We start from the raw sequence: 57671 nt of genomic DNA on the forward strand, positions 1-57671 counted from the left end.
TGAATCAAGACATTTTTTATATAAAAATAATTTTATAATTTTAAATTTGAAATAATCATTGAAGTCAATCAAACTTTTTTTTTTGATAATTTTGATAAACTTGCTCGAAATATTAGTACTAATTTAAATCAGTTTTATTAAAATCTACTAATTAAAAATCCTTTTATTAATCACAATGAAATTGAAGTGGATTAGTTGATTTGTTCCATTCTTCCTGAAGCCAATTACGGACAAAAATACCCATTTTGTTTCCTCCCAAAACGCGGTCTCTTTCATCTGTTAATCGAGGAGAACAATAATAATCGTAAGCCCACACTACCCAATTAATATTAGGACGCTTACTTAAATAAATCTCTGATAGGCTGACCCAACTCTCGATCACGGCGCAGTAGATGCACGTACGCGGTCTACAGCCCAAAACGAGAGTCGCATCTAGTCCTTACTATACTATTTAATGAGTATTATTTGTCGAACCACCATTGCATAGTTATAGTTTTCAAACACCACAATTAAAAGAATTATGAGAAACACGCTGAATATTATCAGTAGGATAAGCAGTTAAGGTAACTGTTCCATCAGGATTTTTCACGATTCCCCGCGCTGGATAAATTGCACCTTGTGATGTAAGTATTGGTGGATATTGTTCTTGTAAAGCTCTTTCTTCCTCAACAACTGCTGGTATAGATTGACCATCAATGAAAATATTCTCTGCTGAAAAAGGTTCAGTAGGTTCGGGAGGTATACCACCTTTACCGTTGACAGTAAAAGTGTTAGCTTTACCAGAATTAATGTTTCTGGCGAGTTCAGAAGTATTACATACTCCAGCAACTACTTGATTGGAATCGACAACGTTCTCTGGAGTCTCGGCAGTTTCTTGGAATAGATCTACATCAGGAGTAATAATTTCAACTACCCCATCAAATTGTGCGCCTCGTGCCGAACTGGCATTAATATCGTTAGTCATAGGATTTAAAGGACGTTCTTCAATTCCAAATACTGATTGAACTTTAATTGTGATATTACCACCAATTCCTTGTTGAGCATTGGCGATAATATCATTATTTTGATTGGGAAAAGCAACAATAAAATCAGAGTCAATCGTAACGTTACCACCATTTGCTTCTCCTGTCGCTTGTGCTGAAATTAAACTATTGTCTCGTAACAGTAAATTCCCAGCCTCAAGATCAATATTTCCACCTTCTCTCGATATATTATTAGCTGTAATTTTTCCTTGAGTATTGAGTTCGAGTGAATTTGCACTAATTAAAATATTTCCAGCTTGTCCTTGTCCTTGATTATCTACTGATAATTCTGACTCATTGGTAACAATTAGAGAATCTGTGTTCACTTCAAGAAAACCCCCGTTACCTTGAGCATTTTCTGTTACTTGACCTAAAATTTTGCCTTCATTTTCTAGCAAAACGTAGTCATCAGCAGTAATATTGATATTTCCTGCATTGCCTTCACCTTTAGTTAGAGAATTAATGCCTGCACCATTTTTAACAATGACAGAATTAGCATTAATATTAATAGCACCACCGTTACCTTGAGCATTTTCTGCCACTTCGGTCAAAATTAAACTACCTTGGTCTAAAGACAAAGTTCCTTCAACATTGATACTGATATTCCCTGCATTTCCTTTTCCTTTGGTATCTGCCAAAATGAAAGTACCACCACTAGCTTCAAATGAACCAGCATTAATATTGATATTTCCACCATTCCCCTCAGCACCTTCCTGTACTTGAGAAAGAATTAAACCAGTCTGATCTGAAAATAGTTTGTTTTGAACATCAATAGTAATATCTCCTGCATCTCCTTCTCCACCTTGGTTATCTACTAATACCGCACCCTTATCAATTAAAGTGAGAGAATCAGCTTTGATTGATACTTGTCCACCACTGCCACTCGCACCTTCTCTAACTTGACTAAAAGAACCACTGATTACTGGACCATCACCAAAAGCTGGTACAGGTGTAAATCCTTGTCCGATATAAGATACTGCTCCTGTGGCATTAATATCTATATCACCTGCATCTCCTTGAGCAATTGTATTACCAAGTATTCTGGCACCATTAGTTAAAGATAAAGTTTCAGTATTAATATTTACTTTTCCGCCATTACCAATTGCATCTGTAGCGTGTTCGACTATTTCTATTCTTCTTAAACCAACAGTGCTATAAATTCCTCCCCATTCACGATCAAAAGAGATGTTTTTAGCATTAAGATTAACTGTACCTGCATCCCCTTTACCAAAAGTACTAACAACAATAGCTGAACCATCTACAAAATTTAAATTATTAGTATTAATATTATTGGCTCTATTTGGGTATCGGTTGCGCTAAACTCTACCCCTTCAGGAAACAAAATACTATCTGCTGTACTACCATAAAAAGAACCACCAATATCTAAAGAAGCACCTTCACCAAAAATAATTCCCGCAGGATTGATTAAAAATAAATTGGCACTACCCGACGCACGAATTAAACCATTAATATTAGAAATATTGCCACCTGTAACGCGATTAAGAATATTGACTACATCAGATGCATTATTAAAAAAAGCTTCACTACCAGTTGGTACAGAAAAATCTTTGAAACTATGAAATACATTTTTTCCTGCTGTTGTACCACCTTCAATCGTAAAAGTATTGCCATCAGGAGTAGTAACAGTAGTACCAAGACTATTATCTGGGATGATTTGAGCTTGAACAGGAACAGTTGATAAACTTAAAGTAAAGGCAAATGTTAATAATTGTTCTAGTTTGAAATAATATTTCATTTTTCTTTATTTTTGATGAAATAGTTTTTTTATAAAGATTTGATCTCAAGGAAATAACTTATTTATAAAATTAAGTTTACAAGATAGATGCAATTTTAAAAAATTAAAAAACTTATAAAATTAGACTCGCTCATAGGAACAATAGATAAATTTCCTTTAAGAAACCGCTATTTAATTCAACAGCAATTATGGCAAAGAGGAGGAAGAGAAACTTTTTTAGCTCAAGCTCAAATAACTCAAGAATTAGTCGTAATTAAATTCTTGAAATTTGGTCTAGATTTTGAATGGGAACATTTGAAACTTTTTGAAAGAAAATCTTTTTATTGTTCACAATTAAATTGAACTGGATTATTTGATTTGTTATATTCTTCCTGAAGCCAACTTCTGGTCTGTTAAGTCACTTGAATATGTCATTTTGTTTGATATCCTTTTTTATCAAGATACCAAATGGGTTCTATAACACTACGGAAAAATACTAGTACATTCTGTTGTTCTCTGTTGCCTGTTCTCAATCAAGCCGATATCTTATGTCTTAACTAAAAGCGCACTGCTATATCTGCACCGTTCTCTACGGTAGCACTTCTATTTCATTGGTTCATAAAAAAAAATGTAGAGAAATCTTCTCTAGACTCCCTACATCAAATCTGTAATCGTTTAAAGTTTATTTGGTTTCAGAAAACTCAGCATCAATTACATCATCACCACCTTCACCAGAACTTGAACTAGAAGCACCAGCATCACCAGGTGTACCTTCACTTGCGGTTGCACCGCCAGCTTGTTGATAGATATTGCTACCGATACTGTATAGAGTTTGTTGCAACTCTGGCATTAAAGTTTTGATTTTTTCATCATTTTCAGAATTTACTGCTTCTCTAAGATCTTTAATCAAACCTTCTGCCTTAGTTTTATCTGCTGCGGGTACTTTGTCACCGAGTTCAGTGAGTTGTTTTTCAGCTTGGTAAACTAAAGAATCAGCTTGGTTTTTACGGTCAATTTTTTCGCGACGTTCTTGATCCGCAGCAGCGTTAGATTCAGCTTCGCGAACCATTCTGTCTACTTCGTCATCGGGTAAAGTAGAAGCACCTGTGATACTAATAGATTGCTCTTTACCAGTTCCCTTGTCTTTAGCAGTAACGTTCAAAATACCGTTAGCGTCGATATCAAAGGTTACTTCAATTTGAGGTACACCACGAGGTGCAGGAGGAATACCATCTAAACGGAAAGTACCTAAACTCTTGTTGTCTTTAGCAAATTCCCGTTCCCCTTGCAGAACATGAATTTCTACATTAGTTTGACCATCTACCGCAGTAGAGAAAGTTTCCGATTTTTTAGTAGGAATAGTAGTGTTACGAGGAATAATTTTCGTCATGACACCGCCAAGAGTTTCTACACCTAAAGATAACGGTGTAACGTCTAACAGCAGAATGTCTTTAACTTCACCAGCTAGTACCCCTGCTTGAATAGCTGCACCGACTGCTACCACTTCATCAGGGTTAACAGTTTGGTTGGGGTCTTTAGCTAAGATGCGTTTGACCACATCGACGATCGCAGGAATTCTAGTAGAACCACCTACCATAACTACTTCATCGATCGCTTCTTTATTTAGTTTGGCATCTTTGAGAGCTTGTTCGACAGGAACGCGACAACGATCAATCAAGTCGGAACAAATTTCTTCAAATTTAACCCTAGTGAGGGACATATCGAGGTGTTTTGGTCCTTCTTGAGTAGCTGTGATGAAGGGAAGGTTGATATCGGTTTGAGTTGCACTAGAAAGTTCGATCTTAGCTTTTTCCGCTGCCTCGGTGAGTCTTTGTAGTGCTTGAGAGTCTTTTCTTAAATCGATTCCTTCGTTTCTTTGAAATTCTTCTGCTAAATAATCAACAATTTTTTTATCAAAGTCGTCACCACCTAAGTGAGTATCGCCAGAAGTTGCCAAAACTTCAAATACACCATCACCTACTTCTAGGATAGAAACGTCAAACGTACCACCACCCAAGTCAAAGACTAAAATGGTTTCATTACTCTTCTTATCCAAACCATAAGCTAGAGAAGCTGCGGTTGGTTCGTTAATAATCCGTAGTACTTCTACCCCAGCAATTTTACCTGCGTCTTTGGTTGCTTGTCTTTGGGAGTCATTGAAATAAGCAGGAACGGTAATTACTGCTTGAGTAACTGTTTCTCCTAAGTACTTACTAGCATCTTCAATTAACTTGCGTAAAACTTGAGCCGAAATTTCTTCTGGTGCAAACTGTTTACCTTGAGAAGGACAATCTAGTTTAACGTTACCATTACTGTCGCGTAAAACTTTATAAGCTACTTCTTTTGTTTCGTTGGTAACTTCATCGGATCTACGTCCAATGAACCTTTTAACCGAATAAAAAGTATTAGTTGGGTTCATCACAGCTTGACGTTTCGCAATCTGCCCTACCAAGCGATCGCCATTTTTGGCATAAGCTACAACTGAAGGGGTGGTTCTAAAACCTTCTGCGTTAGCGATAACGGTTGGTTTTCCGCCTTCCATTACCGCCACACAAGAGTTAGTAGTTCCTAAATCTATACCAACAACCTTTGCCATATTAAGGGATTCTCCAAATGTAACTACAAAACTAGGAATATCTTTAGAAAATAAAATTACACTTTGATTGAGTTAAATCTGCTGTATTAGCCTTGTCTATAAGAAGATCACGTTACAGATGATTTAATCAAGTGTTAGAAATGTCTTCTTTGTTTATCCTCAATATCTATAGTGCAAGGTAAACGGATTTCCTAGGTAGTGTAGTTTTCCGAACCTCTAATGACGGTTTTGGTAATCGAGGGTTAAATTTCTAGCACCAAAGCATAACAAGTCACGTATATTTTACTTCATTAAACAATTAGGAAAAAGCAGATTAAACTTTGGTTACCCGTATTTCCTAGTCAACATCTTCAACTTGGTTTTTCTAAGTTAATCAACATTATGAATCGCTTTCGTGGTACTCCTTTTCCTCAAAGTCAGTTTTTAGAGTATTCGTTCTCTGTTGCTTGCTAATTCAATCTTTTCCCTCATAGTCATCAAAGAGGGATGAGAGGTAATTTTAGCTGCCATGTGAGTGGTAAAAGCAATCACAGTCTTGTTCAACAGTCGTTCTGGATTACGACAACACTCCCACGGTCAGAAAATTATTAGCTCAATGCGATCGCTCTACTTCGATTAATTATCTTTATAGTTGGTATATAAAACTTTTTGTCAAGATATTCTTTACAAAATTCAATAATATTGTTACATTAGTTTACATAAAGAAAAAAATATAAGGAAATAACGATATGTACACCACTCAATTAGACAACGGAACTCTTAACAACTACGCTGTTGAACCCAAGATGACCTATCAAGAACATCCAACAGTGTGGGAACAAAAGAACTATCTTCAACAGGGAGCATTAGCAGCACTTTTAGTGACAGCCTTAATCTTCACTTCAGTAGCAGTTAGCTAACAGTTTTTTTTAAACATTAATATCTCTCATCGACATTAGATTTCTCCTGAATCGACCTTGGTAGCAGTACCGAGGTTTTTTACTGTTTGAATGAATTCTGCCTACTTAACCTTACAAACAAGCTTACTGGTTCAGAAGTACAGCCAGAAGAATTAAACAGGGATGACCTATTCAATAGCTACGAAAACAAGTTTCAAACTCAATTAGATATATATTTAGAGAGTTGATGAAGTAGCTTGATTTGCAGTGTCAATTGGTCGTAGATTGGTCGTAGTAAAAGATCAAGTTGCGATCCTTTTAGGATTAGTGAAAGGGAGAGAGCGTCAAGAAGGCAAGTGAATACAAGCGATTCAGTAATAAGCGGGTAACGCGATTCGAACGCGCGACATTCACCTTGGCAAGGATAAAAACAACGATTTATCAACGCTTCTAGCGTTCGCTCTCTACAATTTCGTTAACCACTCTGGGGACAAATTGGGGACAAAATAGGAGTTCCCCAAATGCTAGAAAAACATAATTATCTACATAATCTCCTTAAGGGACTAATAGCTGATACCAGTCCTGTCAGTTTAATTTGTTTACTCAGAGATACAGCCAGAAAAGAAGCACAATGGGCTGAAACTGAAGAAGAACGAATTAAATGGTCAAGAAAAGAACGCCTACTCAATGCGATGCTTTCTTGTTTTGAGGAGGTTGACTAATGTACACCAAGGGACAGGAATACGCCAAAGTAGGACGAGTAACGGTAGACGTCAAGGGTAAGTCTTATCGCATCAGACTTACTTATCCTGAAGGAACTAGACATGAGTTCAGCATTGCCAGAGTATCCCCTGAAGGCTGGACTACCGCTATTAAAGCAGCGCAATTGATTAGCAGGGATTGTGATTTGGGCGACTTTGATGACACCTATGCTCGTTATTCCCCTAAACACGCTAAGAAGCTAGAAATAGCTAGTCAGGTTAAAGAATATGACCTATTAGAGCTATGGGAGATATACAAAGAAAACAGTAAAAACAGCGTAGCTAAGACTACACAAAAGTCAGCTTGGAAGCATTTTGATTCAATGGTTAGAAGCGTTGCCCCTGAACACCTTAAGCTTTCAAAGGCTAATGATTTTATCCAGGCGCTATTAAAAAGATATAGTCCAGGGACGCTAACTGTGTTCACCAAGACCCTATATCCCTGCATTAATCAAGCAGTAAGTAAAGGCTTAATACCCAGGAATCCTTATAAAGATATCTCCCTTCCTAGAACACAGAAGCCTACCATAGAAGCTTTTGAGCCAAAAGAGATTAAAGCTATCATTGCTGCTTTTTATAGTGATGAGTTTGTAGCTAAAGGTTCATCTTATAAGCATTCTCATTATGCTACCTATGTCGAACTCCTAGCGTTAACAGGATGTAGACCAGAAGAAGCGATCGCTTTAACCTGGGATGATATCAAAGAGCGTGAAGGGAAAATGTTTATAAGGTTTAACAGGGCTTATTCTAAGGGCATTCTACTGCTTCACACTAAAACACATGAAATAAGGCTATTTCCTTGTAACGAGCAATTGCAAAGGGTAATCAGGGATATACCCAGAAGCCATGAAAACAAGCTTGACCTCTTGTTCCCTAGTCAAGAATGGAAGTATATCGATCAAGGAAATTTTAGGCAGCGTTACTGGAAAAAAGTAGTTGACGGCTTAGTGGCTCAAGGGAAAGTCGAAAAGTACCTTAAACCATATTGCTTAAGGTATTCCTTTATTACTCGTATGATACGAGAAGGAGTGGATATAGCGACTGTTGCTGCACTAGTAGGTAACAGCACAGAAATGATAGTTAAGCACTATCTAGCTTCACGAAAAGACTTTGACTTACCAGAATTGTAAGTCAGACAAATAAACTATACAAGGGTAGCGTAACAGCTATCCTTTTTTGTTTCACAATTCAACCCTTTTATGAAATAAGCAAGGACTGTTTTGTGTCTTATTTTAAGTTGATCTCATTAGCTTCAAAGTATGGTAGCGATCGCGCGAATCCAGGGACGATGAAAACTAACTACTATTACCTATACCAAAAAACTCACGACAGCGCAATAGGACAAAAGAACTATAAGGAAGTGATGTAACCAACCTCTCTAGGGCAATAAGGATTATATCTCTAGTCTATTCGTCGTCAATAGTTCTTTCAGAAGCTCTGCGACCCAAGCTATTGACATCTCGCTACGACTAGATAATCTCTTATTTTTGCGCCCTAGGGGGATTGGTTTTCCTTTTTCAAGAGAAGGAAAGTCCAACAACCATCACTCTTAGGAGGGTTCTATGGTAACACAACAAATCAAAGCAGGTCAAAAAATCACTCTAACCTACGAAGACAGAGAGTTTGAGGTAATAGTAATCGACCCACACGGGTTAGGGCGTAACCAACCTCTAATCGGATTCGGCTTCAGAATGGCAGAGCGTCATATTGGGATAAAACACAACACCTTGTCAGACTGGCTAATGAAAGAATCAGTGTTTGAGAGTGGTCGAAATAACGAGTCCTACAGCTTGAAACTACCTTCTGGTAAGCGTTTGAGGGTGGTGGAAATCCTGGGAACAGATAATAACGAGTACATGGTCATCGAAGCATCAGATTGGGTAGATTTAGCTGGCGATGTAAGCGTAGGTCAATATCTTGCAATATCTTACCCTATGCCCTCACCCAGACTCTAGATAAAACTCATGAGAGCAAGACATATTTGACTCTATTCCTTGCCCCAACCGAATTTACAACACCCTCCCAGTGAAACGAGAGGTGTCCAACAAAAGCTTCTTCAATCTGAGCCTGATATTTGTGTATACTACCCTAACAGGCATTTTTTTTCTTAACGTCTGCGTACAAAGTCATTGACCTTCGGAAAATAATCGCGTCATAAAGCGTTGATCTAAATCTTTAGGGGTTCTCTTAGGAACACTATAGTGATTTCCACTTAGTCGCTTAGTCGGAAACTCTAGACCTTGCGTAGGATGAGCATACATCTCCGTTCTCAAGGAAGGTTTATAGACCTTGGGGTACGAAGTTCTGTTGGTTGTTTTTAGCTTGGTAGCTTGACTACAACGATTACATAGAGACATAATCTTTTCCACAAGGTCTAGCCTTTCCTAGAAAGAAAAGCTGCGAGTTTAACCACAACCTCTAGAGGCTAGAGAAAAGAGTATGAGTGTTTTCCTTTCTTGTTTGTAAGTTGTAGATATTTGGAAAGTCTAGACCCTTCGGGACAGAGTACAAGTTATTCACACGACGACTTAACGACGACATACAAACCTTAGAGGTTTAGCCGTAGCCCGAAGTTTAACAAAGAGTTTTCAGTTGATGCCAAATGATATAGGAAACTTAAAGTATCCGTCAGTTAAATAATGCTTGTTGTGCAGCTATGGTGGCAAGTTTTAATGCTCCGTGATAATTTAAGTAAAACTCATTATTATATCATTTTTATTTACTATCTTCAAGAAGATTATGCTATAAAAAAGCGAGAGTCGTTCACTCCTCGGTGGATCACCCTCGCAAAAAATCAATCATTTTGTTTAAATATGAATCAAAATTTTAATCTGAGCAATGGCTCAACCTGCTCTCCTAATTATGGTTATAATCACCATAATAGTCAAGTTAACTCCAAAAAAGATATTGGTTCTCTTACTCCTTATCAGACAGAATTAGACCACAAATTTCTCCTCACTACTCCTCAAGAAGTTTCAGGCTTTTTAGCAGGAAAACATCGAGTTGAATATGCTTATCATAATGAGCAAAAAGTCTGGCGATTCTGGAATGGTAAATACTGGGAAAAAATAGATGATTTAGCCTTTAAGCAGCTTATCTTAGCTGAAATAGATGCTTTAGGAGTTGAATATAAAAATAATCGTTTTATAGAGGAAACAATAGAACTGCTAAAAACCAAACTTTTAAAAGCAGAATGGCAAACATCTAATCCTAAACAATATATTAATTTTAATAATGGTGTTTTAGACCTAAAAAGAGGAAAACTATCTTTACATCAACCTGGATATGGCTTTACTAGTTGTTTAGAACATCACTATAGTGACTGGAAGATTGACTCAAAAAACTTAATTGAATGCACCCAAAAATACGCTCCAAACTTTTATCGGTTTGTGCTAACAGTTCAACAAAATAAGGTTGAACAAGTCGAATTATTTTTAGCTGTAATTAATTCCATCCTTACCTATAAACTTAGTGAATTTCAAAAGTTTATTTATTTAATAGGACAACCTGGTTCTGGGAAAGGAACATTGATGAGATTATTGGAAAAAATTGTAGGCAAAACCAATCATGAATCTACTACTTTGAAAGGATTAACTAACAAATATGAACTTGCCAAAATTATTGATAAACAATTAGTTCTTTGTCCAGATGAAGATAAGCAATTTGGGGATTATGGCAACTTAAAAGCAATGACTGGTGGAGATAGTATTTCCTATGAACAAAAGTATAAAGACCCTGCTAGTGCTAAATTTGATGGTTCTTTAGTTATTGGTAGTAATAGTGATGTTTTTAGTGGTGATACTCAAGGAATTATTAGAAGAATCTGTTTAATAGCTTTCCTTAGTTCAATTCCTACTCATCAAAGAAATAACCAAATTGAAACTTTGCTTGAAAAAGAAATAGACATGATTATTAATTTAGCTCTTTCCATGAGTGATGGAAGGGTAGCTGAGTTAATTAACAATGCTGGTAAAGGTAGTAACTCTGAAGCAGAGAATTATCTCTGGCAGCAGAAATGTCAGAGGGATTCTGTTGCTGCTTGGATTGATGAATGTATCAGTTATGATCCGAATGCTGAAGCTTATGTTGGCAACAACAATAGTGCTACAGATCGGCTGTATCCTAACTATCTTCGTTATTGTCAAACAAATAACTTGCATCCTGTGTCTGTAACTAAATTTTCTACTGAGATAGACAAACTTTGTAGCGAACTAGATTGGAATATTGAACGAAAAAGAGATAGTCAAGGACAGAAAATACGAGGTCTTAAAATTAAAACTCAGTTAGAGCAAAATGCATACTTAGGTCTACAGGATGTAGACTGGAGTGTAGGGTTGAAACCCTTACCAAATCAGGATAGTGTAGACTATGTAGACTTATCAAATAAAAAAGGTTTAGTAGAAAAACAAAATTGCTCCTCATTAGAAAAAAGTTTACCTCAAAACTATACACAGTCTACACAACCTATACAGGGAGAGACTTGTAAGTCTACACCTGATTCTACACCCAGTCTACATCACGTGTTCACTTCTTCTGTTAGGGATGAAATAAATACTTCTGAGTTACAAGAGAATACTGATGTAGTTACATCGATAGAATCAACTCGTCAAGTTGACTCCGATAGTTTCAAAGTGGGAGATAAGGTAAGGATTATACACTCATCTTTACCAGAGTGGAGAAAGAGATGGATTGAACCTGATGAAATAGCAAAGATAGGCGGTCTAGATTTTATGGAGAGCGTTGAACGAGTAATGTACTCAGTAGTACTACCTTCGGGTTCACAACACCTTCTTGAAGCTCATCAATTAGAGAAGGTGGATGGTTGAGTTCGTAAGCTAAACAAGGAGTACCAATAAAAATGAAGAGCTACTCTAAACCTTGCAATATTTTACCATATACTTACCCTTGAGTAGCTTTCTTTCCTTTGTCCTGAAAATAAAAACATCCCCCACCGCCAAAAAAAGAGAGATTATGTGACCGAAGTGAGTGTCAAGAGCTTGATACGTAGTATTTACGAAGTAACTCTGGACGGGAACAAGGGAGCTAATATAATCTCGTATTCGGTGGGAGTGATGTATCTGTACTGCTTTGGTTGGTTATATGGATAATATAGGTAACTATTTAATTGCACTTGAACAAGCTAAAGATGCTATTGAGTCAGAAATCGCTTTGCTCGAAGATGTAGAACTAGAACAGGATAGTAGCTTTAGTCCTAACGACTTAATTTACCTTACTTGCCAGCACCTACTAGTTGTTTACGATCGCTTGCTACAGGAGTGATGTGAGCAAGAATAATTAGCTTTACTTATATCCGTATTTTTGTACTATACCTGCCTAAAATCGCAAAATTTGATTAGTTCAATCTCAAAACTGCATACTACAACGCTATACAAAATACTACAGTTTTTGTAAGCCACTATTTCAAACCTTTCACGATTTGCAGTTTAAATCGATTTTTAGGCAGGTGAAACTTAATTTATGGCTGATTCGTTCACTTTTTGAGTGGCTAATTTGCCAAACTTATCGATCATTAGTTGCAGTCGAAATGACGACTGATTTTACCCTTAAAATACTCTGCTTGTTCTATTTGACAGAATGACCTGCTTATGTTCTCAGTTATGGTGATAGTTACTATATAAAGCTAGCTTCAAGAAGTTGTATCTAATTTGTAAAGCTTGCTGTATTGAACCTAGAATGCGATTCTAGGGGGGTTAAATCCTTCAGGTAGTATGATACCTCCATCGGATTTGACAAGATTACCTATTTGTGTTCTGAGTATTGGTAGAAATAACTATATTAAGAATGGTTATTTAGGGATTGATTTGGACTACGTATTTGGGGAATAGTTGGGGAATAGATATAAATCCCAATTTGTTTTTTAGGATTAGTGAAAGGGAGAGAGCGTCAAGAAGGCAAGTGAATACAAGCGATTCAGTAATAAGCGGGTAACGCGATTCGAACGCGCGACATTCACCTTGGCAAGGTGACGCTCTACCGCTGAGCTATACCCGCATTGAATTTATCACCTTAATCAGTATTACCTAAATTATGTTCACTGTCAACTATTTTCGTCTAACAATTTTTTTTCTAGGGCAAAGCGGACTAATTCTGCTCTGTTGTTGGTTTGAGTTTTTCTTAATAAACTACTGACGTATTTTTCAATAGTTCGAGGACTTAGAAATAAAGACTCTCCTATCTCTATATTAGAAAGACCTGTTGTAATTAAATTTAATACTTCTTTTTCTCTATTGCTCAAATGAAATCCATTTGTAGTATTTGACCAAACGGATTTTGTCGGATTAGAATCAGCTAAAACTTGCTTCACTTGTGAATATCTGATTTCTGATTCAATAGCGTGCGCTCGTTCCAACAAATTCCGAATCATAGCCCCTAATTCCTCCATTTCAAAAGGTTTGGGTAAATAAATATCACATCCAGTTTGATAGCCAAGAATTCTTTGCTCAGTACTATTGTACTCAGTTAAGAAAATTACAGGTATTAATCTCAATTCTGGACGTTGACGAACTTGTCTGACTAATTCATAGCCATCTTTACCAGGCATTTTGATATCAGAAATTAAAAGATGAGGATGATACTTGTCTAGCAAGTTGAGTGCTTGTTCTCCATCTTCGGCAGTAATTACCCAATATCCAGACAATTCTAGATAATCATTGATCGCTAACCGAATTCCTGCATCATCCTCAGCAATCAGGATTAATAAAGGCATAAGCTAGGGTAAAGCTATATTTCCCTGTTTTGTTATTATACTTGAGTATATTCAGATTTTTTTTATATTTGAAGGGAAAAAGCTTTTGTTTCTCACATTCTAAGATTAGAGAGTTTAATAGTATTTAGCTAGATTTCAGTTTAACAATTTTGAGGCACGAATTGAGTCGAAAGTAGTTTTCTTTGTGAGGAAGTAAACCGAAAAGCCGAGGGGCTGCAACTGTAACTGAGGAGTCCGAAAACAACCCCGTCTGCTTATTATAAGCAGAATACTGTTTACCCGAAGCCTACTTCAACTTAGTCAGAATTGATTGAATTTAAATAAAATCTTGATAAACAATTAAGTCTGGGCTAATATTAGTAGATTTAATTCCTAATTGGGCTTTGACCACTTCTAAGTCGTAAGGAAATGGTCTTTTGACTGGCTGATAATCTTGGGCAAGAGGTTCTCCGTGGCGTAAAACTGCGTTTACCAAAAAGCAATCTTCAGAGCTTAAATTAATTGCTCCGTGTAAGATTCTCGGTGGAATAGTGATTACTTGTGGTTGATTTTCACTCAAAGGAATATATTGATACTGACGATTATATAAAACTACTAAAACAAAACTACCACGTACTACTAAAAGTTGATCTGTTTGATGGCGATGAACAAAAAGGTCGTCTACAGTGTAGGCAGGAACTTTTACAAGCATAGTCTCGTGACTAGATTGAGGAGTGTAAAACTCTGCCATGCCTCCTTGAATTGATTGTAGCGGTTTGATAGAAATGCCCTTGACTAGACTCATAGTGTGGTTTTGTCCAATTAGAGTTTTATAGATAGCTTTAGTATAAATACTTTTTTTTAAATATTTGTTTTAAAAGCGACATTTTATGGTAATGCTTTATTCAATGTAGCAAGATTCCCTAGTAAAAATATAGTATTTCAGTACCAAAATTGATATTGTTGTTTGTATTTTTTTGCTTTAGTTTTTTAGTACAATAGAACTAATAAAAGAAGTTTTTAGAAAATATTTCTTCTGTAAGTCAAAAATCGTTGCTACAATAACAAACCTCTTCTTCTCAAACAATTATGTCTTTTGTCGGTTTACACATTCACAGCGACTACAGCTTACTTGATGGTGCATCTCAAATTCCACAAATGATAGATCGAGCGATAGAATTAGGAATGCCTGCGATCGCTTTAACCGATCATGGAGTGATGTATGGTGCGATCGAATTAATTAAGGTTTGTCGGAATAAGGGCATTAAGCCAATTATTGGCAATGAAATGTATATTATTAATGCCATTAATATTGAAGATAAAAGTCAACGCTACAAGAAATATCATCAGGTTGTTTTAGCGAAGAATACTCAAGGCTATCGAAATTTAACTAAATTAACTACTCTTTCTCATCTGAAGGGATTTCAAGGTAAAGGAATTTTTGCTCGTCCTTGTATTAATAAAGAGTTATTGCAACAGTATCATGAAGGATTAATTGTTACTAGTGCTTGTTTAGGAGGAGAAGTTCCGCAAGCGATTTTAGCTAATGATTTAGAAAGGGCAAGAAAGGTAGCGAAATGGTATAAAGAAGTTTTTGATGATGATTATTATTTAGAGATACAAGATCATGGTTCTCAAGAAGACCGAATTGTTAATACAGAAATAGTTAAAATTGCTCGTGAATTAGAAATAAAAATTGTTGCTACCAATGATTCTCATTTTATTTCTTGTTACGATGTCGAAGCACACGATGCACTTTTATGTATCTTAACTGGCAAAAGAATTACTGATGAAAAAAGATTGCGTTATAGCGGAACAGAATATTTAAAATCTGCCGACGAAATGAAGTTGTTATTCCGCGATCATTTAGCTGATGAAATTATTGAAGAAGCAATTAATAATACTTTAGAAGCTGCCGAAAAAGTTAAACCCTATGATATTTTAGGTGAACCTCGGATTCCTGATTACCCTGTACCTCCAGGTCATACACCTGATAGTTATTTAGAAGAAATTACTTGGCAAGGATTACTTGAAAGACTTAAATGTCGCCATCTTTCTGAAGTTGAACCAACCTACAAAAAAAGATTAGAAGAAGAATTAAAAGTAATGCAGGAAAAAGGATTTTCTACTTACTTTTTAGTGGTTTGGGATTATATTAAACACGCCAGAGAAAAAGGTATTCCTGTAGGGCCAGGAAGGGGAAGTGCAGCAGGTTCTTTAGTTGCTTATTGCCTAAAAATAACGAATATAGATCCCGTTCATCATGGTTTATTATTTGAACGTTTTCTTAATCCCGAACGAAAATCAATGCCTGATATTGATACCGATTTTTGTATTGATCGCAGGGATGAAATGATTCAATATGTTACCAGTAAATATGGGGAAGCGAATGTTGCCCAAATTATTACGTTTAACCGTTTGACATCCAAAGCTGTCTTAAAAGATGTGGGTAGAGTACTTGGAGTAAGCTTTGCTGATGCGGATCGTCTGGCGAAATTAATTCCTGTTGCCAGGGGAAAACCCGCTAAGTTAAAAGTAATGATTTCTGATAATAGTCCCGAACCCAAGTTTAAACAAGCTTATGATAGTGAAACTGTGATCGTTTATAGCGATCGCGGGGAAGAAGTTGGTACAATTACGGTTAAGCATTGGGTGGATATGGCAATTCGCATCGAAGGTACTAATAAAACTTTCGGTGTTCATGCAGCAGGAGTAGTTATTTCTTCTCAACGTTTGGATGAGATTGTACCTTTACAACGCAACAATGATGGTGCAGTAATTACTCAATATTTTATGGAAGATTTAGAATCCCTTGGTTTATTAAAAATGGATTTTTTGGGTTTAAAGAATCTGACTACTATTAAAAATACTGCTAATTTGATTAAGCAAAATCGAGGCGTTGAATTAGATTTAGAGCAATTACCTTTAGAAGAAATTAAAGCTTTAAAAATTCTGGAGAAAGGCACGAGTAAAAAATTACCAGATGATGTTAAAAAGACTCATAAGTTATTAGAAAAAGGAGATTTAGAAGGAATTTTTCAATTGGAATCTGAAGGAATGCGCCAGATTGTTCGAGATTTAAAACCATCAGGTATTGAAGATATTTCTTCTATTTTAGCTCTTTATCGTCCTGGTCCTTTAGATGCAGGATTAATTCCAGTTTTTATCAATCGTAAACATGGGCGAGAACCAATTAAATACGATCATAAGTTATTAGAACCGATTTTAAAAGAAACCTATGCCGTCTTAGTTTATCAAGAGCAAATTATGAAGATGGCACAGGATTTAGCTGGTTATACTCTTGGTGAAGCAGATCTGTTACGCCGTGCGATGGGTAAAAAGAAAGTCTCAGAAATGCAAAAACATAAAGAGAAATTTATCGATGGTTCAACTAAGAATGGAGTAAGCAAAGAAACTGCTGAAGATTTATTCAAACAAATGCTCGATTTTGCCGAATATTGTCTTAGTTATGATACAGAAATTTTAACAGTAGAATATGGAGCAATGCCAATTGGAAAAATTGTCAAAGAACAAATTGAATGTAATGTTTATACAGTGAATCAAAACGGTTTTATTTATCCTCAAGCGATCGCACAATGGCATGAGCGTGGCAAACAAGAAATTTTTGAATATACTCTAGATAATGGTTTAGTAATTCGGGCGACTAAAGACCATAAATTTATGACAATTGACGGTCAAATGTTACCCATTGATGAAATCTTTGAGCGAGGATTAGAACTGCAACGAATTAATGATTATAGCAATCCTATTTGAGTCATGAAAATTGTTAAAGAGGAAAGGCAGAAGTTATTTTCACAAATGATTTAGAACCGTTATATCCTTAAATTTAATCTCAAATTGCTAAATTTCTGCTAAGAATAAATATAGCGTTCCTCCATAAACTGTTGATAAAAAGGATAATCTGGAGTAATCAAAGCGGATTTTTGCTCTAATCTTAAAGGAGGAACTCTTCGCGAATAATCTCGATACACAATTTCTAAAGTACTTAAATTCACTTCCATAGTGCTGTGTAAAGCAGGAAAAGGTGCGGTATCAAAGTCAGGATAAAATAGATAAGTTATTTTAGGTTGATCGCAATAAAGTTTGATCACGTTAGCATCTTCAAAACGACTAAAATTACGACTAGCACAACCTTCATAGAGACGTAATAAAGGTTCTAGTTTTCCTAAAGTACTTGCATGAATTACTAAAGCATTTTTAAGTTTTTTACCGTAGGAAGAATTGTGACATAAATAAGCAATTTTATTAAGATTACCAACACTAAATAAAAGTTGATCTGCAAAAAGACAAGCAACTTTATAACTACCGAACAAAGCTTTAAAATCTTCTCTCAAATCGGGAGCTAGTTTTTGAGGGCTAGGACGATTATTAAATTTAGCTAAAGCAAGATAGATTAATAAATCTTGACGGCGTTGTTCTGTAATAGCATCCCATTCATCTACGTTAGTAGCTTGTAAAACTAATTTAAAAGCACGACGATAAGTTCCAAATTCTGCTTTAATTGCTTCTTCTTGAGCTAATTCTCTTTTGGCTGGTAAACGACCTTTACGAGCAAAAAATTCCATTAAAGGAGTTAATAATTCCTGATAATCTTCAAAATTTCTAACTTTAATTGCTACTCTGGGAGTATTCACCCGAGAATAAAATCGAGAAGCTAAAAAAGCCTCTGCTTGACTTGAATCTTTGAAAACAAAATAAATCCCTAAACTAGCAGGAATTGCATCAACCTTTAAAACTTGATCGATATAAATTTTTAATTCTTCCTGTTGAAAATACTTTTGAAAAGTATTACGATTGGTAATAATACCATCGTTGTAAGCAACTAAACCACGTTGACGATCATCAATTAAAACTTGTGCCGAAACAATTAAAACACGATTAGTTAATTGCCAAGCATTTAATAAAGCTTCTCTTCTTTCAGCTAAATCTTCAACCACATTAATGATATAGCCCAGATTAACAATATCTGCCGAAGTTAAAGAATTTTCGGGATAATAATAAGGATCCCAACCATAACTACTATAACCGCGATCGCGTATCTTTTCGACATCACTACCATAACCGCAACCGTAATCAAAAAAAGTAGTTTCTTCGGTAAATAAACCAGCTTCTAAAGCTAAACGCACTGGACGAGATAAATCTTTACGAGGTAAAGCAGCTTTATGTCTTTCAATTGCAAGAGTTCTTTTTTGTCTAGATAAAGGATTAATTGGACAAACTAAATGATGTCCTGCAAAATCTATCCCTTGTTGTAAAAGAAGTTGCTGCCATTCTTGAAATGTACCGATGTAGCGAGAATTATCTAATAAACCTAAAGCAACCTCTTCTCTGGTTAATTCCTTAAATTCTTGGTATAAAAAATAGTCTTGAGGAACAAAGGTTTCTTTGCGATGCAAAATGGGGGGATTATCAGAATTGTGATAGTTACGTTGAGAAACTTCTTGATTGATGAGATCGACAATAATACTTTTCTGTAAAGCAGGATGAGGATCACTATCAAAATCAGGATAAAATAAATAAGATATTTTGGGTCTATCCGTGCCAAATTTAACTAAAGTAGCACCTTCAATTTGATCTTGAGCTAATTTCTTCGCCTCATATTCGTAATCTTGTAAGATTGGGTCTAAAATTTTTAAAGCACAAGTATGAACATAAAGAGCAGTAGGTAAAAGTTTACCAATCTGACTATTCTGACAGCAATCAACTATAGTGGAAAATTGTTCAAGACTTTTAAGCATGGAGAAATCTCCCGAGCATTCCCATTAAGTTAAGTTTATAGTCAGAACTGAAGCAAAATGACACTTTATCATATTGGTTTTAGCAAACAAGATTTAGGCAACAATCTTCCACAACTAGCATTATTATCTGGTGAACCAGAGCGATCGCGTTATCTTGCCGAAACTTTTCTTCAAAATAGTCGTTTGCTTTCTGATTATCGGGGATTGAATAGTTATCTCGGTTATCTTTCTAATGGCAAACCTGTTTTAGTTGCTACTAGTGGAATGGGTGCGCCTTCTCTCAGTATTGTTGTTAATGAATTAGTGCAGGTTGGTATTAAGCAAATTATTCGCATCGGTACTTGTGGATCGATTCAACCTCATGTCCAAGTAGGAAGTATCGTAATTAGTCAGGGTGCATTATGTCGACAAGGTGCTGCGAATGATATTGCACCGCTAGAATATCCTGCTGTTGCCGATCCTTTTTTAACTGTCGCTTTAGTAGAAACTGCCCAAAAATTAAACATACCTTACCATCTCGGTATTACTGCTTCGGTAGATACCTTTTATGAAGGACAAGAACGTCAAGAATCTTCAGCTAATCCCAATTTACAAGCTTGGTTGCTTGGGATTACCCAACAGTATCGGAATTTAAATATTCTTAATTATGAAATGGAAGCAGGAACTTTATTTAAAATGGGTTCAGTTTATGGTTTTGCTGCTGCTTGTGTTTGTGGAGTAGTGGCGCAACGTACCCAGGCAGAAGATATTATTTTAAAAGATAAAGATTTAGCAGTAAATCGAGCTATTCAAGTTGCAGTGGCGGTTGATTGTTAAATTTGATGAGATTGGAAGGTTAAAAAAAAGTATTGCTTCATAGTGAGTATGGAAAATACTCTATTATCGTATCTATATTTCTGCTTAAAAACATAATGCGATCGCGAGGTACGAGTGAACCTCTCTCGGCGCAGCCGAGGCGCGGAGCGATCGCCTAAAAAATATTAGACATTAAACAAATTATAGCTACGCAAATTACAAAGCTTGAATAAACTCATCTACAGATACATTAGCTTGATTAAGAATACTTTTAAGAGTTCCTACTGCTAAAGTTTTATTGTGAAGTGGTATGACACAGCCAATTTGAGTCTTATCGCCATTGCTCAAATGTTTTTTCATGATTACATGGCTACCTTTTTGGCGAACCTTGGCAAATCCTAGTTTTTCTAGAGCTTTAATTGCTTCTGTAGAGGTTACTCTGGGTAATTTAGGCATTCGTCACTTCAAAAGTAGTAATCAGACGAGGTGAAGTAGTTGATAAAGGGAATTCTTCTAAATAAAGTTCTGTGGCTTCTTTTAAATTAGCTAAAGCTTCTTCCACAGTTTCACCTTGACTTGCTGTTCCTACTTCTGGACATTCAGCTACATAAACATCTTCTTCCCAGTACAAAATAGCGGTTAATGTTTTGCTTTTGCTGGCTACAAATTCAGTGGTCATAAGTTCAATAGAATATTGACTAATTCTTAGTCTAGTTTATTTTTAGTAAGTAAATGCGATCACGACGCAAGGAGCGAACCCCTCGCGTTTCTCTTCGTTTTTAGATTTTAGGGCGGAATTACCAGATTTAGATGACAATTTTATTATTTCCACATACTGCAATCTGGTGGAGTTTTAGGATCGGAAGATTTGTTTTGTTTTAGTTGTTCTATTGATCCCAACAACTAAAGCATCCCGCACCATATCTAAACGAACCGAAATTTGTAATAATTTTATCTATAAAACTACAATTCACTACAAAAAACATTTAGATCATGAGACAATTAGAGCTTCCCAGAGAAAAAATTAAAGCTTTTTGCGATCGCTGGCAAGTTATTGAATTGGCTTTATTTGGTTCGGTGTTACGAGATGATTTTCACGCTGATAGCGATATCGATGTCATGGTTCAATTCGATCCTAATGCTCATCCAACTTTTTTGAGCTTAGAACAAATGGAAGCCGAGTTAAAATCTATCTTTCACAGAAAAGTCGATCTGATCACCCGTCAAGGTATTGAAAACAGTCGTAATTATTTGCGTCGTCAAGAAATTTTATCTTCTGCCCAAGTAATTTATGCAAAGAGATCTTCAATTTCTGCTTGATATGTTGCAATTCGGCAGAACTTATCATGCAGAATTAACCAGAGGACAAATAGGCAAAGAGGGCAAAGGTTTAAATAACGCACAAATCGTCCAAAATTTTCAAGCGATCAAGGGGACGATTAGGGCATATACTAACTACACTCTTAAGGCTTTTAAAAATATATCTAGTGCGAATATTAACAAGGTTACTTGAGAATTTGGGATTAAAGTTGGAGGAAAAGCTGGAATTCCTTATGTTACTGAAGATTCTGCCGAAAGTCATCTCAAGATTACTGTTGATTGTTCTTTTTCCGAACAATCGCGATCGACTTAAGGAAAAATTAATTGTTCGATTTCTGTTTGATTTTCTTAATTAAAACTGCAATTTAGACAAACGACCAAATAAATCGTGTAGCAATAAATAAAAGCAAGGAATAATAAATAAAGTTAATAGTGTTGCCAATGCCAAGCCAGAAAAAACGACAATTCCTAATGGTTGCAGAAATTCTCCTCCCTGTCCTAAACCTAATGCCAGGGGAAACATACCCACAACGGTAGTAATAGTAGTCATTAAAATTGGACGCAGACGTTGAGGTGCTGCTTGTAATATAGCAGTTCGACGGGAAACTCCTTCTCTAGAGCGAATCTGATTAGCGAGTTCTACCATAATAATGGCGTTATTCACAACAATCCCTACTAATAACACTGCACCTACAATTACTGTCGCACCGATCGCAGTTTGAGTAATAAATAATCCCCAAATGCCACCAGCTAAGGCTAGAGGTAAGGTAAACATAATCACCAATGGATCGACAAGGGAGTTATACTGTACTGCCATGACGACAAATACTAGAAAGGCAGCCAAACCACCCAACAGAGGTAGAGCAGATTGAATAGCTTGATTGCTTTGAGCAGCAGCACTGGGAAGACGACTTACTCCTGCTGGTAAATCTACACCTTGCATAATGCGGTCAACTTCGGCTAAAGCTTCTCCCAAAGAAGCATCTTCATTTAAGCTACCAGCAATAATAAATACTTGTCTTTGATTAATTCTTTGAATTTCTCCTGGTGCTTGTCCTGTTTCGATCCGAGCCACATCTCCTAAGCGAATTAATTGATTATTTTCGGTAAAGAGAGGAAGTTGTTCTATTTGGGAAGGACGTTGCAGAGAATCTCGGTCAAACTGCACACGGACATCTACCAAACGATTACCCCGTTGAAGTTGCGTTGGTACAGAACCTTCAATGGCAGTCCTAAGCACATCACCAACGTCCTGGATGTTGAGGTTCAAATCAGCAGCACGTTCTCTGTCTAGACGAATTTGTAGTTCTGGTTGACGACTATCGGCATCGGGTCGAAAGCTGGATAGGATTGCTTGTTGCTCCAAGGCTTGTAGTACTTGCCTTCCAGCTTGTTCTAGTTCGTTAGTATTATTACCTTGCAAAACCACATCAATGTCTGAACGTACTGGAGAATTACTTAAAATTAAACCTCGTACCTGACCAGGATTCATTCGTAAACGAATATCAACCAGATTTAACTTGTCCAATTCTTGAGTTACTCGCGCAATGTATTCTTCTACATCCGTGTTTGGTTTAAGTGTAATTGTACTAGAAGCACGGAGGGGATTGGCATTAGTATTAGAGCCAAATAAAAAGCCACCTGTGGTAGTAAAAACGTATTCGGTTTCGGGTTGAGCCAGCAAAATTTCATCTACTGCTTTCATAACTTTTTGATTGGTTGCTAGGGGTGTACCAGGCGGAAACTGAGCAATTAATTGAGCTTGTCCTGTATTAATTCGAGGCAAAATCTCTTGAGGAATCTGCCTCACAACCATGATGCTACTACCACCAAGCAACAAAAATACTAGTCCAATCACCAGCAAACGGTTTCTTAAGAAACGATCAAGTATGGAAGTGTATCCTCTTGTGGCTGCTTCAAATCTGCGGTTAAACATTTGTAAAAACCAAAATTGACCAATGCCACTGGTCGAACGAATTGCCAACAAGCGCGAGGCAAGCATTGGGACAACTGTCGCAGCAACTAAAATAGAGGAGGCAACGGCAAAACTGATAGTCAGAATCAACTCATTAAACAGGAGAGCGATAAAACCACCAATCAGCAAGAATGGTAGAACAGCAACTAAATTGGTCGCGGTAGAAGCTACCAAGGCAGATTCTACTGATTGACCGCTAATGGTGGCTTGTTGAAGTAATTGACTCAAGCTAAGACGAGTGCGAGCATCCTTACCTGGAGTCATACCCGCATCTTCTGCGATCGCTTCAAGCATAACAATGGAGTTATCTACAACAATTCCTACACCCAATGCCAGTCCTCCCAAACTAAAGACATTAATTGATAAGCCAAATAATCTCATCAAAATAATGGCTGCTAGAGTAGCTAAGGGAATAGCAATTACAATGATTAAAGTTTGACGAAGAGAACCAAGAAAAAGTAAAACAGCGATCGCAGCTAATCCTGTTCCGATTAAACCTGCACTAGTTACATTAGAAATAGCATTACGAATAAAAATAGATTCATCTGTAGTCGCGATTAATTCCATATCTTCTGGAATTACTCCAGCTTGACGTAACTCTTCAAGTCGTTGTTTTACACCTTCTACTACTTCAATCGTATTGGCATCAGGTTGTTTTTGAATACTAACTTTAACCGCAGGCTGTTGATTGAGCGAGACAAACACTCGTTGTTCTTCTGTGCCATCAATAACCTGGGCAAAATTACGCAGATCGATCCTTCTAGAACCATTGGACTCGCCGATTGTAAAAGAAAGTTCCTCAATCTCTTCAGCAGTTTGAAACCTGCCAACCGCCCTAGTCAAGGGTTCTGATAACTCACCAAAAATTCTTCCTCCTGAAACATCTTGATTTGAATCTTCCAGTTTGGTTAACACATCATTTAGACCAACTCCAAGAGCTTGTAAACGGTTCAAATCTAAGACAATTCGTACTTCTTCTGTCACACCGCCTGATACATCTACCGAAGCAACACCTTCGATCACACCTAATTCCCGAGCAAGTTCTTCATCAGCAAACACCCTTAAATCTGAAGATTCTAAAGTCGGGGAAGCAATGGCTAATTCATAAACAGGTAATTGGGAAGGATCGACCTTAAATAAACGTGGTTCTTCAATCGTCTCTGGTAAATTAGCTCTCGCTCGGTTAAAGGCTGCCGTAGCATCATTAAGAGCGCGGTCAATATTGCCACCTGGTTGAAAATATAAATCTAAACTAACCTGTCCTTCACGAGTCTGTGAATATACTTGTATTACTCCTTCTGTAGCAGATAGAGCTTCTTCTAGCGGTCTAGTCACCTCATCGACAGCAACTTCTGGCGAAATTCCAGGCGCATTTACGCGCACGCCAATACGAGGATAGGTAATTGAAGGTAGTAAATCTACTTGCAGGTTAAAGATAAAAAATATGCCAATGACGATGACTGCTAGAGTTAGCATCAAGGTGCCAATATGTCGGCGTATTGCAATGCCACTAATACTAAAGCTAGATGAATTTGATGAAGACATAAATAAATTTTGTAAGTTATAAATGAATAGTTTTCTATGCTTATAATTTATGTTTTGTACTGCCGAACAAATTTATGAGATGCTAATTAATAATGGTATTACTGGAAGTTTCGGCAATATTAAATTTAATTTTTTAAATGTTTCAGTAAATATCCAAGAAAAAAGTGCAATTGGCGATCTTTTTCAAGAATGGTTTGCTCAATGGTTAAAAATCAATAATATTTCCTATAGAACATCTGCTAATACTCAAGAATTTCCTGACTTTTTTTTAGACCCTTTTTCAAATAATCAAAATTTATTAGAAGTAAAAACTTTTGATTACGCTCGTTCTGCAAATTTTGATGTTGCTAATTTTGAAGCTTATTGCCGTTCTCTTAGAACTAAAGCATATCGTTTGGATGCTGATTATCTAATTTTTGCATATCTTTTAGTAGATGGTCAGTTTAAAATAGAAAGACTTTAGTTGAAAAAGATTTGGCAAATTACTGGTAATTCAGATAAATATTCTGTTAAATGCCAAATTAAACAAGAAGCTATTTATAATATTCGACCTATTTCTTGGTATTCTCAAAAAGGTAAATTTAAAGCATTTAATAATAGATTAGAGTTTGTAGAAGCTTTATATCAAACTTTAAGGCAATATCCTAAAACAAATATGGCAAGTGCTGATTGGTTAAATGCCGTATGCCAAAATTATTTATCTCATACAGGACAAAGATTGTAGTTTTGATTTGGTGTTGAAATTAACTTTTGTATAACAATTCTTTTGGCTATTTCTTCTATTACTGGTACAACAACAGTATTACCTAATAGATCGAAAGCTTTGGCTACAGGCAATTTAATTTGATAATTTTCTGGAAATCCAAATAATCTCAAGCCTTCTCTAATTGTAAGTTTTCTAATTCCTAAGCCGTCAATAACGGCTAACTTACTCATATCGGTAGCTACTAGAGTTGGTGCTATTCCATTAGGATCGAGTATTTTACTAATATCAAAACTTAATTTACCCACAATAATATTGTATCCTTTAGGTAAATCTTCACGATATTGTCTTTTTTTTATAACTTTTCCATTACTATTAATTGTTTCAATCAAATCTTTAGGATGTTCAAATTTTAAATATCCTTTTTTTACTAAATCATTTAACATTAGCTTTAAGTCGTTAGTTTCAAAGAGATTATTGGGATTATAAAAAGTCAATATTTCTTCTAAGGTTAAAGGCATCCCGTCCATCCATTCAATACCTTTTTTTTCTGCCCATATTTTTTTTCTTCTTTCTTTTAGTAATTGATTTAATAAATCTTTCTGAGCTTGGCTTACCTCACCTTTTAACTCAATATCCCAACTATGGATATTATCATTACCTCCCCGTTTATCTTTAATAGCTTTTCCATAAAGTTTTTCAATTGAGTAGTGAGATAATAGCCGTTGAATTAAATCCGTTGTTAAGACAGGCTTTCCTATTTCAAAAATGTTTTTTAGCAAAACTTGTTTTTGATTAGAGAACTCTAAAGATATAGGATGTTTTTTATTTCCTGCTATATATATTCGTTTTCGGTCTTGAGGAATACCGAAATTTTTAGCATTTAAAACTTTCCAAGTTACATGATAATCTAGTTGCTCTAATTTATTTAAAATTGTCCCTAAAGTTCTACCACGATCATGTTTAACCAAACCTTCTACATTTTCTAACAAAAAACCAAAAGGTTGTTTAGCTTGTAGTATTTTTTCAATTTCAAAAAATAAAGTTCCTCTGGTATCTAAAAAACCTTGTCTTGTTCCTGCGCTGCTAAATGGTTGACAAGGAAATCCCGCTAAAAGAATATCAAAATCGGGAATTTCTACGTTAGAAATTTTAGTTAGATCGCCATAAATTTTATTTACTGAAAAATTTTCTTGATATGTTGTAATCGCGTGTTCTTTGATTTCTGAAGTAAATACACATTTGGTAGAAATATCCATTTTCTGACAAGCATTTTCTAAACCTTGTCTCATTCCTCCAATACCAGCAAATAAGTCAATAAAACGAATGCAATCAGTCATTTGTATCAAAATTCTTCAAGAACATTACAATAATGCTAAAAGTAGCATTAATTAAGATAGCAAGCTATCATTCTAAATATATTTGGAATTAAGTTTCCGAGATAAAACTAAGACGGACTTTTTCCCCATCTTGTAATTCCCCACTACTGCGAACTACAAATTGTTCTCCAGGTTCTAAACCAGATAAAATTTCCAGACGATTATCAGCGCGATCGCCAATTTTGACTGTTCGAGCTTCCACTGTTGCTTGTTCTCCCTTGCCATTAACTACAAAAATGGTGGCTGTTTGTTGATCTGTATTCGATTTATCGTTTCCAGAAGAAATTTGAATGGCTGTTTCAGGAATAACCACCTGTTGAGTTGTTTGTGTTTCAAAATTTACCCTTGCCAAAAGTCCGCTCCCAATTCTTTTATCTTGATTAGGAATGGTTACTTCAATCGGAATTAGACGTGCTGTAGGATCTGCCACGGGAGAAATTTGGCTCACTTTTCCTGTAAACGTTTGATTAGGAAAAGCATCTAGCCTTATCTGTGCGGGTTGTCCGAGTCGAATACCATCCAATTCTAATTCGGAAATTTGTACCCGAACTTTTACCTGACTGAGATCGCCCAAGCGCAGAATTTCACTGCCTGGTTGTGCTAAATCTCCTGGTTCTAAAACGCGCTCTAAAACAGAACCATTTACGGAAGCTGTTAGGGTGGTATAGGATTGTCGCTGTCGAGCTTGAGTAACTAAGGCTTGTTGAGCAGTAACTCGACGTTGAGCAGCATTGACTGCTGCAATTTGATTTTGTACCTGTTGTTGAGCAGAACGCAGTGTTTGAGTTGCCGTACCAACCGCAGTTTGAGCCAGTTCAAAATTCTGTTCAGAAATAGCTCCTTCTTGATACAATTGTTGCGATCGCGCTGCATCTGATTGAGCTTGTTGTAGTTCCAATCGCGCTCGCTCTACTGCTGCGGTGGCATTATTAACTTCGGCTTCTAAACTTGCTACTTCTGCCTGACGTGCTGCGACTTCTGCTTCTGCTTCGGTCACCGCTGCGGTTAATAAATTATCATCAATCTGTGCCACAACTTGTCCTTGTTGAACTGCATTCCCCACATCAACCGCTACATCAAGTAATTGTCCTTCTACTTGCGATCGCAAAGCAATCTCTCGATAAGGAAGGGTTGTCCCAGTGTATTCAGTTGTGGTTTCTAGCTTTGCTTTCTGAGCGATCGCAACATCGACTGCTACGGGTTGTTGCGATCGTTCTACTTCAGGAGGTGTAGTTTGAGCTTCTCCTTGTCCAATCGCACTGCAACCTACAGGAAACAACAGCACTCCCATCATCCCTAGTCGAAAGAGTAAATTAATCAAAGGAGAACGATTGATTGTGGCAGAAACAGGCAACATGATTTTTAGGAATAATACGAACGAATACTATTAAATACCCAGTTAAACTGGCGATTGTTTTAAACTGAAAATAATTATGTAAATATGTGTAAACTTAATTTAATTTTAAGTAAAGCAAATCAAAATTACCGTTTACCTCTATCTAAATTACAAAACTGTAATTTAAAGACGGAATTGGTCACCATAAGATGGAGGCATGAATGAAGTTATGCACGTCCTGTTCGTAGAAGACGAGTTAAAAATTGCCAACTTTGTCCAAGCAGGTTTAAAAGAACAAGGATTTGTAGTTGACTATTGCGACGATGGCGATCTTGGTTATCTCAAAGCCATTAACAACGAGTATGATGCGATCGTGCTAGATATTATGCTCCCTGGTAAAGATGGACTATTTATTCTCAAACATTTACGGCGAGAAGGAAGAAATATTCCTGTGATTTTGTTAACGGCTCGTAATGAATTAGATGACCGACTAGAAGGGTTAAATTTGGGGGCTGATGATTATATTGCCAAACCTTTTTTTGTTGAAGAATTAGTAGCTCGTCTTCATGCAGTAGTACGTCGTAGCGTTGGGGAAAGACAAAATCTACTTTCCGTTGGCTTACTAACTTTAGATCGCATTACCAGAGAGGTTACTTGCGAGGAACAGATGGTTGAACTAACCACCCGCGAGTTTAATTTATTAGAATACTTAATGCGATCGCCTGGAAGGGTTTTTACTCGCACCCAAATTTTAGAACACGTCTGGGGTTATGATTTTAATCCCAATACTAATGTAGTGGATGTTTGCATTCAAAGAATTAGGAAAAAGATCGATCGCTTTAATGATTCTAGTTGGATTGAAAGTGTGCGAGGAGTTGGTTATCGTTTTCGTAACCCAGAATCTTAATGAAAGTAACTGATAACTGTGAAAATCCGTTCCTTCCGATTAAGAATTGCGTTGTTAGCTGCTGCTTTAGCGGGTAGTAGTTTAATTGGCTTTGGATTAATTGCTTGGAGACTGATTTACATCGCTAAGGTTAGTCGTTTAGAAGCAAAACTAGAATATTTAGTCAAACGTACCGTTCGTCCTAGACCCCAGGATTTTTGGCAATCTTTTGAAAATTCTTTACCTGGAGAACTAGAAGCTCATCTTGATACACCAATTGTAGTCTTGGTGATTGGTGCAGATGGCAAAATCATTTATCAATCTCAGAAATTTGCGACTCCTTTTAATTTACGTAGACTTTTACCACCAATTCTTCCTTTTGCTTCCGCATTCCCCTCCAATCAAAAACCAATTTCGATAGATTTCCTTAAGCAGAAAACTCTATCTAGTTCAGATATTGGTATAGTTCCTGACCCTCGAATGCTTTACAAACGTACGACTACAGGTAATTGGCAGATTGGAGTAGTAAGTTCGATCTATGCGAGAGGCGCGATCGCAGTTAGTTTAGACGCAATTAATGAAGATATGAAGGTAATTCGTCATATTTTCTTGGTTGTCATTTCAGGAACACTGTTGCTGGTGGCTGGTGGTGCTTGGTTATTATCTAATAGTGCGCTTTCCTCAATTAATAAATTAACCTTTGCTATTCAACAAATAAAGGTGACTGGGCTTGAATATCGAGTTCCGATAGGGACAGTTGATGTGGAATTTGTCGAACTAATTGAGGTATTTAACCAAATGTTAGAACGGTTAGAACGCAGTTTTCAACAAGCCTCACGTTTCAGTGGTGATGCAGCCCATGAATTAAAAACACCTCTGGCAATTCTACAAGGTGAATTAGAAAGAATGATGCAGCAAGTTGAATTAGGGTCAGATTTACAACAAAATTTGAGTCATTTACTCGATGAAGTTAATCGTCTCAATGGCATCATCAAAAAACTCTTATTGCTATCTCTAGCTGATGCTGGACAAATGAGATTGCATAAAGTTGAGGTAAATCTAGCAGAAATACTAGCTATAATGGTCGAAGATTTAGAATTACTAGCACCTCATTTAGATGTTCAAGCAGACTTTCCTGAAGAATTATGGGTATCGGGCGATCGCGATTTACTGTCTCAAGTATTACAAAACCTAATCGCAAATGCCATTAAATACAATCTTCCCAATGGTTGGATAAATCTTCAAGGTTATCAACACCAAAAAACAATCCAGATAACTATTACCAACTCTTCTCAAGATATTCCCCCTCCAGAACGCGATCGCATTTTTGATCGTTTTTATCGTGGTGATCCTGCCCGAACCCGCCGAATCGAAGGAATAGGTTTAGGACTTAGTTTATCGCAGGAAATCGCCAAGGCACATCAAGGAGAACTAACCCTCGATCAAACGACCGTTAATCAAACTGCCTTTACTCTAAAATTACCAAGTTATTAGTAGAGACGTAACATGTTACGTCTGTACACCAGTTATTTTTTTAATACAGTAGCCTCAATCAAAATTGCATACTCTCACCTCAACAAACATAGTTAGTAATCGAAGAGATTAATACAATGTTTTTTTCGAGGTAAGTAAAATGAAAAGAATCAATCAAACCATCACTGCAACCGTAGCTCTTGCTTTAACTGTAGGTGTTTCTACTCTAGCCACTCCTCAACCAGCAAATGCACAAGTTTTAGAATTAGCAACTGGTGCGCTTAATGCCATCTTTAACCGTCCACCAAAACCAATTCCCAACCAAAGCTATGCTTTTGGTACCAACAATCTCAACGGTAATAATTTTAGTTTGTGTATTTTGCCCTGTACTCCAGGCATGGGTAGTTCACCAGTACGTCTTCCCATTCCAGGGATGACAAGTTTCTCTGCACCTCCTGTTGCTTCTGGAGTATCACCAAGTTTACCTCCAACAGGCGTTGTTCCTCCACAAGGTTCAGTTTCCCAATCTCAAACTATGGTAACCAATCAAGTTGGAACTATTCCTCCTGGGGCTGTACCTGGAACTATTCCCCCAGGAGTAATGCCTGGAACTATTCCCCCTGGTGCTATTCCTCCCCAAATAGTTCAACCTACTCCTCCTCGTCCAACCGTAGTTATTCCTCCTATCAAGCTGCCAATTAATCTTCCTATATAAAACAAGACTTTGTAGAGCTACTAATACTAATTTGCGTATCTTAATGTCATTCTGAGTGGAAAGAAGCGAAGTGAAGAATCTCGTGAGATACTTTGCTTCGCTCAGTATGACAAAATTAGACTTTTTACTGCAACTTATTATAAATGGAAAGGGGGGAATGCTCACCCTACAAATGCTTTTATAGAATTGATAGCAATGATGATTTAAATTTTCTCTTACTTACCTCAATACGCTATTTGATTTTTTGCAAGTAGCGTATTTTTTTTTCTAAGCACCACAGTTAAGCGAATTATTAGGAATACGCTGAGTATTGTCGGTAGGATAGCGAGTCAAGATTACTGTGCCATCAGGTTTTTTTACTATTCCTCGTGCGGGATAAATTGCACCAAGAGATGTCATAATTGGTGGATATTGCTCTTGTAAAGCTTTCTCCTCTGCTTCTGTTCTCTCTTGCGCTTGAGCATTGGGTACTACAGATTGACCATTGATAACTAAGTTTTCAGCAGGAATTGGTTCAACAGGTGTAGGAGGAATACCACCTTTTCCTTTAACTACAAAAGAGTTAGTTCTACCTGCAAGGATATCTTGTGCTGTTTGAGTAGCATCGCATACTCCAGCCACTACTTGGTCTGATTCGACTATATTTTATTGATTTCGACTAATAACGCGCACATTAGTTGACTAAATCTAGTTGTCTCCACATATTCTCAAATTGAGAATAAAAAATCAAGCTATTTAATTAAATTAAAAGAGGGGGAACAACGCTCTACATTTAATATTGTTCTAAGTTTAAGCTTGGCTATCAATTTGCTTGAGAATCGCAGTAGCACGATATTTACCTTCAAGAAATTAAACGGGAGGGTTTAATTTGAGCGGAAATCATGCTTTTTCTAAATTAACGGCTGAATTTGCTTCCGAACGCCGAGAAGAAATAGCTAATAGAGCATCAAAATTAAAAACAGAAATGGCTCTGAAGGAATTACGTCAAGCATTTCAACTTTCTCAATCTGAATTAGCTTCAAAGCTCAACGTCAAACAACCAGCAATTTCTCGTCTCGAACAACGTACTGATATGTATGTTTCTCACTTACGTCAAATTATTGAGGCAATGGGAGGTCAATTAGATATAGTAGCCCGTTTTCGTGATGGTGAAGTCAAAATTACCAACTTTGATTTTACTAATTCTGCTTCGTAAGGGCGAACGGCCGTTCGCCCCTACATTAAATATTATTTTCTCAAATTTATTCGCTATCAATTTGCTTGAGAATCGCAGCAGCTTTTTCACATAAAAGCTCGTGACAATGACCATTAGTTGCTATGAGACAACCCCATTTTTTCACATCGCCTTGGTTGTAAAAAACAGGTTCGCCAGTTTCATAAGTAAACTTGCCACCAGCTTCGGTAAGAATCAATTCTGGTGCAGCAAAATCCCAATCTTTAGCAGCAGATTTACCAGACAGGGAGATATAAACATCAGATTCTTGTTCAAGGATGGTGGAGATTTTACCGCCGACACTACCCATGTATTTTTTACCTTTTAGGGGTAGAGCATCAATTAATTTTTGAAAACGTTCGTCACGATGAGAACGACTTACAATTAAGTATAACTCTTCGGGGGTAGAGCGATCGCTTACCTTAATCGGAGTAATTTGACCATCACGAGTTTCGACAAAAGTGCCATTGCCTTTAGAAGCGTAATATAATTTTCCTGCTTCAGGTATTGCCACGATCGCAATTACTGGACGACCTTGATAAGCTAGGGCAATATGTAAGCAATATTCTCCAGTTTTATCAATGAAGTCTCTAGTGCCATCGAGAGGATCGATAATCCAAACCCAATCATTAGCTACAGGTTCGGCTTTTTTAACATCAAAAGTTTCTTCAGAAAGATAGCCAAACTCTTCTGTTCCTAGTTCGGCTTGTAATTTGTTTAAAATGTAGTGATTGGCTTCTAAATCAGCAGTAGTTACTGGGCCGTCTTTTTTGTCTTCGTTAACATCAAGTTGGTCTTCTTTATCACCGCCATGATAATAGGAACTGAGAATATCAGCAGCACCCCAGCCTACGGAACGAGCTAGTTTGAGGATTTCTGCTAGCTTTTCAGATTGGTTGATGTTCAAAACGTTCCCCTTGTAAGATTCAATATTGTTGACAGGAATTATGACCCCATTGTAAACTCAACTGCAAGTTATTACAGTACAGTTCAAAGTTAAAGATGTATCCGCAATACATCTGTACAAAATTCAAAATTTATCATTCATTTTTAGTTGTGAGTTGACACAATCTAGGATAATAACCATTGCAGATGTGCTGGTAATAACTTAGCTAAATCATATTTTTCTAAAATGGTTTCTCTGGCTTTGATTCTAAGTTGTGCCATTTGATCTGGATGATTGAGTACTTCTTCAACTCGATTAGCAATAGCTTCAGGAGAGAAAAAATCTACTAATAAACCATTAACCTCATCTTCAATGACTTCGGTAACAGGTGCAGTATTAGAACCCACTACTAAACATCCTGTGGCTAAAGCTTCTAACATCGACCAAGATAGAACAAAAGGACGAGTTAAATAGATATGGACAGAAGATGCTTGTAAAACCTGAAGATATTCGTTATAAGGGATTAAATCGGTAAAATGTACCCGATTGAGATCTAGGGGAAATTTTGCTAGCATCTCTTCTTTATAGGTTTTACCATCAGGAAGACTTTTGCCGTAAGCTACTCGATTATTACCAACAATTACAAAATGACATTGGGGTCTTCTTTGTTGCAAGATCGAAATTGTTTCAATTAATTGGGGAAAACCTCGATAAGGTTCCATCCCTCTAGCTACATAGGTTACAACTTCTTCTGCTGTTGATAAATCTAAATTAATTCTAGGTAATCTTAATTTTGCACCTGGTTGGGGTTGAAAATAATTGGTATCAACACCATCATGTAAAACTTTAATTTTTTGATAAAATTCTGAAGGAAACTGTTTTCTTTGCCAATTAGTGGGAGACAAACCGCGATCGCAACTGACTAAATCGATTAAAATTGGTGCGTTTTTAACTCTTATTCTGGCTTCATCGTCGGCGTTAAGCGGTTCACTAGGATCGAAATCTGCATCCGAACTATGAGCATTATAAAACCATTCAAAATAACAAATAAAAGTACTTTTAGGAAAAATATCTTTAACAAATAAAGTAGGGCCCCAACCAGAATGACCATAAACTAGATCGGGAACGAAACCTTGTTCTTTTAAACTTTGTGCTAATCTATAAACGGCTTGACCTTCTAAAACTGCATTTTCTAAAGGTCGAACATAATGATGAGTTTCCGCTCTGGCTGTACGAGATTTTTCATAAATTGCTTTATAAACTCCAGCAATTTGTCCTTCACGGCGATTTGTTCCAAACACAACTTGATTATTTTTATCTTGCGCTAAAGCAGCAGCTAAATGCCGAAATTGAGCAGGAAAATTAGGATGTAAAAATAAAATTTTCATAAAAATTTACAAATAAATATTATTGCTAGCTCGGGTTAAATTGTGCCAAGTTTTAATCAAATTAGAGTTATCTTTGCAATTAAGTAATTATTGTATTTTTTTCTATATTTATTTTTAATAAATGTAATTATAATCATTGTTATTTTAAACACTTTGAACTAGAAAAAATAGTAAGTAAGATAACGCAAGGGACTAATAAATACTAAGATGATAAATCAGACAGTTTGATTTAATTAAAAATTACCTATGAGTTCCTTACGCGATCGCTTTAATCAATTTGCTGGTAAAACTCGTTTTGTAGTCTGTCGCATTTTTGTTCATCTAGCTGGTGAAGAAGTAGCACCTTTACTCGGAGTTCTCAATCGCGTTGCTAGAGACGCTGTAGATGCAGAAGGAGATTTAGAAGTTTTAGGCGAAGGATTGGTAGATATTTGTCAAAATCTTCTGCAAATGAGTACTTATTGGCAATCTGCTGCTAATGAAGGTAATGTTTTTTGGGATGAAGGAGAAGCGGGAGATTATGTTAATGAACTGTTTACCGATTCTGCACAAAGATATCTTTCTCAACCAGATTTGAATCAACCTCTAGGCGAAGATGAACTGTTAGCTTTACCTGTCACTCAGAATTTAGTTGTCATGATTGGAATCGCTTGTGAAGGAGAAGTACCCGATTTAGAAACGGATCTAGCTTATTTAGATGCTTTAGAAAACGGTCTGAAAACCATTATCAATCTTCACTACCAACATAAACTCCGCGCAATTCAAGTACATTTTTCTCCAGCACAATTGGGAGATCAACTAACAGACGATCAACTGCTGACTAATTTTCCCGAATTAATTCCCCTCTAAGTTCAAGTCAGAAAATATGTCAAAATTTACAACAGCAATAACTAAAATTTAAATCTATAACTATGCCAGGAAAACTTAAAAAAGGTGCATTAGTACGTGCGGTCAAAGAAAAATTAGAAAATAGTGTCGAAGCTACTGCAAGCGATCGCCGTTTTCCTTCTTATCTGTTTACCACTAAAGGCGAAATTCTGGAAATGGATGATGAATACGCCTTAGTAAAATTCTACGTTCCCACTCCCAATATTTGGCTACGCCTCGATCAATTAGAACTTGCTGACTAAAACTGAATCACTGTAAGAATTTTTCGGTTTTTAATAATTGTACGGACAGGGCGTTTAAGCACCTACTGATCAATGTAGAGACGTAACATGTTACGTCTCTGCTGATAATTGTACGGCGTTGCTTCGCCCCCTTCAGGAACATAAACTGTCCCTACCGATAACTGATACGAAACTCTTCCTTTGTGGCAACACCTCTGGTAGATTAAACCTAACCCCAATTTTAATTTTCTTTTAATTTTTAGGGGAAACGGCACGCTGATTTAACAACTACGGATAAGAGGCAATAGGAGGAAAATAACTGTGTCTAAAAAAAGTGTTGCAAGTCTAACCGAAGCAGACGTAGCAGGCAAAAGAGTTTTAGTCCGCGCAGACTTTAATGTGCCGTTAGATGATAGTGGAAACATTACTGATGACACTCGGATCAGGGCAGCTTTACCAACTGTTAAAGATTTAATTAGCAAAGGTGGTAAAGTGATTCTGTGCAGTCACATGGGTCGTCCTAAAGGTAAAGTTAACGACAGTATGCGTTTAACTCCTGTAGCTAAACGTTTATCAGAATTATTAGGACAAGAAGTTATTAAATGCGATGACTGTATCGGTGATGACGTTACCGCTACTATTAATGGTATGTCCAATGGTCAAGTAGCTTTACTCGAAAACCTCCGTTTTTATGCCGAGGAAGAGAAAAATGACCCAGAATTTGCTAAAAAATTAGCAGCTAATGCTGATTTATATGTCAATGATGCTTTTGGTACTGCACACCGCGCTCATGCTTCTACTGAAGGCGTAACTCACTACCTCAAACCTAGTGTAGCTGGTTACCTAATCGAGAAAGAGTTAGATTACCTCCAAAACGCGGTTGACAATCCTCAACGTCCTTTAGCTGCAATCATCGGCGGTTCTAAAGTTTCTAGTAAAATTGGCGTGATTGAAACTTTACTCGAAAAATGCGATAAGCTGCTGATTGGTGGTGGCATGATCTTCACTTTCTACAAAGCTCGTGGTTTAAAAGTTGGGAAGTCTTTAGTAGAAGAAGATAAATTAGAGTTAGCTAAATCTCTAGAAGCTAAAGCTAAAGAATTAGGAGTTGAGTTATTATTACCTACCGATGTCGTTGTCGCGGATAACTTTGCTCCCGATGCTAATTCTCAAACTGTTAGTATTGAAAATATCCCCGATGGTTGGATGGGATTAGATATTGGTCCTGATTCTGTCAAAGTATTCCAAGATGCTTTAGCAGATTGTAAAGCAGTAATTTGGAATGGTCCAATGGGTGTATTTGAATTTGATAAATTCGCCGTTGGTACAGAAGCGATCGCTCATACTTTAGCAGGTAAGAAAGATGCAGTTACCATTATTGGTGGTGGCGACTCAGTAGCAGCAGTGGAAAAAGTAGGTGTTGCCGATCAAATGAGTCACATTTCTACTGGTGGTGGCGCAAGTTTGGAGTTACTCGAAGGTAAAACTTTACCTGGTATTGTTGCTCTTGATGATGCTTAAAACTGCTGAAATTTAAAAAAACTGAATCATTAGTTTAAAGAAGGGGCTAAATTAATTTTTGCCCTTTTTTTGTGTTTCAAAAACCATAACTGGTAGGGGCGAACCGCCGTTCGCCCTTACAGAGTAAATGTTTCAAAGATAATCGGATCGAAACAGCATTTTAATCATGAACAATGTTACCAGAATGCTATTTTATGAATTGAGTAGTAAAGTGACTACATAGAAACATAAGTTTATAGCTAGGAAAAAATAATTAATTTATGAAATTGCGAGTTGTAGCAACATTCTTAATGGTTGGTTTAATCTACTTGACTAGTTTGATAGTCACACCAACTGCTTTAGCTTTAACCCCAATTAAGTTGTACGATCTTACCTATGAAGAATGTCCTGTAGGATCTAATCAAGGTTTAGTTTCTAGTGGAGATATGCGCCCTGCTAATTGCTTTTTGGTAAAGGGAAAAGCAAAAAACACTTCTGGTAAAACTGTAGTTGACGCAGATGTGTTTGGCAGAATTTACGATGCGAATGGTAATCCTGTGATGGAAAATCGAGGTAGAGTTGGGACAATTCTCGAAGTTCCTCCAGGGGTAAGTGATTTTCAAATTACGATTAGCGTTGCTGCTAACCAACCTACACCCCTGAAATTGGAACAATTTAAAGCCTCTGGTTTTGCTGGCAAAGTTCGTCCTTTTTATTACGATGACTTTGAAGGCTAGATTGCGCTAAGTAACATCGGGAGGGATTGTTGAACAAACTGTAATAGTAAAATAGCCAGAATCGGAGAAATATCTATCCCTCCTAGAGGAGGAATAAAAGAACGAAAAACATTAAGATAAGGATCGGTGATCGGACTTAAAAAAGCCATAGCTTGAAAAGCCCAATCAGCCGTTTGAAACCAAGAAAGCAAGATTCTGACAAACAGCAGAAACATATAGATCGATAGAAATGTATATAAGCTTTGTACGATAAAAGATAAACCCATAAATTTCCTGAGAATTATTAATTATTAGTTCTTTCATCATCTTAGCTTGACAGCTTCCAGAATTAAAGCTATCGAGAGGCTTCAATCTGTCTAACGACGGTTAAAGCGGAATAACTAACTCCTGCTGTACCTTCGCCTGGATGAGTAGAGTCTCCTACCAACCACAGCTTATTAATCGGGGTACGGGTGGCAATGCCAAAAGGACCAAAAGTTGAGATTCTTTGTCCCACTCCCCCAACTATTCCTTTTTCTCTAGCTGTAAATCGAGCAAAAGTGCGAGGAGTAGCTGCTTCCTGATGAATAATTGTTTCTGGAGTGAGATGAAAATATTGAGCTAAACGAGCGATCGCTTCTGTGGTATATTGTTGTTTTAATTGTTCGTAATCGTCTGGAGTTCCTTTCCACCACATCTCTACATCGGTAAAGGAAGAGGCGATAATGGTGGCACATCTTTCTGGCGCACGTCCATCTCCTGGTTTACTAACTGAAACAAATAAGGAGTTATTTTCACCGATTATCCCTTCGTAATCATAGATGAATTGTAAATGAGGAGGACATTCGACAGGAATTGCTTCTTGTTTGACTCCTAGATAAACCACAAATGCACCCGATGCGCTTGGTAGTTTCTCAATTCGGCGTTGATAATTTGAATAAGATTTTGTATCTAATAATTTAACTAAATTTTGAGCAGTGACATTGGCAACTATTTCATCAGCTTTTTCTTGCCAAACTTCTCCTGTCTTTTGATTGCGAATCGTAACCCCAATCGCTTTACCTGATTGAGTCTGAATCTCCTCTACTGTATGACGTAAATATAATTTACCACCAAATTTGGTCAATGCCTCCACCAAGCGATCGCTTAATGCCTGCATACTACCTTGAAGATGGTATAATCCTTGAGGTGATTGAGACACTGCTAAAGCTGTTGCTGCATATAACAGAGCGGTTTCATCGGCATTGACTTGAGAATAAAGTTTTAATTGTAAATCCAAAAAGGTTTTCAGCCTTTGATCTTTTTCCAAACCATAAAGTTTTAAAGCATCTCCTACCGTCATAAAGGTAAATGGTAGAGTAATTAAGGTATCTAATCGGACTGATTTTGCTAATTGCCAAACATCCCAAAAATTACGAGGCGGTAATACAGGATCTCGCTCTTGAAAATTCCAACTAGCGCGAAACAATTTCGCCATTAATTGCCAAAAAGGTTCACTACCAGGAAACTGTCTTTGTCTTTCTGCTTGCCACTGCTCTAAATTTCTCCAGACTTTAATTGGTTCAGTTTCTTGAGGTAAAAAAACCGCACAAGCAGGATCGCAAGGAGTAGCATCAGGTAATTCAACTTCCAATTCTTGAAAGATGCGATGATGAATGCCACCCTGTTCTAAACCTGCTACTTGAGTTGCACCCACATCAAAAGTAAAACCACGACGCTTAAAAGTAGATGCACAACCACCAGGTACAATCGCCTGATCAAAGATTAATACTTCATAACCACGACGAGCAAGTAAAGCTCCTGCTGTTAAACCTCCAATCCCCGCACCAATCACAATTACCCGAGATTGATGGTTGCCTCCTCGACTGCTCAACATAAATTTTCTTTGCATTTCTTAACACTTTCGATCATAATATAACGATTCTTCTAAGCTCGACTTTATCCATTGTGAGAGAAAAGTGAGGTCGAACAACGATACAGTATTTTTGAGTGTATCGTTAGGCTCGAAGCATGAGTTTTAATTTACCCGTTGAAATTATTAGTATTCTTTTACCTTTTGCTGGTCTGTTTTCTAAAAAGGTTTGGAACTACGTTCAAATCATGTTAATTGGTGCGATTTTAGCCACAGGAAAAAGAACTGTAACTTCAATATTAGAAGTGATGGGATTGTCTGCTGAGTCTAACTTCCAGAATTATCATCGGGTATTAAATCGTGCAGTTTGGTCAAACCTTCAAGCAAGCAAAATACTACTAACAACCTTAGTCATGACATTTATTCCTTGTGGCATAGTTGTCTGTGGAATAGACGATACGATAGAACGTCGAAAAGGCAAGAAAATAAAAGCTAAAGGTATTTATCGCGACCCAGTCAGGTCAAGTCATAGTCACTTTGTTAAGGTTAGTGGTTTACGTTGGTTGTCAATGATGTTGCTTGTGGAAATCCCTTGGGCAAAAAAGGTTTGGGGATTACCGTTTTTTACAACACTAGCTCCGTCTGAGCGTTATCATCAGCAATTACAACATCGACACAAAAAACTAACTGATTGGGCAAGACAGATGATTTTTCAAGTTAGACGATGGCTTTGGAATCGAGAACTGGTAGTAGTGGCAGATAGTAGTTTTACCTGTCTAGAATTACTTTCCTCAGTGAGCCAAACTACTTCTACTTCAATGATTACCCGTTTACGCTTGGATGCTGCTCTTTATGAACCTGCTCCATCAAGACCTACAGGTACTATGGGTCGTCCTCGTCTTAAAGGAACAAGATTGCCTAACTTGGAACAAATTCTCATTGATGCTGATACACAATGGTCAAAAATTACACTATCTAATTGGTATGGAGAAGCAAATCGCCCAGTTGAAATGTCAACTGGGGTAGCTGTCTGGTATCATACTGGACTACCTGTTGTGCCAATTCGCTGGGTTTTAGTCCGCGACCCTTTAGATAAATTTAGACCACAAGCTCTGTTGTGTACCAATCAAAGATATCAATCTCAACAGATTCTTGAATGGTTTTCGCGTCGTTGGCAAATAGAAGTAACTTTTGAAGAAGCTAGAAGACACTTGGGTATGGAAACTCAACGTCAGTGGTCAGATTTAGCAATTGCACGCACCACCCCTCTTATTTTAGGACTTTTTTCTCTAGTTACTCTTTTGGCTCATCGTTTACAAGCCAATTTTACTTGGACTACTAGACAAAAAAGTTGGTATGTTAAATCTCTACCTACTTTTTCTGATGCCTTAGCTTTAGTACGCCGATTTCTGTGGGCTAGCACTTTTTCGATATCATCTAAACCTACTGACATCATAAAAGTCCCTTGTTCTTTATTCAATCGTTTGAGAGATCTGGCTATTTATGCTGCTTGATTGGATAAAGTCGAGCTAAGCAATGAGGCATAAAGGAAGCTACTTTATTGGCTGTATTTGATTTGCTATTTGTAAATTTTTAGCTTAACTAAGGTAATTCTTGAGATTGATGTTACAACCAACCTAAATATTCTAGAGTGAAAGCATAACCAACTCTGTCCAGACCGATGGAAACTTCATTTCTATCCGTATTTCAAACTGCTAATTTGCGTCAAAGAAAAGTAGCTTATTCAAAATGGCATCGTTATCAATCGAAATGCTACATTCTTAGGACTCAAATGGGATTTGAACAGGTTAATGATTCTCGTCCTGTTGTTTGTCGTGGTTGTCTCAATTATCACGGTCAAGTATACGGTAATACTCGCGAAACACGAACCCGTTTAATCTGCGGTTTTCATCCCTACGGTTGGTTAGATTCTTCTCCTTGTCCTAATTGGGAAGGAAACGAACCAGTAAATGATTAAAATATCACGAATTTTTGCTAAAAAAGCGGTCGAAGACTAATTAATCGAGATATTCTAAAAAGACATAACCTATTCTTAAATTATTATATTAACTAAACTATGAGTCAAACTAAACCACAAAAACAACCATCCGATCTAAATACTAAATCCTCTGCCAAGAAAGCTACACCAATCCGTTGTTTTTTTGGAACTGTTGTTTCGGGAGGACTAGCTTTTGGATTGTATTCTTTAATGTCCTCAATTGTCCAAACCTATGCAACTAAGCCTGTAGTTGCTGATAATTTACTTGTACTAAGAATTACTGTGGCAGTTAGAACTTTAGTGATTGGAGTTGCTGCTTTGGGTGCAGGGGTTTTTGCTTTTGTTGCCCTAGGTTTGATGTTGTTAGGAATTCAACTAACTATTCAAAGTCTTAAAGAGGTTAGTAGTTAATACTGTTTCGTGACCTCCTTCGGACACCGAATCAAAGATTACGGTGCCGGCTTCCCTAGACTCACGACTAGGTTTTCCTGGTTATTTCCATTTCTGGTTTTCCACCACTTACCTAGATATGAAACAACAAGTTACTTCATATCCCCGGCAGACCGATTGCCCAGGCAGTTTCCATTCCCCACAGTCCATGGGTACAGCGTATCATTATGCATCCTTCCTGTCGGCAAACATTTTACGCAACCACCGAGCCTCCAATCGAGACTATTTCTTGGTTGCAACCCCCTATGTTTGATTTTCAAGGTTCTGCCAGTATTAGGTTTTTGTTTTTCGGTGTTCGGTTACTGGCAACCCATTCACACGCTTGCTACTTATTATAGAACAGCTAGAACTACTGGTAGATAAAGATATTATATCAAATTTGTCAACTATGACCGATAAACCTCGCCCGCCTATCCATCCCGTCTCCTATTCCTAACGGAATAAGGAGCGGGGCTTTCGGCGGATTAAGCTAAAAAGTCAAAAACTGAAATAACTATTTGATAAGTTTTAATAGTAGCTTTATTGATATCTATATTAATTAAAAAGATATTAATAAAATATTTGCGGTGTTATAAGCTACTATTTTTTCAAATTTATAACATTAATATAGTTTGACGCAGAGGCACGAAAGTCCAATTCCGTGCTTATTCCGCAGCACAATTATATTTACCTTCAAAAAACTTAGCTTCGATTAATCGCAATGCAGAAGACAACAGAAGAAAAATAGAAATACGTTTTATTCCTCAAAGCCTGCGTTCACTGGCGTTCCCCAGTCAATCCAATTGAATTTAATTAATTATGTAATTTCTTGGTTAAAAGAGAATGGAGTTTGTGCAACATTGAAACAACTCAGTACTCAAAGAACAGGTTCGTTTGCGCACACCTTTTTCATTATTTATATATTACCATGTCAAGATTATTTGTCAATAACAATATTTTTTTTATTGAAAAATTAAATTTCTCAGCCATCTGCATAAACTCAAATTAACCAACGTATAGAGTCAGTGAAAGGAAAACAACAACAACACAAACTCAAATCAAAACTATATCAACATGAAAAAATCCGTTTTAATCATTTCCACCATCGCTTTAGCTCTTTCTCCTGTAGCTGCCTTTGCCCAACAAGCACAAAACAATGTTCAAGCTGGTTCTAACAGCGCAGTTACCCATGGAGTAGGGAACTACACTAACCAAGGTGTTTATAACGACTTAAACCAAACTCAAGTTGGTGCAGATGGTTATGGAATCGATCCTCAAATTCAAAACTCAGTACAAGCTGGTCAAAACCAATCCTACACTGATGGTTATTACAATACTACTAATCAAGGTGTTTACAACAGTGCAGACCAAACTCAAGTTGATATCCCTGCATATCCTCATTAATAATTACTAAACTAAAACTACTCCAAAACGACAGATTAAGGTTCTGAATGACCTCAGAACCCTTTTTTTTATTTAAAAAAAAGTCTTATTTTTTTACCTTAACTATTTTTGATTAAATCTTTTGATCAAAAAGTTCTATTATAAAATTACTAGGCGTAATAACTTTGATTTGATTTTAAAATTTAGTCTTATTAATTTATTCATAAATATTTTGAAGTAAATTAAATCAATTTTGTAATTGTCTGCATAAACAAACTTAGCTCAACCTACTTACTTAATAATTGAAGAGAAACACAAACAACAACTGAGGTAAGTAAAATGAAACAAACTAATCAAAAAATAACTGCTACCGTAGCTTTAGCTTTAACTATCGGTGCTTCTACTCTAACTATTCCTAAACCTGCGGAGGCACAAATTTTAGAGCTAGCAACTGGTGCGCTCAATGCTTTATTTAATCGACCACCAAAACCGATTCCTAATCAAAACTATGCTTTTGGTACAAGTAACCTCAACGGCAATAACTTCAACTTCTGTCTTTTCCCCTGTACCCCTGGCATTGGTCAACCTTCTATTCCACAAGCTATTAGACCAACAGTACCATCAACAGGTGTAATGCCTTCTTCAGGTTCAGTTGTACCTTCTGGAGTACCTGGAGTTGTACCCCCTGGAGTTACACCTTCTGGAGTACCTCCTCAAACAGTACAACCAACTCCTCCTCGTCCAACCGTCGTTATTCCTCCGATTAAACTACCGATAAATCTTCCTTTTTAATTTATCTTATTCTTTTACTTACCTCAATGCGCTACTTGCTCTTACTGTTAGTAGCGTATTTTTTTTGCTCACAAAAACGAAGAGTTGAACTAAAAAAATCTTCAAACCCTTCAAGCAACCAATATAATCCTATTTTATGGCGTTTGTAGCGATTAATTATGGCAACACTCAACAGTAACTATCTCAAACTCAAAGCAGGTTATTTATTTCCCGAAATTGCAAGAAGAGTAAATATATTTGCAGAAGCTAATCCCGAAGCACAAATTATTAAACTAGGGATTGGAGATGTCACCGAACCTTTACCAGAAGCTTGTCGGACTGCGATGATTAAAGCAGTAGAAGACATGGGCGATCGCGCTACTTTCCACGGCTATGGCCCAGAACAAGGTTATCTTTGGTTAAGAGAGAAAATTGCTGCTGGTGATTTTCAGTCTAGAGGTTGCGACATCGATGCCTCGGAAATTTTTATTTCTGATGGTTCTAAATGCGACTGTGGTAATATCTTGGATATTTTTGGTAAAGATAATACCATTGCGGTAACTGACCCTGTTTACCCTGTTTATGTTGACACTAACGTGATGGCAGGTCATACAGGAGAAGCTAATGAACAAGGTGAGTACGAAGGCTTAATTTATTTGCCAATTTCTGCGGAAAATAACTTTACTGCCCAAATTCCCGACCAAAAAGTCGATTTGATCTATCTTTGTTTCCCCAATAACCCTACAGGTGCAACAGCGACGAAAGAACATTTGCAAGCTTGGGTAGACTATGCCAAAGCTAACGGCTCAATTATTTTATTTGATGCTGCTTACGAAGCATTTATTAGCGATCCTCAACTTCCCCATTCGATCTTTGAAATTGAAGGAGCAAAAGATTGTGCCATTGAATTTCGTTCTTTTTCAAAAAATGCAGGGTTTACAGGAACACGTTGTGCATTTACAGTTGTACCCAAAAACTTGACTGCTAAAGCTGCTGATGGCTCTGAAGTAGAACTGTGGAAGTTATGGAATCGTCGTCAAGCGACCAAGTTTAACGGTGTCTCTTATATTGTACAAAGAGGTGCAGAAGCAGTTTATTCTGAAGCAGGACAAGCGCAAATCAAAGCTTTAATCAGTTTTTACCTCGAAAACGCCAAAATCATTTGTGACAAGCTAACCGAAGCAGGATTGGCTGTTTACGGTGGTGTTAATGCTCCCTATGTCTGGGTACAAACTCCCAATGGTTTATCTAGTTGGGATTTCTTTGATAAGTTGCTTTACACTACTAATGTAGTTGGTACACCTGGTTCTGGTTTTGGGGCTGCTGGTGAAGGTTATTTCCGTATCTCTGCATTCAATAGTAGAGCTAATGTTGAAGAAGCAATGAAACGGATTACTGATAACCTTAAAATTTAAATTAAAAATAGAAGGATGAGGAGTAAAGAGTCTGCAATTTTCCTCATCTTTCGTTCTTAAGCAATAACTTGGTTATTTAAATTCAAGAATTTAATTAAAATGACTCTGGAATTACCACCCATTCGCGATCGCAATTTATTCAATCATGCTCTTACTCATCGTTCCTATCTTAATGAACATCATGAAGCGACACAACACAATGAACGTTTAGAATTTTTGGGCGATGCTGTATTGGGTTTTTTGGTTGGGGAATTGCTTTATAAAAAATATCCAGAGATGAGCGAAGCTCAATTAACTCGTTTGCGGTCTAAATTAGTAGATGAAACTCAATTAGGTAAACTCGGTCAACAATTGGGTTTGGGTAAATTGATGCGTTTAGGTAGAGGAGCGCAAAAAGATAAAGGTAGAGAAAATCCTTCTTTACTCAATGATACTTTTGAAGCGATTATTGGAGCTTATTTTCTCGATGCAGGAATTGATGCTGTTCGTGCTTACATTCAACCTATATTTATTCGTTTGGCAGAACAAATAGTTACCACACAAAGCAAAACCACTAAATCAACTTTTGTAGATAGTAAAAATCAATTACAACAATGGGCTTTAGCTCATCAAGGAGAAAATCCTGTTTATCAAATTATTGCTGAAGTTGGACCTCCTCACGCCAAAGAATTTACTGCTCAAGTTTCAATCAAAGGAGTAGTATATGGTCAGGGGAAAGGTCATCGTAAACAGGAAGCTCAAAAACAAGCAGCCGAAGCTGCTTTGAAGCAGTTAGACGCTTAATATGACAAAGCCTACGCCAAACCTAGTTTAAACATCGAATAACTTTGTCTGGAGCCTTTTAAAGATTGAAGTGTGAACTAATAACCAACCATACTGATAATCCTGAGATTATTGTGTTGTTTTAAGTCGATTTCATGAACTTTTTTAACGCATCATCGTAATACTGAAAATGGCTACCCTTCCTTGCTTACAATGTAGTCTTAAGTTTTTCTATATACTTTGGCATTCTCTAGAGAGGAAAACCAAATATGCCCAAACCTTTTACTCAAGTAGTAAAACCTTATAATGACGATCCTTTTATCGGTCATTTATCAACTCCAATTTCTGATTCTGATTTTGTCAGAACCTATATTAGGAATTTACCAGGATACCGTCGCGGACTTTCTCCTCTTCTACGTGGTTTAGAAGTAGGATTAGCTCATGGTTATTTTTTAGCAGGTCCTTGGACTGTCTTTGGTCCCCTGAGAGATTCTGAAGTTGCTAGTCTTGGCGGTTTAATTTGTGCTTTAGCTCTAGTTTTAATTGGTACTGCTTGTCTCTCTGTGTATGGTATCGTTTCCTTCCAAGGCAAACCTACTAATAGCGAAGACTCTCTTCAATCTTCTGAAGGTTGGAGTCAGTTTTCTGCTGGTTTCTTCCTTGGTGGTACTGGTGGCGCATTTGTCGCTTACTTCCTATTGCAGAATTTTGACGTTATCAATGGTATCCTTAGCGGTACTTTTAACTAACTAAATAATTGCACTAAAACATAAAAAGAGGAGAATCAATGTTATGACAGGTACTTACGCTGCTGCTTATTTACCCTGGATTTTCATCCCTGTTATTTGCTGGCTCATGCCTGCTGTGGTAATGGGACTTCTGTTTATTTATATCGAAAGCGAGATTTAAAAGCGACTAAATCAAGCTGGATTAAGATGATCATCCCTAGTTATTGAATTATCTAAGCTCCACCTACTTTAGGTTTGGAGCTTTTTTAACCAAGCTAGTTAAGGTTAATTGGACTCAAAATCTTCAATTTGATCGAGTCGAATTACCGTATCATCGCTTAATTTACACCAATCTGCACCATCCGCAGCATATACATCTACTATCTTTCCTCTAGCTTTTGCCCATTGACCATTTTCCTGTTTGTAAGTTAGGGAACATTCTTGCTTGAGAGTTGCGATCGCTTCTAAATGGTCGTATAATTCACAGCTTACAGGGGTGTAATTACTCATGAACTTTTTCCTTTGGTATATTATTATTTTTTCGATTTTATACAATTAGGCTGGACCAAAGCGTCTATACAAAGTCAATCAATTTAGTCGTTCAATAGTTATAATTTATCGCTGAAGAAGTCTTTGTTTTAAGAATCAGCGCATTTCTTTAAACAGCAAAAAACCTCATCAACTTACCAAGGTTAATATTAATATTTAAACTTGCCACGATTTTTGCAATTTTTCCCAAAAAGTAGCAAAAGTACGCTTAACTTCGTTTTGAAAATCCCAACGCTGAAAAGCTCTTTCGTATTCTTCACCTTGAGTTTGATAAGCTTTCCATCCATTGAGGGCAATACTCAAACCCCAAAATAATAAAATATAAATTGACCAGGTAATTGTTCCTGCGATCGCGATATTAAAAGATAGTAAAAAGATATTAATAATTAAATATTTAGTTAATCTTTGTTTAAATTGACTGCGACGATACAAATTAAAAGCTTCACGTTTTTCTTGAACAGCTTTTCGCTCAAACCAATCTTGTTCTGCTGCTTGTAAAGATTGACTATCGATCTCTAATTCTGATGCTATTTCCCAGAGTTGTTGTCTGGTTAATTCTTCGCCTTCTGCTTTACGAGCAAGAGCGATTTGGAGAATTTGCTGAATATCTTCTGGACTATAGCTTTCGGGATAGGACAGGGGAAAATTGGACATAGCTTCGTGATTATACCTCTTACTTTTATTATGCCCAAGACCTGATAAATGTGACCGTACTTTAAAAGACGGTTTTTACTATCTAGCGTCAGATGTTTTTGATTTTACATTTAGTTACAATCTCTTTGAGACTGAGGCGAAAACTAATATACTTCGCCACATAGAATAGGAGCAATACCTCATGAACGGTAATATTAGAATTGGGAACTTATTTGGCATCCCTTTCTATATCAATCCTTCTTGGTTTTTTGTTTTAGGATTGATAACTTTAACCTACGGAGCAAATTTAACGCGATTTCCGCAATTACAAGGAATAACACCTTGGATTTTGGGATTTTTTGCTGCCATACTTTTATTTTCTTCAGTTTTAGCCCATGAACTTGGTCATAGTTTTGTTGCGATCGCACAAGGTATTCAAGTTAAGTCAATTACTTTGTTTATTTTTGGTGGTTTAGCTACCTTAGAAAAGGAATCGGAAACACCACTACAGTCTTTTTTAGTTGCGATCGCAGGTCCTGGAGTTAGTTTACTTCTGTTTGCTCTCTTCACGGTAATAGGAATTACTGTACCTTTAAATGAACCGCTTGAAGCAATTGTTTCTTTACTAGCTTCGATTAATTTGGTGTTAGCTTTATTTAATCTGATTCCTGGTTTACCTTTAGATGGTGGTAATGTCCTTAAATCTATTGTCTGGAAAATCACAGGAAATCCTAACAAAGGAATTATTTTTGCGGGAAGAGTTGGTCAATTTTTTGGTTGGTTAGCAGTAATTATTGGCGCGTTAGCAATTTTAGGTGTTAGTCAAATAGGTAGTTTTTGGACGTTATTAATTGGTTGGTTTTTATTACAAAATGCTGGATTTGCAGCACAATCTGCTACTGTCCAAGAAAAACTGAGTCAATATACTGCTGAAGATGCAGTTATTCCTAATAGTCCTATTGTGTCAGGTAATCTTACTTTAAGAGAATTTGTAAATGATTACGTGATTGGTAAAAATCAATGGCAGAAGTTTTTAGTTACTAATGAAACAGGACAATTAATTGGTACTATTGCCACAGAAGATTTAAAACAAATTGCTACTTCTCAGTGGACAGAAACTTTAGTTAATGAACTTTTACAACCGATAGAAAGCATTGTTACTGTTCCCGCTAATCAATCTTTATTGAAAGTAATTCAATTAATTGAAACAAAAGATATTAAAGAATTAGCTGTGGTTAAAGAAGATGGTGTTGTGATTGGTTTACTAGAAAAATCTTCAATTATTAATCTGCTTCAACAAGAAGCTCAAGCTAATGGTAATTAAAATTTGTGATTTGACTTTCTTTTAAAATATCAAATACAGTCAAGTTATTGATTTTTGATAATTGTTGATAGTTAATTGTTTATCCACGTATGAAGGCAGCCTATAGCAGATTAAGTTATTAGTTGATTGTTGATTGTTTGTCCACAGATAAACCTTGTTACTGATTATTTTTGAGTAATTAGTAATTAGTAATTAGTAACTGATTAGCCATGAATTATTTATTTGATATTTGAAAAGTAATTTACTAAGGCAGTGGTTAATCCTTCTAAAGTATATTCTTGTGCCTCTACATCTACTCGATTAAATAATTCTTGACAGGTTTGAGAAGTTTGAGGCCCAATCGAAGCAAGACAAATATTTTCAAGCAAAGTTGTTAGCAAAATATCCGAATGACCCAACTCTTGTTGAACTAATTGATGAAAATTTCTGACTGTTTTAGAACTAGCAAATGTAATTGCATCTATCTGTTTTTGTTGTAGTGCTTGCCAAATTTCAGCAGTAATTTTTTGGGGACAACCAGATTGATAAGCAGGTACTTCTGTAACTTCTGCACCTTGAGTAGTTAATTCTTTCACTAGTATTTCTCTACCACCAGTTTCAACACGAGGAAAGAGAATTTTTTGCCCTTCTAAAACTTCAGGAAAATGAGCAACCAAAGAATCAGCTACAAAATCTGGGGGAATAAAATCTGGTTGCAGTTTTTTTCGTTGTAAAGTGGCAGCAGTTTTTTTACCAACCACTGCTATTTTAATTCCTGCTAAACTACGAGCATCCTTACCCAAAGTAGCTAAACGTTCAAAGAAATACTCTACGCCATTAGCAGAAGTTAAAATCAACCAATTAAATTGAGGCAAATTTGCGATCGCATTATCTAAAGTTTGCCAACTAGAGGGAGGCATAATTTCTAAGGCAGGCATTTCTAAAACTTTTGCCCCATGTTGTTGCAATAAATCGCGAAATTGACTAGATTGTTCGGCTGCGCGGGTAACTAAAATGGTTTTTCCTGTTAAAACGGCTGAAGATGGGGAAGATTGTAACTGACTAGCTAAATCCACAACTTTACCTATAACTATTACTGCTGGAGAAAGAGAAATCCCCCTTGTTCGATCTACTATATCGGTTAAAGTACCTTGAAAAATTTTTTGTTCGGGACGACTACAGTTACAAATAATTGCTACTGGTTCATCAGCAATTCTGCCACAAGCTAATAATTTAGTAACGATTTCTGCTAAATAACGTGTTCCCATCAGTATTACCAAAGTATCGATTTTAGCTAAAGCATTCCAATCGAGTAATTCTGGTTGATGTCCGCTTAAGACTGCAAAACAATTACTTAAATATTTATCAGTTAAGGGAATACCAGCGAAGGTAGGGGCAGCTAAAACTGAAGAAATCCCTGGCACAACTTCAAATGCACATTCGGCAGCAACTAATGCTTCAATTTCTTCTCTAACTCGACCAAAAATAAACGGATCGCCACTTTTTAATCTAACTACTTGTTTGCCTTGTAAACAATAAGCAACTAATAATTGATTGATTTGTGCTTGGGGGGTACTTGGTTGCCCTCCTCTTTTCCCTACATCTAACTTGAGACAGTTTGGTGAGACTAAAGTTAATAAGTCTGAATCGACTAGGGCATCATAAATTAAGACTTCAGCTTCAGTGAGTAACTGTTTCCCTCTTAAAGTAAGGTACGCAAGTTCACCAACGCCAGCACCTACTAAATATACTTTCCCTAGGTTTTGCATTTTAATAACTCTTCTACGATTCGACTTAAACCCACAGAATTAGAAGCTTTAACTAAAATGCGATCGCCTTTAGTAATTTCTGCTTGCAATGTACTAATCAAATCTTGATGATTATCAAAACATTCGTAACTAATTCCTTGGGCAGCAGTAGCAATTGCTTCTGTTTCTGGTTCATCGACTAAAACAAATAATCGATCTAAATCTAATTCCTTAACTTTTTCTCCTACCTGATGATGTAGCTGTGCTGAATATTTTCCTAATTCTTTCATCGTTCCCAAAACAGCCAAATGTCTTGTTCCTGGAGTATCTTTGAGCATTTGCAAAGATGCAATCATCGACTCAAAACCAGCATTGTAGGTTTCATCGAGAATAACTATATTGTCTTGAATTTCATAACGACGAGCGCGCCCTTTGGGTAACTCTACTGTCAATCCTGGGCTTAAAAGATCGAGATCAAGCTCTAAAACTTTAGCAACTGCGATCGCAGCTAGATAATTACTAGCATTATGAATTCCTGCTAAGGGTAAAGGAAACTCTCGCCCTTCTACTTTCAGGATATTATCCTCAAGTAATTCTCCTTTTAAATCTCCTCCTGCCAAACCATAAGTTAAAGTTTCTCCGTGCCATACCTTGGCAGCCGTTTGCAGCAGTAACGGATTATCATGGTTTAAAATCGCTACGCTACTAAGAGGCATTTGAGCAAGTAGTTCACATTTCGCTCTAGCGATCGCTTCTTTTGAACCCAATCTACCAATATGTGCTGTCCCCACATTAGTAATTACGCCAATTGTCGGACGAGTAAGATTGGTTAATAAAGCAATTTCTCCAGTAGCCCTCATTGCCATTTCAATTACCGCATAATCATGACCGCTACGTAATTCTAAAAGAGTTTTAGGTACACCAATTTCATTATTATAGTTAGCTTCAGTTTTTAAAACTTTTCCTTGAGTATTTAAAACCGCAGCAATTAACTCTTTAGTCGTTGTTTTTCCCACTGAACCAGTAATTCCAATCACAGGAATATCAAAACAATTGCGCCACCAATTGGCAATCTGTTGATAAGCAACTAAAGTATCTGAAACAATTAATTGAGGTGTGTCTGTAACTAAAGATAATGCTCGCGACAAAATTAAAGCGATCGCGCCTTTTTCAACGGCTACTGAAGCAAAGTTATGTCCATCAAAATTTTCTCCTGATAAAGCTACAAATATTTCTCCTGGTTTGAGATTTCTCGTATCTGTAGTAATTCCTGTAGCTGATTTATTTAACTCACTCTCAGTTAGTTTAATGTGATCTAAATCGAGGATTTTACTGAGTTCATGTAGAGATATCATAATTTTTATACCATTAACTACTGATCTTAAACTAAAGCTTAGTAAAAAAATAATAAAACAAAATTTATTTATAAGTATTTAGACAAAATTATTAGCACGTTTGTTAAAGTTTCTTCAGTAAATACTATCAAGTTATCTTTTAAAAGTCTTGACTAAAAAAATACATTATTATCGGTTTTTTGGCTTTATTATAAAGAACAAATAAAAAATTAGATTATTCATCAAGTTTTCCCGAAAAATAAATAAAGGGAGGGCTAATAACTGTGGAAAATCATTTAAATAAACTTTATTTATCAAATACTGAAAAAGAACAACAAATTATCTACAATCATTTTCTTCAAGCTACTCAAACAGATTCACCTGAAAGAGTAATTGAAAAATTTCGTTATTTATTTATTAAAGCCACGGGTTACGACGATAACAATGTTCGTTTAGCATTAGAAAAAATTGTTAATAGCCAAACAGCTAATGACGAGTTTACCTTTATTTTGAATCGTTGCTGTCACATTATTATTAATCGCTGGCAGATGCAAAGCGATCTTAAAAAGCATATACCCGAATTAATTGCTCAGTTTGAGCAAGCTTTACCTCCTGGTGGAGCTAATTCTCGTACTTCTCGAAAACTAAGACAATTAATTAAAGACTTTCAAACTCACGAACATTATCTCAAATTACAACGTTTAGCTAAAGTTATCGGCGAAACCCAAGAAAACAATTTTAATAAATCTCAATCTATAGGTAACCTCATTCAACGTTATCCATATCTACATCAACATTGCTTACTCAGTGAAGACAGTAGTTACGAATTTAAACAAACCGTTAAAAAAATCCAAAAAAATATTCAAAGAAGTTACGAAGTTAATCTCTCTCAATATGTTACTTATCGAGTAAGATTAGTACAAAAAACTTCTCCTAATCACAATTCTCAAATCAATAAAATCTCCGTAACCCAAATCCAACCTGTTCAAAATCCCACGTTATTGAGCGATCAAGAGTTAGTTACTGCTTTGCGTCAGTATGTAGGCAAAGTAGAAAAAGGTTATAGCTATCGCGATTTGTCTCAAAATTTTCTTACTTGTCAAGCTCAAACTAGCTCATACAAAGCTTTTAAACAAGATTTATACGAATATCTAATGTTTGGTATAGAAGGCAAATACGCTAAACACCAATTTAATCATAGACTTTGTCATTATTTACAAAACATTTTTCCTGATTGTGATTCTCAAAAATTCAACGAGTTTTTGATGATTCGTACTTGTTCTCAATTACTCAAATTATTAATAGTTGATAGCAAACAAAATCCTAGTCACTACTTATTTGTCGATTTAATTACTAATTTAGGAGAAACCAAGGTAGTGGGATTATTGCTCAAAATAGTACTGTTGTGTCAAAAAATCAAACCTTATTTAGAACAAAGATTTTCAATTCTCTTTAGTCATTACGAATCCTTTAGCAAAGAAGGTGTTCCTTGGCTAATCAAATCTTTAGAAAATCTTCAAATCGCTTTTAGCATCCACTTTGGCAAAGCAGATTTATCTTTAGTCAAAATTATCTGAGGCTAAAATAGGACGAAAGCTATTATATTTTTGTTATTTGAGTGGTTAAATCTAACTTAAATTTTACTTGGCAAGAACTTAATCAAGAAAAAGCGATACTGTACGAATACTTTCGCCAATATCTCAGTAATCAATCTCCTACAGAGGTATTGGATGAATTTCGTTGTTTATTTATAGAAGGAAGAAGTAAACAGCTTAATGCCAGAGAAGCACTTGAGAAAATTGTGTTTTCTCAGCAAGGACAGGAAAAATTTGATTATATTATTAATCATTGCTGCCATATTATTATTAATTATTGGTCAAATAAACCAGAATTACAAGAATTTATTCCTCGTTTAATTGATATTTTTAATTCGGTAAATCCTCAAATTAATTATTATGACCGCCGAAAAAAGCGACTCTTAAAATTAGTTTGTGATTTTAAAAATACAGAGCAATATTTAAAATTAACGAGATTAGTAGAGTTACTAAGTTCCAGTCAAACAATAGATTTGTCAAACAATAAAAATGTTGGGGATTTAGCGAAACGTTATTTTTATTTATACAAAGATTTATTATTAGGAGACGAACATAGTCAAGAAGAGAAAAAAATGATTAGAGAAATTCGTAAAAATAATCAAAAATGCTTTGAGTTTCAACTATCTCAACATATTATTTATCGCGCTAGATTAGTACAAATTGCTCGCGCTCGTCAAATTTCTCAGGGAGCAGGAAGAATTATTAGAAGAGTTAATAACCCAACTTTGCTATCAGAAAAAGATTTAAAAATAGCAATCAAACAATACATGGGTAAAATTAATCAAGAAGGAACAATTTGGCAATCAGCACAAAAATTTTTAACTGAAAACAAATTCCGTCGTTCGTATCGAGAATATCATCGTGATTTATATCGCTATTTAATTAATTCAATCTCACCCAAACAAGAAGATTATCAATTTGCCAATAAACTTAAACAAATTTTTAATCAAATTAAATCTCCCAGTAATTCTCCAGAATTGACTGATGTAGCAATGTTATCTACTTGTAGACAGTTATTAAAATATTTAGTAGCAGCAACTTATAAGCAACCAGAACATTATCAATTTATTGAGCTAGTTAAATGTTTGGGAACTGTTCAAACTATTACTTTACTAATTAAAATAGTTTTAATTTGTCCTCAAGCCAAACCTGATTTAGAAAAAAGATTTGCTATTTTATTTACTCATTATCAATCTTATAAACTTACAGAAGTTCCTTGGTTAGTAAAATCTTTAGAGCATCTTTTAGTTGCTTTTAGTATTTATTTTGGCAAAATAGATCTATCAATTGCTAAGATTATCTAAATTCTTCTCTTAAAACGTAGCCAACTCTTCATACTGTGTGAATTAATCTTGTTTCGTATTCGGCTTCTAGTTTGAGGCGTAAATAACGAACGTATACTTCAATGATATTTGAATCTCCCATAAAATCATAACCCCAAACTCTTTCAAGAATTTGATTGCGAGTAATACGAAATCCGATTACAAAAACATACTTTTGAGCAAAGATTTTAATTAGGCTCAAATACTTCTGCCTCCGTCTTCTTGCCTTGATCTTGCTTTTAAGTATTGTATCTAAACTAATTTGTTAAATAATCATCTGCGCCAGCGAAGCTGACCGCTTCTGGGCGAGATCGCGCTTCTTCATTTTGAGCTTTTAATAAAATAAAAATTTTTGAACTGTCAAGCACTCTGGTTCGGTCAAGTTGGTGTTACATAAGTCAAAATAATTTATATAGGTTATAAAAAATTTATAAAAATCATGTTGTTGTTTAAGAATCGGTATTTTTGGTCATGCCAATTAATGGTAATCTCTAGTTTATTAGTAGCTACGCCTGCTTGGTCGCGTCCCCATGACACTAGCCATGAAACAGTAGTCAAACAACCAGTTCTTAACAGTCAGAATAATTATTCAAACGGCTTAAGTTATACTCAAAAAAATCAATTAATTGATTTATTGCGTGGTAGTAGTCGTGATAGCTCTCTTTTAAATCCTTCTCTGCGGATCAAAATTGCCAATCAAATTCATTCTCTACCACCTGGAATTGAAAAACGTTTGGCGAGAGGAAAAGGTTTGCCTTCAGGACTTGCAAAAAAAGTTAATTTACCGAATGAAATTAATGAATATCTCAATCTTTCTCAAGAGCTAAAAATTATTGTCTTAGGTTCGTCTGTAGTGGTACTCGATCCTTTCAACAACATTATTTTAGACGTGCTTCAATATATTTTTTAACAATTCATTCTATTTTTGTTTTGGTAATCTTGGTAATTGGGAACTAATTGGTCCTAAAATTTGGTTTAATTCCCGTAACTGTTCTGGTGTTCCCATACAGATTAAAGCATCCCTTTCTAAAATTAAAGTATCTCCTGTCGGCCCGGCAATTAAATTGCCATCAAAACGACGAATAGCTAAGACTAAAGCTCCAGATTGGGAACGTAATCTAGCATCTTTCAAACTTTTGCCAACATAAGGACAAATTTGGGCATCAATCAAAAATTCTTCCAGATAATAAGAACGATTTGCTCCAGTGATAATTCCATCCACAAAATCCATTACTTGAGGACGTAAAGCAGCAGCAGCGAGTCTTCTTCCTCCAGTAATATAAGGAGATACTACCGCATCGGCCCCAGCGCGTTGTAATTTTTGGACTGCTTCTTCTGTGCTAGCTCTAGCGATCGCTCTTAGGTAGGGATTCAGAGTTTTGGCTGATAAGACTGTATAAAGATTTTCTGCGTCTGAAGGCAAAGCAGCTACTAAACAAACAGCTTTTTCAA

At 36.3% G+C, this 57671-nt stretch carries 51 protein-coding genes, 1 tRNA gene and 4 pseudogenes (1 of these 56 only partly in view); 32 read left to right on the plus strand and 24 right to left on the minus strand.

All coding sequences use genetic code 11. The annotated features are described in order from the left end of the window. Positions 1-166 precede the first annotated feature (166 nt). From STA7437_RS26170 to dnaK, 4 genes and pseudogenes are all read right to left on the minus strand, one after another. Positions 167-382: a hypothetical protein gene (locus STA7437_RS26170; RefSeq protein ID WP_015193628.1), complete on the minus strand. Its 216-nt coding sequence runs from the start codon at positions 380-382 to the stop codon at positions 167-169. A gap of 114 nt (positions 383-496) precedes the next feature. Next, positions 497-1660 (minus strand): S-layer family protein, encoded by a 1164-nt coding sequence (locus STA7437_RS11870; RefSeq protein WP_041619355.1) that lies wholly within the window; start codon positions 1658-1660, stop codon positions 497-499. Positions 1661-2301: 641 nt separating this feature from the next. Next, a pseudogene (locus STA7437_RS11875) lies at positions 2302-2778 on the minus strand (filamentous hemagglutinin N-terminal domain-containing protein); the annotation flags it as partial. A 661-nt stretch (positions 2779-3439) separates the two neighbouring features. Then, positions 3440-5353, minus strand: coding sequence for a molecular chaperone DnaK (gene dnaK, locus STA7437_RS11880; protein ID WP_015193629.1), 1914 nt, complete (start codon positions 5351-5353; stop codon positions 3440-3442). Between the two features lie 728 nt (positions 5354-6081). On the opposite strand from dnaK, the gene psb34 reads away from it, so the two are divergent. The 6 genes from psb34 (at position 6082) to STA7437_RS11910 (ending at position 12272) form a co-directional block, all read left to right on the plus strand. Continuing rightward, on the plus strand, positions 6082-6252 hold the full coding sequence (gene psb34, locus STA7437_RS26180; RefSeq protein ID WP_015193630.1) for a photosystem II assembly protein Psb34: 171 nt from the start codon (positions 6082-6084) through the stop codon (positions 6250-6252). 500 nt (positions 6253-6752) lie between these two features. Further along, entirely contained in the window at positions 6753-6953 is a 201-nt protein-coding gene (locus STA7437_RS11890) for a hypothetical protein (protein ID WP_015193631.1), read from the plus strand. Beyond that, positions 6953-8122, plus strand: a complete 1170-nt coding sequence (locus STA7437_RS11895) for a tyrosine-type recombinase/integrase (protein WP_015193632.1) — start codon at positions 6953-6955, stop codon at positions 8120-8122. Before STA7437_RS11890 ends, STA7437_RS11895 begins: the two co-directional genes overlap by 1 nt. 432 nt (positions 8123-8554) lie before the next feature. Next, complete coding sequence (locus STA7437_RS11900; RefSeq protein ID WP_015193633.1) at positions 8555-8947, plus strand: hypothetical protein; 393 nt, start codon at positions 8555-8557, stop codon at positions 8945-8947. An 858-nt stretch (positions 8948-9805) separates the two neighbouring features. Then, complete coding sequence (locus STA7437_RS11905) at positions 9806-11818, plus strand: DNA primase family protein (protein ID WP_171815452.1); 2013 nt, start codon at positions 9806-9808, stop codon at positions 11816-11818. Positions 11819-12092: 274 nt separating this feature from the next. After that, positions 12093-12272: a hypothetical protein gene (locus STA7437_RS11910; RefSeq protein WP_015193636.1), complete on the plus strand. Its 180-nt coding sequence runs from the start codon at positions 12093-12095 to the stop codon at positions 12270-12272. Positions 12273-12932: 660 nt separating this feature from the next. Here STA7437_RS11910 and STA7437_RS11915 read toward each other — a convergent pair. From STA7437_RS11915 to STA7437_RS11925, 3 genes are all read right to left on the minus strand, one after another. Beyond that, positions 12933-13004: transfer RNA gene (locus STA7437_RS11915), tRNA-Gly, on the minus strand. Positions 13005-13050: 46 nt separating this feature from the next. Further along, positions 13051-13719: a response regulator transcription factor gene (locus tag STA7437_RS11920; RefSeq protein WP_015193637.1), complete on the minus strand. Its 669-nt coding sequence runs from the start codon at positions 13717-13719 to the stop codon at positions 13051-13053. Between the two features lie 316 nt (positions 13720-14035). Then, the gene (locus STA7437_RS11925; protein ID WP_015193638.1) at positions 14036-14503 is read right to left on the minus strand and encodes a hypothetical protein; all 468 of its coding nucleotides are present in this window, start codon (positions 14501-14503) and stop codon (positions 14036-14038) included. Between the two features lie 284 nt (positions 14504-14787). On the opposite strand from STA7437_RS11925, the gene STA7437_RS11930 reads away from it, so the two are divergent. Then, complete coding sequence (locus STA7437_RS11930) at positions 14788-17472, plus strand: trans-splicing intein-formed DNA polymerase III subunit alpha N-terminal partner DnaE-N (protein WP_015193639.1); 2685 nt, start codon at positions 14788-14790, stop codon at positions 17470-17472. Between the two features lie 98 nt (positions 17473-17570). Here the strand turns inward: STA7437_RS11930 and STA7437_RS11935 are convergent, their stop codons facing one another. Beyond that, a complete protein-coding gene (locus STA7437_RS11935) occupies positions 17571-19457 on the minus strand; it encodes a DNA phosphorothioation-associated putative methyltransferase (RefSeq protein ID WP_015193640.1) in 1887 nt (628 codons plus the stop codon). Between the two features lie 57 nt (positions 19458-19514). Here STA7437_RS11935 and STA7437_RS11940 point away from each other — a divergent pair, with 57 nt between their 5' ends. After that, complete coding sequence (locus STA7437_RS11940) at positions 19515-20273, plus strand: nucleoside phosphorylase (protein ID WP_015193641.1); 759 nt, start codon at positions 19515-19517, stop codon at positions 20271-20273. A gap of 195 nt (positions 20274-20468) precedes the next feature. Here STA7437_RS11940 and STA7437_RS11945 read toward each other — a convergent pair whose 3' ends face one another. Together STA7437_RS11945 and STA7437_RS11950 are read right to left on the minus strand one after the other, a co-directional pair. Beyond that, the gene (locus STA7437_RS11945) at positions 20469-20708 is read right to left on the minus strand and encodes a type II toxin-antitoxin system HicA family toxin (RefSeq protein WP_015193642.1); all 240 of its coding nucleotides are present in this window, start codon (positions 20706-20708) and stop codon (positions 20469-20471) included. Beyond that, positions 20701-20931, minus strand: coding sequence for a type II toxin-antitoxin system HicB family antitoxin (locus STA7437_RS11950; protein WP_015193643.1), 231 nt, complete (start codon positions 20929-20931; stop codon positions 20701-20703). Before STA7437_RS11950 ends, STA7437_RS11945 begins: the two co-directional genes overlap by 8 nt. 314 nt (positions 20932-21245) lie before the next feature. On the opposite strand from STA7437_RS11950, the gene STA7437_RS11955 reads away from it, so the two are divergent. Beyond that, entirely contained in the window at positions 21246-21572 is a 327-nt protein-coding gene (locus tag STA7437_RS11955; protein ID WP_015193644.1) for a nucleotidyltransferase family protein, read from the plus strand. A gap of 1 nt (position 21573) precedes the next feature. Next, positions 21574-21885, plus strand: a pseudogene (locus STA7437_RS27420) (CU044_2847 family protein). 39 nt (positions 21886-21924) lie between these two features. Here STA7437_RS27420 and STA7437_RS11965 read toward each other — a convergent pair. Beyond that, positions 21925-25092, minus strand: a complete 3168-nt coding sequence (locus STA7437_RS11965; protein ID WP_015193645.1) for an efflux RND transporter permease subunit — start codon at positions 25090-25092, stop codon at positions 21925-21927. A gap of 79 nt (positions 25093-25171) precedes the next feature. Between STA7437_RS11965 and STA7437_RS27095 the strand changes: the two are divergent. Then, a pseudogene (locus tag STA7437_RS27095) lies at positions 25172-25816 on the plus strand (NgoBV family restriction endonuclease). Here the strand turns inward: STA7437_RS27095 and dcm are convergent. After that, positions 25795-27135: a DNA (cytosine-5-)-methyltransferase gene (gene dcm, locus STA7437_RS11980; protein ID WP_015193646.1), complete on the minus strand. Its 1341-nt coding sequence runs from the start codon at positions 27133-27135 to the stop codon at positions 25795-25797. The pseudogene STA7437_RS27095 and the gene dcm overlap by 22 nt on opposite strands. Positions 27136-27223: 88 nt before the next feature. Continuing rightward, positions 27224-28531, minus strand: a complete 1308-nt coding sequence (locus STA7437_RS11985) for an efflux RND transporter periplasmic adaptor subunit (RefSeq protein WP_015193647.1) — start codon at positions 28529-28531, stop codon at positions 27224-27226. A gap of 208 nt (positions 28532-28739) precedes the next feature. On the opposite strand from STA7437_RS11985, the gene STA7437_RS11990 reads away from it, so the two are divergent. The 3 genes from STA7437_RS11990 (at position 28740) to STA7437_RS12000 (ending at position 31584) form a co-directional block, all read left to right on the plus strand. Next, positions 28740-29417, plus strand: a complete 678-nt coding sequence (locus tag STA7437_RS11990) for a response regulator transcription factor (RefSeq protein ID WP_041619977.1) — start codon at positions 28740-28742, stop codon at positions 29415-29417. Between the two features lie 18 nt (positions 29418-29435). After that, entirely contained in the window at positions 29436-30890 is a 1455-nt protein-coding gene (locus tag STA7437_RS11995; RefSeq protein ID WP_015193649.1) for a sensor histidine kinase, read from the plus strand. A 139-nt stretch (positions 30891-31029) separates the two neighbouring features. After that, a complete protein-coding gene (locus STA7437_RS12000) occupies positions 31030-31584 on the plus strand; it encodes a hypothetical protein (protein WP_015193650.1) in 555 nt (184 codons plus the stop codon). A 267-nt stretch (positions 31585-31851) separates the two neighbouring features. Here the strand turns inward: STA7437_RS12000 and STA7437_RS12005 are convergent, their stop codons facing one another. Continuing rightward, entirely contained in the window at positions 31852-32205 is a 354-nt protein-coding gene (locus tag STA7437_RS12005) for a hypothetical protein (protein ID WP_041619365.1), read from the minus strand. Positions 32206-32452: 247 nt separating this feature from the next. On the opposite strand from STA7437_RS12005, the gene STA7437_RS12010 reads away from it, so the two are divergent. Next, complete coding sequence (locus STA7437_RS12010) at positions 32453-32779, plus strand: XRE family transcriptional regulator (protein ID WP_015193651.1); 327 nt, start codon at positions 32453-32455, stop codon at positions 32777-32779. A gap of 46 nt (positions 32780-32825) precedes the next feature. Here the strand turns inward: STA7437_RS12010 and STA7437_RS12015 are convergent, their stop codons facing one another. Both STA7437_RS12015 and STA7437_RS12020 read right to left on the minus strand, forming a co-directional pair. After that, positions 32826-33698, minus strand: a complete 873-nt coding sequence (locus STA7437_RS12015; protein ID WP_041619978.1) for a 3'(2'),5'-bisphosphate nucleotidase CysQ family protein — start codon at positions 33696-33698, stop codon at positions 32826-32828. Between the two features lie 170 nt (positions 33699-33868). Next, positions 33869-35071, minus strand: coding sequence for a glycosyltransferase family 4 protein (locus STA7437_RS12020; protein WP_015193653.1), 1203 nt, complete (start codon positions 35069-35071; stop codon positions 33869-33871). Positions 35072-35317: 246 nt separating this feature from the next. On the opposite strand from STA7437_RS12020, the gene STA7437_RS12025 reads away from it, so the two are divergent. From STA7437_RS12025 to STA7437_RS12040, 4 genes are all read left to right on the plus strand, one after another. Further along, a complete protein-coding gene (locus STA7437_RS12025; RefSeq protein WP_015193654.1) occupies positions 35318-35920 on the plus strand; it encodes a DUF1517 domain-containing protein in 603 nt (200 codons plus the stop codon). 62 nt (positions 35921-35982) lie between these two features. Further along, the gene (ndhO, locus tag STA7437_RS12030; RefSeq protein WP_015193655.1) at positions 35983-36201 is read left to right on the plus strand and encodes an NAD(P)H-quinone oxidoreductase subunit O; all 219 of its coding nucleotides are present in this window, start codon (positions 35983-35985) and stop codon (positions 36199-36201) included. 300 nt (positions 36202-36501) lie between these two features. Further along, entirely contained in the window at positions 36502-37701 is a 1200-nt protein-coding gene (locus tag STA7437_RS12035) for a phosphoglycerate kinase (protein ID WP_015193656.1), read from the plus strand. Between the two features lie 260 nt (positions 37702-37961). Continuing rightward, the gene (locus tag STA7437_RS12040; protein ID WP_015193657.1) at positions 37962-38417 is read left to right on the plus strand and encodes a hypothetical protein; all 456 of its coding nucleotides are present in this window, start codon (positions 37962-37964) and stop codon (positions 38415-38417) included. Here the strand turns inward: STA7437_RS12040 and STA7437_RS12045 are convergent. Both STA7437_RS12045 and crtD read right to left on the minus strand, forming a co-directional pair. Next, complete coding sequence (locus STA7437_RS12045) at positions 38414-38683, minus strand: YggT family protein (RefSeq protein ID WP_015193658.1); 270 nt, start codon at positions 38681-38683, stop codon at positions 38414-38416. The genes STA7437_RS12040 and STA7437_RS12045 overlap by 4 nt on opposite strands. A gap of 68 nt (positions 38684-38751) precedes the next feature. Next, positions 38752-40272 (minus strand): C-3',4' desaturase CrtD, encoded by a 1521-nt coding sequence (gene crtD / locus STA7437_RS12050; protein WP_041619367.1) that lies wholly within the window; start codon positions 40270-40272, stop codon positions 38752-38754. Positions 40273-40406: 134 nt separating this feature from the next. Between crtD and STA7437_RS12055 the strand changes: the two genes are divergently transcribed. The 9 genes from STA7437_RS12055 to STA7437_RS12095 all read left to right on the plus strand — a co-directional run bounded on the left by STA7437_RS12055 (position 40407) and on the right by STA7437_RS12095 (position 47916). After that, positions 40407-41762 carry an IS701 family transposase gene (locus STA7437_RS12055; protein ID WP_015193660.1) on the plus strand — a complete coding sequence of 452 codons (1356 nt, stop codon included), beginning with the start codon at positions 40407-40409 and terminating at the stop codon, positions 41760-41762. A 167-nt stretch (positions 41763-41929) separates the two neighbouring features. After that, positions 41930-42226, plus strand: coding sequence for a hypothetical protein (locus tag STA7437_RS12060; protein ID WP_015193661.1), 297 nt, complete (start codon positions 41930-41932; stop codon positions 42224-42226). Between the two features lie 99 nt (positions 42227-42325). Next, positions 42326-42658 (plus strand): DUF3082 domain-containing protein, encoded by a 333-nt coding sequence (locus STA7437_RS12065; RefSeq protein WP_015193662.1) that lies wholly within the window; start codon positions 42326-42328, stop codon positions 42656-42658. 1092 nt (positions 42659-43750) lie between these two features. After that, positions 43751-44080: a hypothetical protein gene (locus tag STA7437_RS12070; protein ID WP_015193664.1), complete on the plus strand. Its 330-nt coding sequence runs from the start codon at positions 43751-43753 to the stop codon at positions 44078-44080. A 318-nt stretch (positions 44081-44398) separates the two neighbouring features. Continuing rightward, positions 44399-44851: a hypothetical protein gene (locus STA7437_RS12075; RefSeq protein WP_015193665.1), complete on the plus strand. Its 453-nt coding sequence runs from the start codon at positions 44399-44401 to the stop codon at positions 44849-44851. A gap of 158 nt (positions 44852-45009) precedes the next feature. Further along, positions 45010-46245, plus strand: a complete 1236-nt coding sequence (locus STA7437_RS12080) for an LL-diaminopimelate aminotransferase (RefSeq protein ID WP_015193666.1) — start codon at positions 45010-45012, stop codon at positions 46243-46245. Between the two features lie 99 nt (positions 46246-46344). Further along, on the plus strand, positions 46345-47028 hold the full coding sequence (gene rnc, locus STA7437_RS12085; RefSeq protein ID WP_015193667.1) for a ribonuclease III: 684 nt from the start codon (positions 46345-46347) through the stop codon (positions 47026-47028). 248 nt (positions 47029-47276) lie between these two features. After that, positions 47277-47756 carry a photosystem I reaction center protein subunit XI gene (locus STA7437_RS12090; RefSeq protein WP_015193668.1) on the plus strand — a complete coding sequence of 160 codons (480 nt, stop codon included), beginning with the start codon at positions 47277-47279 and terminating at the stop codon, positions 47754-47756. A gap of 43 nt (positions 47757-47799) precedes the next feature. Then, positions 47800-47916 carry a photosystem I reaction center subunit VIII gene (locus STA7437_RS12095; RefSeq protein ID WP_015193669.1) on the plus strand — a complete coding sequence of 39 codons (117 nt, stop codon included), beginning with the start codon at positions 47800-47802 and terminating at the stop codon, positions 47914-47916. A 104-nt stretch (positions 47917-48020) separates the two neighbouring features. Here the strand turns inward: STA7437_RS12095 and STA7437_RS12100 are convergent, their stop codons facing one another. Next, positions 48021-48245, minus strand: coding sequence for a ferredoxin reductase domain-containing protein (locus tag STA7437_RS12100; RefSeq protein ID WP_015193670.1), 225 nt, complete (start codon positions 48243-48245; stop codon positions 48021-48023). 195 nt (positions 48246-48440) lie between these two features. Further along, positions 48441-48938, minus strand: coding sequence for a 2TM domain-containing protein (locus STA7437_RS12105; RefSeq protein ID WP_015193671.1), 498 nt, complete (start codon positions 48936-48938; stop codon positions 48441-48443). A gap of 181 nt (positions 48939-49119) precedes the next feature. On the opposite strand from STA7437_RS12105, the gene STA7437_RS12110 reads away from it, so the two are divergent. Next, the gene (locus STA7437_RS12110) at positions 49120-50241 is read left to right on the plus strand and encodes a site-2 protease family protein (protein WP_015193672.1); all 1122 of its coding nucleotides are present in this window, start codon (positions 49120-49122) and stop codon (positions 50239-50241) included. A gap of 218 nt (positions 50242-50459) precedes the next feature. Here STA7437_RS12110 and cobA read toward each other — a convergent pair whose 3' ends face one another. Together cobA and STA7437_RS12120 are read right to left on the minus strand one after the other, a co-directional pair. Then, on the minus strand, positions 50460-51989 hold the full coding sequence (cobA, locus tag STA7437_RS12115) for a uroporphyrinogen-III C-methyltransferase (protein WP_015193673.1): 1530 nt from the start codon (positions 51987-51989) through the stop codon (positions 50460-50462). Continuing rightward, positions 51977-53323, minus strand: coding sequence for a UDP-N-acetylmuramoyl-tripeptide--D-alanyl-D-alanine ligase (locus STA7437_RS12120; protein WP_015193674.1), 1347 nt, complete (start codon positions 53321-53323; stop codon positions 51977-51979). Before STA7437_RS12120 ends, cobA begins: the two co-directional genes overlap by 13 nt. Positions 53324-53586: 263 nt before the next feature. Here STA7437_RS12120 and STA7437_RS12125 point away from each other — a divergent pair, with 263 nt between their 5' ends. Both STA7437_RS12125 and STA7437_RS12130 read left to right on the plus strand, forming a co-directional pair. Next, positions 53587-54879 carry a hypothetical protein gene (locus STA7437_RS12125; protein WP_015193675.1) on the plus strand — a complete coding sequence of 431 codons (1293 nt, stop codon included), beginning with the start codon at positions 53587-53589 and terminating at the stop codon, positions 54877-54879. 41 nt (positions 54880-54920) lie between these two features. Continuing rightward, complete coding sequence (locus tag STA7437_RS12130) at positions 54921-56201, plus strand: hypothetical protein (RefSeq protein WP_015193676.1); 1281 nt, start codon at positions 54921-54923, stop codon at positions 56199-56201. 28 nt (positions 56202-56229) lie between these two features. Here STA7437_RS12130 and STA7437_RS12135 read toward each other — a convergent pair. Beyond that, positions 56230-56367, minus strand: a pseudogene (locus STA7437_RS12135) (winged helix-turn-helix domain-containing protein); the annotation flags it as partial. A gap of 291 nt (positions 56368-56658) precedes the next feature. Here STA7437_RS12135 and STA7437_RS12140 point away from each other — a divergent pair. Beyond that, positions 56659-57129: a hypothetical protein gene (locus STA7437_RS12140; protein WP_150109059.1), complete on the plus strand. Its 471-nt coding sequence runs from the start codon at positions 56659-56661 to the stop codon at positions 57127-57129. Positions 57130-57138: 9 nt separating this feature from the next. Here STA7437_RS12140 and STA7437_RS12145 read toward each other — a convergent pair whose 3' ends face one another. Then, positions 57139-57671: the 3' end of a potassium channel family protein gene (locus tag STA7437_RS12145; RefSeq protein WP_015193678.1), read on the minus strand. 535 nt of this gene lie beyond the right edge of the window; 533 of the gene's 1068 nt are visible here — the last part of the coding sequence; its start codon lies beyond the right edge, outside the window — the gene reads right to left on this strand; its stop codon occupies positions 57139-57141.

Source organism: Stanieria cyanosphaera PCC 7437 (genome assembly GCF_000317575.1).
Lineage (GTDB): Bacteria > Cyanobacteriota > Cyanobacteriia > Cyanobacteriales > Xenococcaceae > Stanieria > Stanieria cyanosphaera.

Coding starts and splice junctions, on each gene's coding strand:
- dnaK (WP_015193629.1), bottom strand. CDS start 5,353: ATGGCAAAGGTTGTTGGTATAGATTTAGGAACTACTAACTCTTGTGTG.
- psb34 (WP_015193630.1), top strand. CDS start 6,082: ATGTACACCACTCAATTAGACAACGGAACTCTTAACAACTACGCTGTT.
- STA7437_RS11890 (WP_015193631.1), top strand. CDS start 6,753: ATGCTAGAAAAACATAATTATCTACATAATCTCCTTAAGGGACTAATA.
- STA7437_RS11895 (WP_015193632.1), top strand. CDS start 6,953: ATGTACACCAAGGGACAGGAATACGCCAAAGTAGGACGAGTAACGGTA.
- STA7437_RS11900 (WP_015193633.1), top strand. CDS start 8,555: ATGGTAACACAACAAATCAAAGCAGGTCAAAAAATCACTCTAACCTAC.
- STA7437_RS11905 (WP_171815452.1), top strand. CDS start 9,806: ATGAATCAAAATTTTAATCTGAGCAATGGCTCAACCTGCTCTCCTAAT.
- STA7437_RS11910 (WP_015193636.1), top strand. CDS start 12,093: ATGGATAATATAGGTAACTATTTAATTGCACTTGAACAAGCTAAAGAT.
- STA7437_RS11920 (WP_015193637.1), bottom strand. CDS start 13,719: ATGCCTTTATTAATCCTGATTGCTGAGGATGATGCAGGAATTCGGTTA.
- STA7437_RS11925 (WP_015193638.1), bottom strand. CDS start 14,503: ATGAGTCTAGTCAAGGGCATTTCTATCAAACCGCTACAATCAATTCAA.
- STA7437_RS11930 (WP_015193639.1), top strand. CDS start 14,788: ATGTCTTTTGTCGGTTTACACATTCACAGCGACTACAGCTTACTTGAT.
- STA7437_RS11935 (WP_015193640.1), bottom strand. CDS start 19,457: ATGCTTAAAAGTCTTGAACAATTTTCCACTATAGTTGATTGCTGTCAG.
- STA7437_RS11940 (WP_015193641.1), top strand. CDS start 19,515: ATGACACTTTATCATATTGGTTTTAGCAAACAAGATTTAGGCAACAAT.
- STA7437_RS11945 (WP_015193642.1), bottom strand. CDS start 20,708: ATGCCTAAATTACCCAGAGTAACCTCTACAGAAGCAATTAAAGCTCTA.
- STA7437_RS11950 (WP_015193643.1), bottom strand. CDS start 20,931: ATGACCACTGAATTTGTAGCCAGCAAAAGCAAAACATTAACCGCTATT.
- STA7437_RS11955 (WP_015193644.1), top strand. CDS start 21,246: ATGAGACAATTAGAGCTTCCCAGAGAAAAAATTAAAGCTTTTTGCGAT.
- STA7437_RS11965 (WP_015193645.1), bottom strand. CDS start 25,092: ATGTCTTCATCAAATTCATCTAGCTTTAGTATTAGTGGCATTGCAATA.
- dcm (WP_015193646.1), bottom strand. CDS start 27,135: ATGACTGATTGCATTCGTTTTATTGACTTATTTGCTGGTATTGGAGGA.
- STA7437_RS11985 (WP_015193647.1), bottom strand. CDS start 28,531: ATGTTGCCTGTTTCTGCCACAATCAATCGTTCTCCTTTGATTAATTTA.
- STA7437_RS11990 (WP_041619977.1), top strand. CDS start 28,740: ATGCACGTCCTGTTCGTAGAAGACGAGTTAAAAATTGCCAACTTTGTC.
- STA7437_RS12000 (WP_015193650.1), top strand. CDS start 31,030: ATGAAAAGAATCAATCAAACCATCACTGCAACCGTAGCTCTTGCTTTA.
- STA7437_RS12020 (WP_015193653.1), bottom strand. CDS start 35,071: ATGAAAATTTTATTTTTACATCCTAATTTTCCTGCTCAATTTCGGCAT.
- STA7437_RS12025 (WP_015193654.1), top strand. CDS start 35,318: ATGAGTTCCTTACGCGATCGCTTTAATCAATTTGCTGGTAAAACTCGT.
- ndhO (WP_015193655.1), top strand. CDS start 35,983: ATGCCAGGAAAACTTAAAAAAGGTGCATTAGTACGTGCGGTCAAAGAA.
- STA7437_RS12040 (WP_015193657.1), top strand. CDS start 37,962: ATGAAATTGCGAGTTGTAGCAACATTCTTAATGGTTGGTTTAATCTAC.
- STA7437_RS12045 (WP_015193658.1), bottom strand. CDS start 38,683: ATGGGTTTATCTTTTATCGTACAAAGCTTATATACATTTCTATCGATC.
- crtD (WP_041619367.1), bottom strand. CDS start 40,272: ATGTTGAGCAGTCGAGGAGGCAACCATCAATCTCGGGTAATTGTGATT.
- STA7437_RS12055 (WP_015193660.1), top strand. CDS start 40,407: ATGAGTTTTAATTTACCCGTTGAAATTATTAGTATTCTTTTACCTTTT.
- STA7437_RS12060 (WP_015193661.1), top strand. CDS start 41,930: ATGGAAACTTCATTTCTATCCGTATTTCAAACTGCTAATTTGCGTCAA.
- STA7437_RS12065 (WP_015193662.1), top strand. CDS start 42,326: ATGAGTCAAACTAAACCACAAAAACAACCATCCGATCTAAATACTAAA.
- STA7437_RS12070 (WP_015193664.1), top strand. CDS start 43,751: ATGAAAAAATCCGTTTTAATCATTTCCACCATCGCTTTAGCTCTTTCT.
- STA7437_RS12075 (WP_015193665.1), top strand. CDS start 44,399: ATGAAACAAACTAATCAAAAAATAACTGCTACCGTAGCTTTAGCTTTA.
- STA7437_RS12080 (WP_015193666.1), top strand. CDS start 45,010: ATGGCAACACTCAACAGTAACTATCTCAAACTCAAAGCAGGTTATTTA.
- rnc (WP_015193667.1), top strand. CDS start 46,345: ATGACTCTGGAATTACCACCCATTCGCGATCGCAATTTATTCAATCAT.
- STA7437_RS12090 (WP_015193668.1), top strand. CDS start 47,277: ATGCCCAAACCTTTTACTCAAGTAGTAAAACCTTATAATGACGATCCT.
- STA7437_RS12095 (WP_015193669.1), top strand. CDS start 47,800: ATGACAGGTACTTACGCTGCTGCTTATTTACCCTGGATTTTCATCCCT.
- STA7437_RS12100 (WP_015193670.1), bottom strand. CDS start 48,245: ATGAGTAATTACACCCCTGTAAGCTGTGAATTATACGACCATTTAGAA.
- STA7437_RS12105 (WP_015193671.1), bottom strand. CDS start 48,938: ATGTCCAATTTTCCCCTGTCCTATCCCGAAAGCTATAGTCCAGAAGAT.
- STA7437_RS12110 (WP_015193672.1), top strand. CDS start 49,120: ATGAACGGTAATATTAGAATTGGGAACTTATTTGGCATCCCTTTCTAT.
- cobA (WP_015193673.1), bottom strand. CDS start 51,989: ATGCAAAACCTAGGGAAAGTATATTTAGTAGGTGCTGGCGTTGGTGAA.
- STA7437_RS12120 (WP_015193674.1), bottom strand. CDS start 53,323: ATGATATCTCTACATGAACTCAGTAAAATCCTCGATTTAGATCACATT.
- STA7437_RS12140 (WP_150109059.1), top strand. CDS start 56,659: ATGTTGTTGTTTAAGAATCGGTATTTTTGGTCATGCCAATTAATGGTA.